The sequence below is a fragment of the Rhodococcus sp. AC861 genome, assembly GCF_979256035.1.
Genome location: NZ_CEEDMW010000001.1, coordinates 626,566 through 684,236 on the forward strand (window position 1 = coordinate 626,566; position 57,671 = coordinate 684,236).

Genomic DNA, 57,671 nt, shown 5'->3' on the forward strand with positions numbered 1-57,671 from the left:
CGCCGCGATGGTGGCCGGCGGTGCCTTCGTTCCGCTCGACCCCGAGTGGCCGCAGGATCGCCGCGACCGTGTGCAGCGCGATTCCCGCACCGCGATCGTGCTCGGTGGATCCGACGAGTGGACGGTCGATCTGGACGACTGGCGATTCGACGAGTTCTCGACACACGCTCCCGCCCTGCGTATCGACGGGTCGCGATTGGCGTACGTCATCTTCACCTCCGGCAGTACCGGAACGCCGAAGGGCGCGATGATCCGCCACGAGGCCATCTGTGCGCGGATGACCTGGCAGCGCGATCGCGTGTTGGGCTTCGGGCCCGGTGACGCGTCGCTGTTCAAAGCTCCGCTGTCGTTCGACATCTCGGTGAACGAGATCCTGCTGCCGCTGCTGTCCGGCGGCACGCTCGTCGTCGCCGAGCCCGGCGGTGAACGCGACGGCCTCTACCTCCTCGACATCATCGCGCGGCGCCACGTCACGTTCGTCTACCTGGTGTCGTCGATGCTCGACGCGCTGCTCGCGCTGGACACCGACGGGTCGCTGTCGGGACTGCGGCACGTGTGGTGCGGCGGTGAGGTGTTGACACCGGAACTGTTCTCGCGCTTCCGATCCCAGCTGACGACGACGCTGTACCACGGGTACGGACCGGCCGAGGCGACCATCGGTGTGTCGCACGTGATCTACACCGGCGATGCGCCGCGCATCGCGACGTCCATCGGCAGACCCAACCCGAATACCCGGCTGTACGTGTTGGACTCGGCTCTGCGGCCGGTGCCCGTCGGAGTGGGCGGCGAGCTGTACGCCGGGGGATTCCTCCTCGGTCGCGGGTACGTCGGAGCGCCCGAGATGACCGCGTCGAAGTTCGTGGCGGACCCGTTCTCGGACGACGGCGCGCGCCTCTACCGCACCGGTGACCGCGCTCGCTGGACCGAGGACGGCACGCTGGACTTCCTCGGACGCGTCGACAATCAGGTGAAGATCCGCGGCATGCGCCTCGAACTCGAAGAGGTGGAGGCCGCGGTGGCGTCGTGCGCCGGTGTCCGCCGCGCCGTGGTCGATGTCCGTCGGACCGGAAGCGGCGCAGCATTTCTCGCCGGATACGTCATCGCTCCGGGCGTCGGCGTGGATGCTCTCCGTGCGCACTGTGCGCGGTTGCTCCCCGAATACATGGTGCCGTCCGCCTTCGTCGTCCTGGACGCGTTCCCCACCACGGCCAACGGCAAGGTGGATCGCCGAGCGCTCCCCGATCCGGAACAGGCCAGGGGAGAAGCAGTCGCGCCGCGCACCGAGCGTGAGCGGGTGCTGTGCGAGGCCATGGCTTCGGCGCTGGGCGTGGACAGCGTCGGCGTGACCGACGACTTCTTCGCCCTCGGCGGCGACAGCATCGTCGCCCTCACCGTCGTCGCGCAGGCGCGTGCACGGGGTCTGGCGATCGGCCCGCGTGAGGTGTTCACGCTCCGTACCGCCGAGGCCATCGCCGCCGCTGCCCCTGCCGACCTCGTCGTGGTGGACGACGATCCCACGGGCATCGTGGCGACGACTCCCATCGTCGCTCGTGTCCTCGACCAGGACGATCGCCTCGGCCGTTTCCATCAGACCGCTCGTATCCCCGTGCCGGCGCACATCGACGGCGATGTCGTCCGGGCGGCGGTGCGCCATGTCGTCGCGCACCACCCGGCGCTGCGGGCAGTGTGGCGCGACGGCGCCCTCACCGTCCCGGACACACACGAACCGGTGGAGATCTCGAACGACACGTCGACCGACGAGACCGTGGCTCGCCTGGCGCACGAGCGTCCCGGCGGCATGGTGGCGGCGTCGCTCGGCGACGACGTGCTCGTCCTGGCCGTGCATCATCTGGTCGTCGACGGTGTCTCGTGGCGCATCCTGCTCGGCGATCTGCTGGCGACGATGTCCGCGATGGTGGAGGGGCGCGAGGCGGCATTGCCTCCGGTGACGACGTCCGTCCGACGATGGGCCGACGTGCTCGAGAGTGCCGCTCGCGCGGGCCACTGGAATCACGAACTGCCCTGGTGGCGTGACGTTCTCGGAACCGTGAGCGGCACCGTCGGCACGCGGGAACTCGATCCTGCCGTCGACACCGACGGCACGATGGTGACCCATGTGGTCACGGCGTCCGAGGCCGACAGCAGTGCACTGCTGGGCGACGTCGCGGCGGCGTATCGCACCGGTCCGACCGAGGTGCTGCTCGCGGCACTGGGCGTCGCCCTCGCATCCTGGGACGGGTATTCGGCTCCGTCGATCGTGGTCGAGGTGGAAGGCCACGGCCGCGACGTCGACGCTCTCGGTGACCCGTCGCTCGACCTGTCCCGCACCGTCGGGTGGTTCACCACCGTGCGGCCCGTCGTGGTTCCGACCGGGGACCTGTCCGATGCCGATGTGCTGCTGCAGGTCCGGGACCATCTGCGCGCCGGCCCGGACTCGGGACTCGGCTACGGTGCGCTCCGCTACCTCACGCAAGACCTGGCGGCCGCGAATCCCCCACGGGTGCTGATCAACTACCTCGGCCGCGGCGGCGACAGCGGGGTGACGTTCACCGGTGGAGCGGACCCGGAGCGGCCCGCGTCGCACGCCCTGACGCTCGACGTGCTGGAGTCGAACGGCCGGGTGACGACGACAGTACGACGCGTTCCCGGCGTGGTCGACGAGTCGTTCGTCGACGCATGGTCGGCCGCCCTGTCTCGTCTCGCGGCGGCTGCCCCGTCGGCACGGCGCACAGCGAGCGATTTTCCTCTTGCAGCGCTGACGGACGACGACCTGTCGTCGCTCCCGAGCGACGTCGAGGACGTGCTGCCGCTGACACCCGTGCAGGAAGGCATCTACTTCCACAGCACGTTCGACGACACCGATCCCTATGTGGTGCAGCAAGTCCTGACCCTCAGCGGACCACTCGAGCCGGAACTGCTGCGGACCGCCCTGGAACGTGTCGTCGCACGCCACGCGTCCCTGCGCACCAGCTTCTGCCCGCTGCAGGACGGCCGTGTGGTGCAGGTGGTGCACTCCCGGGTGGACGTGCCGTTAAACGTCGAGACGGGCAGCGTCGACGACGTCCTCGCCGATCAGCGTCGCGCCGGACTTCCACTGACGTCCGCGCCGCTGGTGCGGTACGCGGTGGTGCGCCACGACGACACGTCGTGGTCGCTGGTGCAGTCGATCCACCACATCGTCGCGGACGGCTGGTCCATCCCGATCATGGTGCGCGAGATGCTCGCGTCGTACACGACAGGACCGCTGTCCGGCCTGCCCGTCACCCAGCCCGCCGCCTGGGTCCGCCACCTGGTCGGCCGCGACACGGAGGCGTCGACGCGAGTATGGCGCGAGGCGCTGGAGGGAGTGCAGGAGTCGGTTCCCGTGCCTGCTTTCGGCGCGTCCGGGACAGGAACCCGCACCGTCCGTGTGGAGCTGTCACAGGACGTCACCCGCACCATCGGAGACAGAACCCGCGACGCCGCAGTGACTCTGGGGTCGATGCTGCACTGCGCGTGGGGGCTGTCGCTCGCCCGCGTGACCGGGCGCCGCGATGTCGTCTTCGGATCGACAGTGTCGGGACGCTCGGCGCCGGTGCCCGGTATCGAGGGCATGGTGGGGTTGTTCATCGACACCATTCCGGCGCGCCTGCGTCTCCGGCCGGAGGACACCGTCGCGACCGCTGTGCAGCGGTGGCAGCAGGAGCAGGCCGACCTTCTCGATCACCATCACCTCGGGGTGCCGGCACTGCGCCGCGTCACGGGTGTCGATTCCCTGTTCGACTCGCTCGTGGTCGTCGAGAACTACCCTCTGGGCACCACCGCCGTCACCGACCCGACCGGGCAGATAGCGCTGACCGGCGTCCGTGTCGACGAGAACTCGCCGTACCCGCTGACCCTCATGGTGATTCCCGGTGATCGACTGACGCTGGAACTGAAGTACGACGCCGCCCTCGTCGCCGACTCGATGGCGACGTCGCTCGTCGACAGCATCGTCGCTGTGGCCACCGCCCCGGGCGACACGCGTCTCGCCGAGATCCGGAGTGCGCCCGAACCGACCGAACACGAAGGGCCGCAGCCGGTCCCGAGTCGAACGCTGGTCGACCTGCTGAACGATCAGCTCGTCGCGACACCGGACGCGGTCGCCCTTGTCCACGGTGACCACTCCTTCACGTACACGGAGCTGCACGCGCGGGTCGATCGCGTCGCCGCAGCCCTGGTCGAGCGCGGTGCGCGCCCGGGCGCCGTCGTCGCCGTGTCGCTCCCACGGTCCGTCGACCTGGTGGTCGCGCTGCTGGCCGTCGTGAAGACCGGCGCCGCGTACCTGCCGCTCGATCCGGGATACCCCGCCGACCGCCTGGCGTTCATGGTCGAGGACGCACGCCCGGTACTCGTTCTCGACGGTGACCTCGCGGAACTGCCTGCCGCCCTGCTCGCGTCGCCCGCCCCGGCGGACGCCGCGTACGTCATCTACACCTCGGGGTCGACCGGTCGACCCAAGGGAGTGGTGGTGCCGCACAGCGCCATCGTGCCCCGCCTCGAGTGGATGCGGCAGACCACTCCGCTGGCTGTCGGCGACCGCGTGCTGCAGAAGACTCCGTCCAGTTTCGACGTGTCGGTCAGTGAGTTCTTCGGGCCGCTGGTCTCGGGGGCGACCCTGGTCCTCGCCGACCCCGACGCGCACCGTGACACGGCACGCCTGGTCGACGTGATTCGTGCACAGTCGATCTCGTGGATCCACTCCGTCCCGTCCATGCTCGACGCGTTCCTCACCGATCCGGACGTGTCCTCCTGCACGTCGCTACGTGTCATCGTCTGCAGTGGCGAAGCGTTGTCCGCAGAGTCCGCACGTCGGGTCGCCCAGCTGCTCCCGAACGTCCGGCTCGACAACCTGTACGGACCCACCGAGGCGGCCGTCGACGTGACGGCAGCCCTCGGCGTCCAGAGCATCGACGGCGATGTCGTTCCCATCGGCACTCCTCTGCCCGCCGTCGGGTACCGGGTGCTGGACGGGTGGCTCGGAGCCGTCCCGGCCGGGACGACAGGTGAGCTCTATCTGTCCGGTCCGCAACTGGCCCGCGGATACCTCGAGCGTTCGGCTCTGACGGCGACCAGATTCGTCGCCGGATCCGGGGGCGAACGGCTCTATCGCACAGGCGATGTGGTGCGCCGCACCGCGGACACACTCGAGTACCTCGGACGCGCGGACTCACAGGTGAAGGTCCGAGGATTCCGTATCGAACTCGGCGAGATCGACGCCGCGCTCCGGTCCCATCCCGACGTCGAGCGCGCGGCCACGGTGGTGCGGACCGACCGCGGAACGGCGCAGCTCGCGTCCTTCGTCGTCGCCTCCGCTCCCGAGACCGAGATCCGTGCCCACGTGGCCGCGATGCTGCCCGAGCACATGGTGCCCACCACTCTCGCTGTCGTCACCGACCTGCCGACGGGTCCGAGCGGAAAGCTCGACCGCGCTGCACTTCTCGCGTCACTGGCCACCCCCGCAGCCCCGAACGAGGACACCGTGTCGAGCGGGCCCGTCGCCGTACTGTGCGGACACTTCTCCACCGTTCTCGGTGGCGCACCCGTGTCCGCGGACGACGACTTCTTCGCCCGCGGCGGCGACAGCATCCTCGCCATCCGCCTGGTCAACCTCGCACGCGGGAGTGGTCTCGAGATCACGGCCCGCAACGTCTTCGAGCAGCGCACGCCTCGGGCGCTCGCGGGTGTCGCCGAGGTACACGCGCCGGAACCCGCCGCGGCGGCGGTCGAGTCGGGCATCGGCGAGCTCCGCGCACTGCCGGTGGTCCACCGACTCTCCGAATGGTCCGGCAGCACCGACAGGTTCAACCAGGCATCGCTGATCGTGGTCCCCGCACCCGCACTGCCGACGACGCCCCAGCGCGCCGTGGACGCGGTGGTTGCGCATCACGACAGCCTGCGCACCGTCCTCACGCGGCATGCGCCCGGTGTGTGGACCACCGCCGTGCGTGCCGACGCCCCCACCACGGTTCTGCGAGTCGACTCCACGGTGCTGAGCGACGACGAGTTCGCCGAGCTGGTCGCCGAACAGTCCGATGCTGCGGCCGATCGACTCGCCCCGGCGGACGGACACGTGATCGGCGTCGTGTGGTTCGACCGCGGTGCCGATTCCGGGCGCCTGTTGCTGGTTGCGCACCACCTGGTCGTCGACGGAGTGTCCTGGTCGATTCTGCTGGAGGACCTGGCGCTGGCCTGGATCGCGCACGACAGCGGGCAGGACCCGGCGCCGGCCCGCGTGCGGACCTCGCTGCGCTCCTACGGGCGCCTTCTCGACGAGAGTGCCCACAGCGCGGAGCGTCTCGCCGAGTTGCCGTACTGGTCCGCGGTCACCGCACCCGGTGCCTCGCTGGGCCCGGACGACGGGGATGCCGTGGTCGGACAGGGCGATGTCGTCCGTGTCGACCTCACTCCCGATGTCACGTCCGCGGTGCTCGGAGCTGTCCCCGCGTTCGTCGGGGCGGACGTCACCGACGTGATCGCCGCGGCGCTCCGGGTTGCTCTGACGCGATGGTCGCTGGACCACGATGTGCTCGTCGATCTCGAGCGTCATGGCCGGACCGATCAGGGCGGGGCCGACCTGACCCGTACGACGGGCTGGTTCACCTCCATCGCGCCGGTGCGACTGCGTGCCGGCACCGATCCGACGGCTGTTCTGCTCGAGACCAAGGAGGCATTGCGGGAAGCACCCGACGCCGGTCTGGGGTACGGCCTCCTGCGGTACGGGAATGCCCGCACCGCAGCGGTTCTCGCTCGCGGAGAGCGCTCGCAGATCCTCCTCAACTACCTGGGCCGCGTGCCCGCTGCGGGCACCGCGCCGTTCGATCGCGCACCGGAACCGTTGCGGACGGATCCCGATCCCGACATGGGTGGTCCGTACCGCCTCGTGATCAACGTGGTGTGCGAGGGCGACGTGCTGTCGGCAGCGTTCGCGTGGTCGTCGATGCATCTGCAGCACAGTGACATCGACACCATCACCACGGAATGGTCCCGCGCCCTCGACGAGCTCGTGGACGCCGCGGCGACACACACCGGTCCACCCCGTCTGACACCCTCGGATGTGCCCCTCGCGCAGGTCACGCAAGACGACCTGACGGCGCTCGGCGACTCGGTCGAGACGGTCTGGCCGCTGACCCCGCTGCAGGAGGGTCTGGTCTTCGAGAGTCTCACGGCCGGTGAGCGCGACATCTACACCGCGCAGTTCGCCCTCGACTTCGGACGCCGCCTCGACCTGCCACGTCTGCAGGCGGCCGCGACAGCAGTGGCGCGGCGCCACCCCCAGTTGCGTACCGGGTTCACGCAGACAGCGGCCGGCGTACCGGTGCAGGTGGTGTCGGCACGCTACGACGTCCCGGTCCGGGACGTGTCCGTCGAGAGCGAGTCCGAGGCCGAGCAGATCATGCAGACCGACCGGGACACCCCGTTCGATCTCGCGTCGCCGCCACTGTGGCGAGTGCTGCTGCTCCGCCTGCCGGACGGGCGCGACCGGGTGGTGATCAACCGACAGTTCCTCGTGTGGGACGGCTGGTCCAACGGGTTGGTCGTCGGCGAACTGCTGGCGCGCTACGAGAACCCCGACCTGTCGAGCACGCCCGACACCACCTTCGCGCGCTACCTGACGTGGCTCGCCTCGCGTGATCGCGACGCGGCGCGGCGTGCATGGGCGACCTCACTGGGCGGTCTCGAGGATCCGACGCTGCTGGCGCACCGCCTCGCGCCACCTGTCGGAATCCCGTTGCGCCGCAGAGCAGAGCTCGACGAGGACACCTCGTCGTCCCTCGTCGGTGCGGCACGCGAGCGCGGCGTCACCCTCAATGCCGTCGTCACCGCCGCACTCGCGCTGGCGATCTCGTCGGCCACCGGTCGGACCGACGTCGTCTTCGGTATCACCGTGGCAGGACGCCCGCCCGAGGTGGACGGTCTGGACAGCGCGCCGGGCATGTTCCTGTCGACGGTCCCGGTGCGCGCGGTGCTGGATCCTCGGGAGAGCATCGACGCGCTGGTGCGCCGCATGCAGAACGAGCGTGTCGAGGCGATGGAGCACGACTACCTCGGCCTCGCCGAGATCATCGAGGTGTCCCCGCACCGCACCCTGTTCGACACCCTCTGCGTGGTGCAGAACTTCGTGAACCAGGACTCGGCGTCGGCGTTGAACGCCGCGCACGGAGTCGAGGGCAGCGACAGCATCGACCACACGAACTACCCGCTCACGGTCGTGGTGACGCCGGGGGACCGGCTGGCCGTGACTGTCGAGTACCGGCCGGAGGCCATCGACGTCGAGCGCGTCGACCTGGTGACCGACGAGTTCGTCGACCTGCTGTCGACCTACGCCGACCGTGGCGCCGACTCCGTCGTCACGCCGGTGGTCAGGGACTCCGCGGACCTCGAGAGTGTTCCCGACGTGACGGTCACCGAGATGCTGCTCCGGACGGCGGAGGCCTCACCGGACGCGGTGGCGCTCGTCGCCGGATCGGACTCGCTCACCTACGCCGAGTTGGCCTCTCGCATCGACGGTGTCGCGCGCATGCTTCTCGGGCGCGGCGCCGGACCCGAGACCGTCGTGGCACTGGCGATTCCGCGCAGCCTCGACATGGTGGTCGCACTGTTCGCCGTGTTGCGCACGGGCGCGGCGTATCTGCCCATCGAACTGGACCATCCTGACGCGAGGGTGCACGCACTCCTCGACGATGCTCGACCACTCTGCATTCTCACCACGTCGGCGGTGGCCGCCAGATTGTCGGGTCGGCCCGGCGTCGTGGTGCTCGGAGAACAGCTCGACGACACACCGCTGACGCCAGCCGAACTGGGCCGCTTCGTTCCCGGTTCGCCGGGACGTCTCGATCACCCGGCCTACGTCATCTACACCTCCGGATCGACGGGCACGCCCAAGGGCGTCGTCACGCCGTATCGGGGTCTGACCAACATGCAGCTCAACCACCAGCGCGAGATCTTCGATCCCGTCGTAGCTGCCGCGGCGGGCCGAACTCTGCGTATCGCGCATACCGTGTCGTTCGCCTTCGACATGTCGTGGGAGGAACTGCTGTGGCTGGTCGAAGGCCATGAGGTGCACGTCGCCGACGAGGTGCTCAGACGCGACGCCGAGGCACTCGTGGCGTACGGGAACGCCCACCGCATCGACGTCGTGAACGTGACTCCCACCTACGCGGCCCTGCTTCTCGACACCGGTCTTCTCGACGGGTACCGACCGGCGCTGGTGCTGCTCGGCGGCGAAGCCGTGGGCGACGACGTCTGGACCACGCTGCGCAACACCGACGGCGTGCTGGGCTACAACCTGTACGGACCCACCGAGTACACGATCAACACCCTCGGTGCCGGAACCGACGACAGTGCCACGCCCACCGTAGGAACTGCCATCCGGTCGACCCGCGCGCACATCCTGGACAGCTGGCTCAGGCCCGTCCCGGACGGTGTGGCGGGGGAGTTGTACATCGCGGGAGCAGGATTGGCCCGCGGATACGCCGACCGGTTCGGACTGACCGCTGATCGCTTCGTCGCCGACCCCTCGGGTGACGGCTCCCGGATGTATCGCACGGGCGACCTGGTGCGCCGCACGCAGACCGGGCTCATCGACTACCTCGGACGCACCGACGACCAGGTCAAGATCCGCGGGCACCGCGTCGAACCGGGCGAGGTCGCCTCGGTCGTGACGGCACTCGACGGAGTGCGCCGCGCTGCCGTCGTCGTCTCCACCGGGCCGGGCGGACTCGCGCGCCTGGTGGCGTACGTGGACGCGGACGATGCCGACTCAGTCCGCACATCCTGTGCCGCGGTACTTCCCGACTACATGGTCCCCGCCGTGGTCCTGGTGTCCGAATTCCCGATGACGGTGAACGGCAAGCTCGACGTCGCGGCGCTGCCGGCGCCGGACGAGGTCGACACCGCTGCCACGCCGCCGCGCACCGAGACCGAGCGCACGCTGTGCGGAGTGTTCGACGACGTGTTGGGCCGCGTCGGCACCGGCATCCACGACGACTTCTTCGATCTCGGCGGCCACTCCTTGCTGGCCACTCGCGTCATCGGTCGCGCGCGGACCGCTCTGGGCTGTGAGCTGGCCGTTCGTGACCTGTTCGATGCACCGACCGTCGCGGCTCTCGCTGTCGTCGTCGACGGTCGACGTCGCGACGACCGGCCCGTCCTCCGGCCCGTCGAGCGGCCGGCGGTCGTCCCGATGTCCGCTGCGCAGCAACGGTTGTGGCTGCTGCATCAACTCGATCCGGCCTCGGCTGCGTACAACTTCCCCATTGTCGTTCCGCTCCCGGAGCGGGTCGACCCGTCGGCTTTCGCTGCTGCGCTGGGCGATGTGGTCGACCGTCACGAAAGTCTGCGAACAGTGTTCGACGACGCCGACGGCGTTCTCGCACAGCGTGTTCTGACCGACGTGACGCCGTCCGTGGTGTTCCACGACGGTGATCCCGCGCCGGTCGTCGCGGAGATGGTGCAGCGACCGTTCGACCTGCGCCGCGACATCCCGATCCGCGCGGCGGTGGTGACGGTCGAGCAGGGATGCGTCGTCGTCCTGGTGCTGCACCACATCACGACCGACGAGTGGTCGGACCGGCCGTTGCTGGCGGACCTCATGGCGGCCTACGCGGCGCGCCTGGCCGGCACCGTGGACACCCGTCCGCCACTGCCCGTCCAGTACGCCGACTATTCGCTGTGGCAGTCGGAGCTCCTCGGTGAACCGTCCGATCCGCTGTCCCTGGCCGGACGCCAACTCGCCTACTGGGAGAACGCTCTGGCCGGTGCGCCCGACGAGATCGAGCTCGCGACCGACCGCCCGCGACCACCGCGCCCGAGTCACCGCGGGTCGGTGATCCGGCGAGAGATCGACCCGGACGTCGTCCGCCGGCTACGAGCGTTGGGTCGTCGCACGGATGCCAGCGTCTTCATGACTGTCCATGCCGCCGCGTCGGTGCTGCTGCACCGCATGACAGGGTCCGACGACATCGTGCTCGGCGCACCCGTCGCCGGCCGCGGGGAGGAGGGCCTGGATCAACTGGTCGGGTTCTTCGTCAACACGCTGGTGCTGCGGTCCGATGTGTCCGGTGATCGCACGCTGGAGGAGAGCGTCCTCGATGCCCGGGCTGTCGACCTTGCTGCCTTCTCCCATGCCGACGTGCCGTTCGACGCGGTCGTCGCACGCGTGGCGCCGGAGCGGAGCATGTCGCGTAACCCGTTGTTCCAGGTCATGATCAGTCACCACACCGGCCCGATGGCCGACGGTGATGCGACGCCGATGACGCCGGCGAAGTTCGATCTGGTGTTCAACTACACCGAGGACCTGACGTCCGACCGCCTCGTGCTGGAACTCGAGTACGCGGAGGACCTGTTCGACGAGGGCACCGCCGAGACGATCACCGAGCGCCAGATAGCGGTGCTCACCGCGATGGCCGACGATGCCACCGTCCGCGTCGACGACGTCGACATCTTCCTGCCGGGCGAGCGGGACCGCGTCGTCACGCAGTTCAACGACACGGTCCGCGTCGTTCCGGAGGAGTCGCTGTTCGACTCCTATCTCCGGTGGGTGCACGCCACTCCGGACGCCGTGGCGGTGGTCGACGAGCGCACCACCTGGACCTACCGTCAGCTGCACGCCCGCGTCCGAGACATCGCTGCAGCCCTGCAGGACAGAGGTATCGGCGCGGAGTTCATCGTGGGCGTGGCTGTTCCGCGGTCGGTCGACACGATCGCCGCGACGATGGCCGTGCTCGCCGTGGGTGCCGCCTATCTGCCACTCGATCTGAAGCACCCGTCCGATCGGCTCGACTACATGGTTTCCGACGCCGGCGCGCAGGCGATCCTCACCACGGCCGCAGTGTCCGATCAGGTGCCGTCGGGCGTCGATCATGTTCTGCTGGAATCGGTGTCGGCAACGGATCGGGAACTTCCGCCTCGTTCGGCATCCCTCGAGTCCGCCGCGTACGTCATCTACACGTCCGGATCGACGGGTCGGCCCAAGGGCGTCCTCGTGCCGCACGAGGGCATCTCGTCCCTCGTGGCGACGGCCGAGGACCGCATGGCGTTGGCGCAGGGGTCGGTCGTCCTGCAGTTCGCATCCGTCGGCTTCGACGTCGCCGTGTTCGAACTCGCGATGGCACTGTGCACCGGATCGCGCCTCGTGATCGTTCCGGACGACTCACGCGTGGCCGGTCCGGAGCTCACCGACTTCTGTGCCGAGCACGGTGTCACGCACGCGATCATCCCGCCATCGTTGATGGCGGCGCTTCCGCCCGGGTGTGCGCTGCCCGAGGGCTGCACCGTGCTGGTGGGAACCGAAACCGTTCCGCCCGCGGTCATCTCGGCGTGGTCGGAGCATCTGAACCTCCTCGCCGCCTACGGCCTGACCGAGGCCACGGTCAACAACACGTTGTGGCAGGCGCAGCCCGGCTGGACGTCGTCGGTGCCCATCGGCGTGCCCGACCCCAACGAGCGCGCCTACGTCCTGGACGACCGGCTGCGGCCCGTTCCCGTCGGTGTCTCCGGAGAGCTCTACATCGCCGGGCGCGGTCTGGCCCGCGGTTACCTGGGGCAACCCGGGCTGAGCGCCCACCGATTCGTCGCCGACGTCGTCGGGGGCGGCCGGATGTACCGCACGGGTGACCGAGCGCGGTGGCGTGCCGACGGCAACCTCGACTTCCTCGGCCGCGCCGACGACCAGATCAAGGTGCGCGGCTTCCGCATCGAGCCGGGCGAGATCATGGCTGCCCTGGCGTCGTTCGAGGGTGTCGATCAGACCGCTGTCGTCGTGCACGAGTCGTCGGGCGTCAGCCGTCTGGTCGGATACGTCACCGGGCAGGGGCACCTGGACGGGGACGACGTGCGCGCTCACGCCGCGACGCGTCTTCCCGACTACATGGTGCCCACCCTCGTCGTCGTGGTCGACGGGACGCTGCCCCTGACGCCCAACGGCAAGCTCGATCGGGCAGCGCTCCCGCAGCCCGAGTGGTCGGCCGTCGTCGGCGGACGGGCACCCGAGAACGATGTCGAGAGGGCGCTGGTCTCGTCGGCTGCGTCGATCCTGGGTCTCGAGTCCCTCGGGACGGAGGACGACTTCTTCGCTCTCGGTGGCCATTCCATGGCGGCCATGCAGTGGGTATCGGCCATCCGATCGAGTCTCGACGTGGACATCACGGTGCGCGACGTGTTCGAAGCCCCGACGGTGCGCGCACTGGCCGACAGGTTCTCGGGTCGTACGCAGGGAGGCGGGCCACGCCTGACGGCACGGACAGAGCGGCCGGCTGTCGTCCCTCTGTCGCCGATGCAGGAGAGTGTCCTGCTCGGCGATGAGACACGAGTTCTCGCCGATCATGCGCTGGTGATCGAGGTGCCCGACGTGGACGAGTCGATCCTGGCTGCCGCGGTGGACGCCGTGGCGGCTCGACACGAGCCGTTGCACTCGGTGCTGGTCCCTGGTCAGGGATCGGCCCTCGGGAATCCGCTGCGGCTCGAGACTGTCGCCGTCGCGCAGGACGACATCCGACGTCGGGCGTTCGAGATCGCGCAGGAGCCTCTCGACCTCGAGCAGCGACCGGGCGTGCGAATGGTGTTGCTGCGCAATGCGTCAGGGGAACGTCTGCTGCTCGTGGTCATGCATTACTGGGCCGTCGACGAGTGGTCCGTGGTGCCGTTGCTGACAGATCTGATGAGTGCTGTCGCGGGCGGCGACCAGGCGGACCCGCTCCCGCTCCGCTACAGCGATGTGGCGGTGTGGGCGAACGAGCGCCGAGAGGCGTCGCCGGGCACCGTCGATGCGTGGTCCGAAGCCTTGGCGTCCGCGCCAGGACGCGTCGAGTTGCCGTTCACGGTGGGGGAGTCGGGATCCGACGCCATGGCCGTGGAGATCGACGCATCCCTGCGGGCGGAGTTGGCCGGTGTGCCGGGAGTGAGTCTCGTGTCCGTGCTCCACGCGGCGTTCGCCCTGGCGCTCGCCGACGTCGGGGCGGGGGACGAGATCGTCGTCGCGACTCTCGTCGCCGGCCGGGACCACGAGGACACGCACGCCATGGTCGGGGCGTTCAGCGATCTGATCCCTGTGTGCACGTCGACGAATGGCGATCTGGCCACCGTCGCGGCGCGCGTGCAGGCCGAGACCGTCGCCGGGCTCGACCGCTCGGGGCCTTCGTACGTCGAGATCGTCGACGCGGCGGGACTGTCGAACCTGCGTCGTCCGCAGTTCCTGATGGTCCACCACCACGTCGCCGACCTCGGGGATGCGGGCGCCGCGCTGCTGCCGGTTCCCGTGGGTCGGCCTCGGGCGGACCTGACGTTCAGCGTCCACGAGCCGGCGGGGGAGGGTGCGCTGTTCGCGCAGGTGCAGTTCCCGGCCGGGAGTGATCGCGGGGCGATCGGTCGGTTCGTGCAACGCCTCACTCTGCACCTGAACTCCGCGAGTAAGCTCTAGTGAGTGAGCACAGCCTAAGCTAAGCTCGCGGACATGAGCGCACCAGAGATGATGGACGTTGTCGGCGTCGGCTTCGGTCCCGCCAACCTCGCGCTGGCCATCGCCATCGAGGAACACAACGCCGTCTGTGCCGAGAGTGAGCGTGTCCGCGCCCTGTTCGTCGAACGACAGGACAGCTTCGGGTGGCATCCCGGCATGCTTCTCGACGGCGCGACGATGCAGATCGCGTTCCCGAAGGACCTGGTGACGTTCCGCAACCCGCGCAGCGGCTTCACGTTCTTCAACTACCTGTTCGAGCGGGGGCGCCTGGTCGACTTCGTCAACCACCAGACGTTCTTCCCGACGCGTCACGAGTTCCACGACTACCTCAGCTGGGCGGCCGACAGGGTTGACGCCGACGTGCGTTTCGGCACCTCCGTCACCGACATCGCCGCAGAGGGCGACGTCCTCACCGTGCGATGCGACGACGGCACCGTGGTGCAGACGCGCAACGTCGCGGTCGGGGCCGGCCTGACCCAGCGCGTTCCCGAGTGGGCGCAGATGTCCGCTCGCTGCTTCCACAACCACGACTTCCTGCCCCGGATGGCCGAGCTGCCCCAGCCCACCCACGGCCGCTTCGCCGTTCTCGGTGCGGGCCAGTCCGCCGCCGAGGTCGTCCAGTACCTCCACGCGCACTACCCGCACGCCGAGGTACACAGCGTCTTCTCCCGGTACGGCTACAGCCCCGCCGACGACAGCCCCTACGCCAACCGCATCTTCGATCCCTCCGCGGTGGACGAGCTGCACCGGGCGCCCGCGCACGAGCGTGAGCGGCTCATCGCGCTGCACCGCAGCACCAACTACTCCGTCGTCGACCTCGAGCTGATCGAGGAGCTCTACCGCACCGAGTACGCCGAGCGCGTCAGCGGCCACCGTCGTCTGTTCATGCGCCGCGCCTCGACCATCGAGGCGGTAGCCGAGTCGGCCGACGGTATCGAGGTGACGGTGCGCGACGCCATCGACGGCATCGCCGACACGCTCGTGTGCGACGCCTTGGTCCTCGCGACCGGCTTCCGGCCTGCCCCGCTGCGGTCGCTGCTCGGCGACCTCGCCCCGGCGGACGACGCTCCTCGCGTCGTCACGCGGGATTACCGGCTGCTGTCCGGGGAAGACACATCGGACGGACCTGCCGTCTACCTGCAGGGAGGAACCGAGACGACACACGGAATCACGTCGTCACTGCTCTCGAATGTGGCCGTCAGGTCAGGAGAAATTCTCGACTCGATCGTTGCGAGGCGTGCCGGAGCCGCGGTCCTTGCTAGGGTCGACAGCGGTTCGACGGACGACGCGGCGAGCCGCGCCGAGACGGACAATGCCCGCCGGGATCGCCCGGCACCGACTTTTGCAGTGAGCGAGGCAAGATGAGCACCAACCCGTTCGACGATGAAGACGGACGCTTCTACGTGTTGGTCAACGACGAGGATCAGCACTCGTTGTGGCCCACATTCGCCGAGGTGCCCCAGGGTTGGCGCGTCGTGTTCGGCGAGGAGAGCCGCGCAGCGTGCCTGGAGTACGTCGAGAAGAACTGGACCGACATGCGTCCCCGCAGCCTCCGCGAGGCCATGGAAGAGGACGCGGCGGGTCGCCACCGCGTCGAAAATCCCTCCTGATCCCTACTTCCACTCCCGTTCGGTTCGCCGACGGTTCTTGATCGGAAGCTTCGACCGCACCGAGTCCGCGCGGCCCATTCTCATGATGGGTCGACGCAGGGACTCGGTGCGTTCGACTATCCGGGGCCGGCGCAGTGTCCGTGCGCCCCATTCGCCCAGCGTGACGCCTCCTGCGAGCGCACCACCGGTACCGACGGCGGCCAGCAGAGCACTCAGTCCCAGCAATGTCTGGTCGTTGAGCAGCGCGAACAGTCCTCGATAGACCGACAGGCCGGGAAGCAGCGGCGTGATGCCGGCGACGGCGACGATCAGCGGCGGAATCAACGCCCGGCGTGCCATCAGACCACCCGCGAACCCGACCACCGTCGCGGCGACCGCGGACGAGAGCACCGGCCCGAAGCCCACCTGCTGCGCGACGAGGAACACCAGGGCTCCGGCGAATCCGCCGATGAACGCTGCCGTGAGGCCCCTGCGTTCCGCGTAGCAGGCCAGGGCGTAAAACAGTGCGGCGAACGCGCCGGCGAGCACCTTCGTCGGCACCTGCGCGATATCGGGAAGCGCGACGTTGCTCAGGATGGGCAGTTCGGCGCCCAGCATCGCGGCCAGTCGCAACGTCGTCGCGACGCCCGCGATGATGCCGCCCGTCATCATCAACAACTCGAAGAATCGGGCGGCGGCGGTGATGGGTGCACCTGTGATGGCGTCCTGCACCGAGCCCACCAGCGACAACCCCGACAGCAGCACCGTCACGCCGGCCGCGATGATCTGCGACGGCGAGATCGAGATGCCCAGTTGATCCTGGAAGCTGTACAGCGTGATCGCCGGCGCCGAGGCGATGAACCCACCCACCACCTGCTGGAAGAAGAACGGCAGACCGGCACGGTTCAGCACGCGCCCGACACGGTCGATCACCATCGTCGTCAAGAAACTCACCGCCGCGACGAGCACACCCCCGCCGAGGAGCACCGAGATCGCGGCAGCCATTCCCGACCATGCCAGCGTGGCGATCCACCGGTTGTACGGGTGCGGCGCGGTGATGACCTCCTTGAGCTCGGCCAGAGCGGCGGCCGGCGTCGGCACCTCCATGCGGATCTTGCGGGCCAGGGCGTCGACGTCGGCAAGGCGGGTGAAGTCCATCGAGCGGTAGTGGACGATGCGCATCGTGCTGGCCGGCGGCAGCGTCGGCCCCCGGTAGGCGCTGATGACGATCGAGTTGTACGTGACGTCCACGTCGCAGCGCGACAGGCCGTACGTCGAGGCGATGAACTGCACCTGGGCCGCAGTGTCGATAGCACCCGTACCGGCCGCCAGCGTCACCTCACCGACGCGAACTGCGAGGTCGAGCACCTCGGCGACACTGGCGTCGTCCATGAGGTCGATGGGCTGGAGCGGACTGGGTGCGCCCGCCGGGGTGTCGACGATGGCGCGTCGTTCACCCGTCATGCGTCGTAACGTCGATGTGAAGCCCTGCAGGAAGCTCATACCTCTCTCGGTCCGCTGTCGTGTCCGGTGGTTCGAGGACGAAGGTACCGGGTGACCCCGGGTGTTCCCTGCACGAGGTGGCATCTGCGGAAACAGTCGTGAAGACCGTGGAAACCACAGTTTATGGGCCATTATCCGGCATTGATGATGTCGACCGGGCATTGCGTGCATACCATTCGAGGCGACGGAGTGGGGACCTCTGTCGCTGATGTCCGTCACGATGCGAGGCTGGTTCGAGTGCGTGTTCTCCGCGAGTGGTGGTCGTCCGAGATCGACTACGCGTGGGTCGCCAATTATCACCGGACCCACGCCTACCTGCGGACGGCGCCCTACCTCATTGCCGCGGCGTGCTTTCTCGTCGCGGGGAAGACCACTGCGGACCTGGTGACCTCGCTGTCCTCCGGCGAAGCGGACGGACCGCGGTGGGTGTTCATCGTCGGCACGATCGTGTCGGTGGTGCTCGGCGTGGCGTGGGCACGCGGCCACTTCTTCACAGAAGAGTGGTCGCTGCGCTTCGTCGTCATCGCCGATCTCAGCATCGCCTCTGTGCTTCTCGCGCTCTCGCCCTCGCAGATCGTCGTGATGTCGGCCGCCCTGCTGGTCACCGTCGGCAACTACGCCAACGCCTTCCACGGCGTACGAGTGTTCCTGGCTCACGAGCTGCTGGCTCTCGGTGTCGCGCTGTGCCTGTTCACCCGCCTGGTGGTCGACACCACCGTGACGCTGTCCGCCGCGGTGTCCACGCTCATCACCGTCCTCGTGATCCTGTTCGCGGCGTCCTCCCTCAACCACTTCTTCTTCACGGCACTGCGTGACGACGCGGCCCGTGCCTTCTACGACCAGTTGACCGGCCTGCGAAACCGCCGGGGGATGCTCGTGGACGTCGAATCCATGGTCCGGACCGCGCGGCTCATCCCGGCCGACGACGTGACCGTCGTGTCCGCGATCTGCCTCGACCTCGATGCGTTCAAGTCGGTCAACGACCGCTTCGGCCACACCATCGGAGACGACGTTCTCCGCCGCGCGGCCGCACGCATCGGGCGGGTGTCGTTCGACGCCGTGTCCGCCCGCATCGGCGGCGAGGAATTCCTGGTGGTCGTCGTCGGCGACGAATCGAGGGGGCCGGCGGTCGCCCATGCCCTCCTGCACGCCATTCATCGAGACGACGACGCGACCCCCATCTCGGCTTCGATCGGGGTGGCATCCATACCGTTGTCGACGGCGCGCGGCGACACCGCCGTGATGCTCAACAGCCTGCTCGACCGCGCCGACACCGCCATGTACGAGGCCAAGCGGCAAGGCGGGAACAGGGTCAGCGTCGCCGGCTCCGGAACCGACGGGGTGGGCGGGCGTCGGCAGGAAGGCCTCTCGTTATGATGGTGGCGCCCGGTACGCCGGGCATGCCTCCTTAGCTCAGTGGTAGAGCACTCGCCTTGTAAGCGAAAGGTCGTCAGTTCAATCCTGACAGGAGGCTCCAGCTACAGGTACCTTGACCTGCGGTTAAGTGGCTTCGCCCGCTTCGCGGGAATGGGTCGCACGGCCCCGATGTCACGAGTTGTCACAAGTCACTCGGAACTGCTCCGCAAAGGGTCAAAAGCGGGCCTGCGGACGTCGTCAGTTCCCGTGGAGGTCTGACATCGTTTGGAGGCTCTGCGCTGCGATCTTGAGTGCGTCGTTCGGGGCATGAGCGTACGTGCGCATCGTGAAGGCGGAATCCGCGTGGCCCAGCCATGCCGAGATGACGGCTATGGGAACGTTCTGCAGGTGCATCAACGTCGCGCAGGTGTGGCGCGCGTCGTGCAGCCTGATCTGCGGCACCCCGGCGCGCTTACACGCCGTCTGCCAGAAGTTGGACAACGTGTCGGGGTGGTAGGCGTGGCCGAGTACGTCGCACACGATATGGGTGCCCGGTCCATAGTTCGCACCGGCAGCGGCGCTCTCGAGGTCCTGACGCTCACGGGCGGCAATCAGAGCGGCGGTCAGCACCGGGGTCAGGGGAAGATCGCGGTTCGACCGTTCCGTCTTGGTCAGTCCGTCCACGGCCTGACCGGCGACAGACACTCGGTTGTTGCGGATCGACATGACGCCGGCGTCCAGGTCGACGTCGGACCACCGAAGACCGCAGATCTCACCGCGGCGCAGGCCGGACAAGGCCAGGTTCCACGCGTGTCCCACTCGATCGGTCTGCGCGAAAGCCAACATTTGGCGCATCTCCTCGACAGAGAACGTTCGCATCTGCGGCTGGGTGCGCGGCAGTCGATCCACCAACAAAGCGACGTTCCGCACCAGCAGTCCCTGTTTGACGAGGTCGGTCAGCACCGCCGAGATGATGTTGAGCATGGGATTGATGGATTGCGGGCTCCACGGTCGACGCACCGACTGGGGTGTCATCGGTGTTCCGCCGGCGGCGAGTGCGGTCACAAGCGAGTCGAGGTGGCCTTTGGTCAACCTCTGTACCGGCAGTGCTCCGTGGAACTGTCTCAGCGGCTCCAGCGCGTGGCGATACGCGTTCTTCGTCGTGGGTCTCACTCGCCGGCCCGCGAGCCATGCCTCGCAGACCTCGTCGACGGACAGCGTGCTACCCGAGACGTGAACACCACGGTTGACCTCGTCGGTCACGCGGGCCAAGTAAGCGCGAGCCTCCTTCTCGGTATCGAATCGCCGCCGGGACTGAGATCGCGTCGTGTGCAAGTACGTGGATCCGTCAGGTCGCAGGCGCGGTACTTCTCGCGTCCCCGCATCGACAGTGACCTGGTAGCGAACAACTTCTTTCGCCGTACGGCGATCGGTCACCGAGATCTTGCGGATCTGCGGGGGTAGTTGGTTTCTAGCCATCGACCGACTGAGCCGGACTGGCAGCGATGTTTCTCAGTGCTCCCGAAGGGATCCGCGTCGATCGCGTACTTGATGAGCGATCAGCCACGGGGGAGTCCATCTCCGACGGTCATGCCGAGCGCGGCCATGGTGTCCCGATGCGCTGCCGTCTGCTTGAGCGCGTTCTCGTAGATGATCTCCAGGGCTTGGATCTGGTCGGGCGATTCGTTGTTCTCGAGTGCCCTCTGCAGCTGCTTTCGTGCGCTACGCATCGCGGTGATCGAGCGGTGCCATTCGTGAGTCAGCGTCGTACGGTCTCTGCGGGCGTCGAACTGGCGGCGCACGAACACCGGAACCGGCTGCCCGGTTGCTTCGTCGGACCATCCCGAATCCTCGAGCATCAACAGGCCGCTTTCCCCTCCTACCCACCTGACGGCGTCGTGGGATTCCTGGGAAACCCCGGGGAGCACGTCCACAGTTCCGCGGGGAAGATCAGGGAACAGCAGCTGGGCCGGCGCCACGTCGAGCGCTGCGGCCAGTGTGAGGAGATCAGCGACGTCGAGCCCCCTCCGCCGCCCTGTCTCCAGGTCGGAGATCACCGCCCTCGATATGTGGTGGCCGAGCTCGGCAGTGCGGTCGGAGAGTGCCTGCCCGGACATCGGCGGGGTCGCCGACGTCCGGAGTCGGCGGACCTCGGCCCCCGTTCGATCCACGATCGCTTGGGCCCAGCTTTGCGTCATGAACACGCACTCTACCGTCTTCTTCTGGTTCTCTTGCGGTGATTACACGCGTCAGCTAGTTTGTGGTGGAACCACGTGGACGCGTCGCATTCAGCGGAACGGATGTGGTGAATTAACGCAGCGGAGGGTGTCATGACGAGACAGCTGTTCAGCGTGCAAGAGGGTATGGACCGCACCGGCTTAGGCCGGTCCAACTTCTTCAACAAGCTCGCATCCGGTGAGATCAAAAGCATCAAGGTAGGCAAGCGCCGCCTCATACCGGATACCGCGATCGACGAGTACATCGAACGTCTCGAGGCGCAGGCATCTTTGTCGACGGATGTCGCGTGAGCTGAAGTACTGCCCGAACAAAACGACGCCCCCGGCGCATCTCGGTGTTACCAGCACCGAGGCCGAGGGCGTCCAAACCGCCTCACATCAGATCGGAGGTTCTTGCATTCGACCTTAGGTCATTCCTGCTCATCCTTCAATGATGTTTATTGACGGGATGAGCCGCACATCAGCTATTCGGCTGATGGTGCTGAACGCTGGGCGCCTTTTATGCCCGCGACCGTCGTTTTCTGGCAGAGCCCGACGATAACCAGCCTGCCGCCGTTGACTGTGCACCCTGTAGCGATCCCCGGAGACCGGCCCCGGGCACCATGCTGTCGACTGATCATTGATGACGTGGCGATACCGAAAGCCACGCGCCCATCCGGGTGCGGGGCCAGAGGGCGTGGAGCGGACAACGTGGGTGCGGACATTGGGGGTCACCCCTGGGGGGTCCGGGTGTAGCAGCACGTAGTCCGATGCAGTAGACGGGACCACCCTTCATGTCAACAGTTTTCGGGTTCAGTGCTCGGAGACCGCGTCGGTGTATCCGGCCAACGGTCGACTCCGGTGCTGGTCCGTTGATAACAGTGAAAGTTACCAGTGATTGCAGTGTCGGCGGTGTTGTCACCATCGGCCGCTACCCCAGTGATGGTGGCATTGCTGGTATTGCGTCCCGTGCGGGTGTCACGTCCCAGTTGGTCATTACAGGTATCGGACTCTTCACCGGGGCGGCATGTATGGAGGTACATGCCGCCACTCGTCCCACACAGCCATCACTTACTTTTCTTCCTTCACCCGTATTGCAGGTATTGCGGGTATGGGAAGTCTCTTTCTTCGAACTTCCGACATATGAGAGGACACACATGTCACACAACGTGATCGCCTTCTGCAATCAAAAGGGTGGCGTAGGTAAGACGACGACCACCTTTCACATCGTTGATGCCGCCCGTCGCGCCGGCCACCGAGTACTGGCACTCGATATGGACCCACAGGGCAACCTGAGCACCGTGCTTAATGCCGGTGAGCCGGCACCTGGCGACGCAGGGATTGCGGACGCGTTGTCGGACCGGTCGGCCGCCACCCTCGCCGACGTCGTGGCGCCGTCCATCTGGGACGGTGTGGACCTGGTCGCCACCGACCCGAACTCGGAATCCCTCGCCTTCGTGCGGGATGAGCTGATTCTCGGCGGCGCAGGACGCGAGCGGCGACTCCGCGATGCGCTGGAGCCACTCGCTCCGAAGTATGGACTGGTGGTGATCGACTGCCCGCCGAGTCTGGACCTGTTGACGATCAATGCTCTGGTGGCAGCCCGGCGAGCACTCGTGGTCAGTCAGTCCGCGCTCTTCTCCGCGAACGGTCTGGCACGGCTGCGACGCACCATCGACGTGGTGCGCCGCAGCTACAACCCGACGCTGGAGCTGGTGGGCGCGATCATCAACCTTCACGAACGCAACACCATCGCTGGTCGTGAGCAGCTGGCGGAGATCGCGGACTGCATCGCGATCGTCGGCGACCCAGTACCGAAACGGGTTGTGTTGAAAGATTCTTCCGAGGCGCAGACCAGTCTGCTCGACTGGGGGACGACGGACGCCCGCAATCTGGCGAGCATCTACCGCCGCACGTCGGAGTTGCTCATGGAAGGTGTCGGCCATGGCGCGTCCTGAGCGTCTGAAGAGCAGCTTGGGCAACTCGAGCCCGCTAGACCCGGTGTCCGAAGTGGTGCCAGGTACGGCCACCGCTGCTCCAGCGCCCCCGGCGGGGGACAAGCCCGCCAAGACCAAGCGGACGTTCTACTTCTACGTCGAGACCAGCGAGCGACTCCTGAATGCGGCCGAGGCCCTGATGGCTACACCGGGAGCGCCACGCGGCCCGTCCGACCTCGCTGCAGAGGCGGTGGAACGGTACGTCGATTATCTGGAGGTCACCCACAACGAAGGCCGGCCGTTCGCACAGCGAAGTGGGCCGCTTCAGCGGGGGCCGCGCGTTCGGTAGCTCGCGATGGCAACGCTGGTTGTTGGGCTCGTTAATTTCACTTAACGCACTGTCTGCGCTGAATCGCCTGTTCAGCACAATTTTGGTCCACAGATTCGTCGGACCGGGGGTCTAGGCTGCGGATATGAAGTCCAGACCTGGAGCCACGGCCCCCGTAAGCCCTCTGACGGCCGTCTCAGGTCCCTCGGAGGACACTGCAGCGCCGGCGATCCCCGCGGCGGTGGCCGCACGCATCGCCGGGGTGGTGGAGTCGTCCCGGTCGGCCGGAACCCGTCGCGCCTACGCTGCCGGATGGCGACGGTTCACCGACTGGTGCACCCGCAACGGCCACGTCGCACTGCCGGCCCACCCCGTCACCGTCGCCGCGTACATCGTCGATGCTGCCGACACCGTCACCGCGGTGGGGGAGAAGGCCTACGCAGCCAGCACCTTGTCAGCCTGGGTGGCAGCCATCAACCATTACCACCGCACCGCCGGGTACCCGCAGCCGTCGGCGCACGAGCTCGTCGCCGCCACCCTCGCCGGCATCCGCCGCGACTACGCCAGCGCCGGCGATCGCCCACGCACGCAACGTGCGCCACTGCTCGTCACAGACATCCGTCACCTCGTCGAGACCGCCCGCGCCCAGTGCGACGGGTGGGCCGCCGAAATCCTCGAACGCCGCGACACCGCTCTGCTACTTCTCGGCTTTGCGGGTGCGTTCCGGCGTTCCGAGCTCGCCGACCTCGAATGCCGCGACGTCAGCTTGCATCGCGAGGACGGCTTGCACATTCGACTGCGCAAGACCAAGACCGACCAGGAAGGTCGCGGCGTCGTCCGAGCACTCCCGACCACCGAATCGCACCTCACTTGCCCGCCGTGCGCTTACGTGCGGTGGGTCCAGGTTGTGTCAGCGTTCGATGCCGGCGGCCGCCCCTCTGTCATACGACTGCTCCGCGGTCGTGACCCTTTCGACGAACATGTGTGCCGCGGGGGAGTGCCTCGCACCGCCGCACGGGCACCGCTGTTCCGAGCCATCGCCAAGAACGGCAACCTCGGCACCGCACCCTTGTCCGGCGCCGCGATCCACAAAACAATCCGACGCCGCGGCGAACGCGCCGGATACGACGCCGCACTCGTCAGCCAGTTGGGCGGCCACTCACTCCGCTCAGGGTTCGTCACCCAGGCCTTCCGCAACGGCGCAGACGCACACGCCATCATGCGCCAGACCGGCCACACCACACCCGCCGTGCTTGAGCGCTACGCCCGCGAGAATGCCCCCCTGGTTGGAAATGCTGTAATCAAAATTGGCCTTTGACGGGCCTATTCTTCACCAGAGGGTGCGCAGTCACATATCGCACTCGCGAACTTAGGGGTGACGAACTCACCTAAGCGCTTCCAACCGCTTCTCAAGCGAACTAAAAAGACTGACAAACCTCTTCAATGATTCCTCCTCAACGGTGACGACCTTCTTAGCTGCCAGAAGCTCCAAGACCGAGTTGAACTTGGTTTTTTTAGTGATCTTGGATGACGTGGAAGCGCCGGTCGCCTCACGCATTGCTTCCACGTCTGTCGTTGTGACTAGGTCTTCAATCTCTTTTACAGATTGATCCCCACAGACATCGGCGAGTTGCACACACCGATCTGAGACGAAGTGTCCGAATAGTTCGACATACCTGCGCCGTTGCTTGTCGCCTTCGTCATCTCCGTCCAGCAATATCACGAACGGTTTACCCCAGCCTATGTACAAGCGGATCACAGGTTCGAGAGAACCCGCGCCTCCCCCAGGTACGAATTTCAGATCAGTCGGCGCTCCGAGGACATCCGCAAAATACCGCAAGTAGTAGAAGTCTGACTTGCCCTCGACGAGTACGACTTCGGCAACTGGCTCAAGGATGGACGGTTGATAGTCCAACATATCAAGCACGGGCTGGAAATATGAAATCTGGTCGGGATAGTCATTGACAAACTGCCGGTAGGGAACAGTGGCAATATTTGTATTCTTGCCCACATTGGCATGCATATAATCGTCGCTGGTAGGAGTTCCTATTGCGTCGTTCTTCACAATCTTGGCGCTGTCAAGCCACTTTATGTTGATCAGATGATGACTGTGTGTGGTGTAGATCAGATGGCATCTGTCGCTCAGGCGCTCAAAACTCTGTAGGAGTTCGGACTGTGCCTTAGCGTGCAAGTTGGACGCTGGTTCATCGAGGAGGAAGACCTTCCGACTCGGACTCGAAGCATCATCGCGAAAATTTGTCATTAAGAGAAACATAAAAAACCATCTAAAACCGAGACTCCGCTCCGCCAATTCGAAGTACCCGTCTGGTCCTTTGATTCGCATGTCGAGATAGCAATTGCCGTTGGCGTCGGTGAGTGCCCTGATATCCACCTCTCCCAGAGGTGTGGAACGCCCTAGAATCCGATCCCAGTTTCCGAAGACAGATTCGCCGATGTATCTGCTCATCTGCAGCATGAGGGCGTCTAAATTCCGGCGCTCCACCAATTCGTCAGATTGCAGGCGTTCTACAATATGTTTTTCGAGTGTTGCGCCGGGGCTGACTTCATTCAAAATGTACTGGAAGGTGGACTTGTAAAATGCGTTTCTATCGGACAACTCCGATGTGTTCTCGTTGGATGCACTCGTGAGTTCGAAGCGTTCTGGTAGTTCGAACAGGAAATTCGGAAAATACCAGATGGTGGGAAGTCGCTTTGAGAGAAAAGCCACCGCGCTATGCCACTCTTTAGTGGTCGCACCGTAGCGACGGACGGTTCGTTCCTGGCCTTTCAGACCGCTGAGAATCAAACCCCATGTGTTAGTCTTACCCGTATAACGGGACGTTTCAAACTCGTAGTTCTCGGTGATTGCCACTGTTTCGTTGAAATGGACTTTCTTGAAGCCAAACTCGGCTCTAAGGTGTTCAATCAGCGCTTGTTTGTCGCCAAGTTCGAGGGTTACGTTGGCTGCTATCGAGGTTCTCCCGTTGAAGTTCGCTCGTTGAGAGATGGGCACCCACTGAGCCGGGTTCCGCAAGGATCCGAGTTCGGGGTGGATGCTGTCGATCTCTGCATCTCCATACTTGAAGCAGCACATTGCTTCGAGAAAGGTTGTTTTTCCGCTCTCGTTCAAGCCAATAAGTGTGGTGACATGCCCATCAAGCTTTATTTCTGCGGACTGGATGCCCTTGAAATTCTTGAACTTAAAGGCCACGTACCTCATTCGCCGCTCCCAGGCTCGTCGTTCTGGCAAACCTACAGGTTCAATCGCGTCTGCGGAGTCCGTTGGGTAGTGGACAACCGTCGCCACCGCCTAGCTCGTCCGTCTCCCAGCGCTTGCCGGACGATGGCTTGTCGATCGAGGTGAGGGTACAACCTCGAAGTCCTGGTGATGTCGGCATTGTTCGGCGCTAGTCTGTGCGCAACGGGGCCGACTGCTTCGCTGGCAGCAGTTCCGCACCGGTGCGTGCGTGCTCGTCATCCGTGCCGATGTCCTCCGTGCTCGTTTCCTGGATGGTCTCATATCGTGCATCGATTACGCCTATGACTCCGTGGGTGGTGGCGCGCTCGAACGACCGGGCTTAACGCGAGCGAGGCTCCGCAATGCGTACCAACGATCCGTCAATAAGAGCGTGGAAGCGCTGCTAGTTCCCGGAATCGATTTATTGCGGTCCAGAGTACATCCTTAACAATGCGAGTACTTTCCATCAACCTATCTAAGTCAAAGGTCAAAGTCGTTGCAGCGAAGCCATTCTCGTCGGCGTCGCCTTGGATCGTGTTCGGGGTAGTTCCCCAGCGCAGTCCGTGTGCGTAGGAACTCAGCATGCGCCACTGAGACGGGACCTCAACCCTAGGTGACCATTTGTCGCCCCACATCGACGAAGGCATCATGGCTGATGCGGCGACTGTCATGTCGAACTCAGCGGTCAGTTTCCACTTACCGGAAAGATTCCTACCAAGCGAGAGTGCCGTGGCCGCGAAATGGTCCCGTCGATGTTCGATCAGGCTGACGTGTCGTTGTAGGTCAGAATCATCAGCGGATGGTCGCGATCGGAGCCATACAAGATAATTGGCGTGGTCGTGGAAATTGAGCATTGCTGCCCGCAGTTCTCGCTCCTCCTGCGCTGCCGGCATTAGCCAGAGAGCACACGAGGCTGCGCTGAGCGCCGTCCGCAGCGAGGTTGCATGCGCGAATGGGAGTGCGCCCCGTAGCCCAAGAACAGATTCCGTCACCAACCTCATGTGATCGAGGGAGCTGAGGATGGGGATCGAGGCGGTTTCGCGGTAGCTTCTGTACTTCGATCGTTGGTCGAGCCTATCTATAGGCGACCCCGGCATGACCGTTACCTGCGGGAAGTCCTTTATGTGTTCGGCGATCTCATCTCTCGTGAGAGCGCAGTACTGCATGGCGGTTTGAGGTGGGGTAGTCGAATCGGTCACGAGTCTAGTTTGACAGCTGTCAGGCGGATGCCGATCGCGGCTAGTCTTGTAACGCGTCGGTATTGTTTCGCTGAAGGTGCCCTACAATCCTGAACTAGAAGGCAGTCGAGCGGTTCAGTGAGCGTTGGCCACTGCATGTTGCTGCGCAGGCTATCTCGGACCAGCGCCGCTAGTCCATCGTGTTGCCCACCACGACGGTATTGGACTCTCGCCATTTTTTGGTACTAGAAGGGGCCTGACAATTGCAGCCCAGGTACGTGGTAGTCGGCAGTGTGACGAGCACGGTGGGTTAACAGCGCATCGTGTGCTCAGACCATCGAGAGTGTCGTGACGTCGCTGATCGAGGCGAGCTCGTGAACGGGCGTCCCGTCCGGGCTCTGGACCAGGGCGATCAACGCGGCGGGCGTCTCGGCTGTGAAGCCGATGTCCTCGCCCGCGTCGTAGGTGGCGAACTGACTCATCCGGCCGTGCCGGTCGACGTCCATGCACACACTTCGGCGCCCGCGCCCGAAGGTGGCAACACGGACGAAGTCCGACGCTCCCCGCCGCATCACAGGCGGCCCGAGGTTCTCGCAGACCCATCCGAGGTCGACCAGAACCGCGAACGGGTGGTGAGTGAGAAATTTCTGGCTCATCAGCATGGTGTCGAGTGTGCCGGTGGGCACCGACACGTCCGGCGCACTGTCGCCCGCTCCGGCGCCACCGGTCGCCTGCACCGTGAACGCCGCGGCCCGCCTGCGCGGATACGCCTACGCGCAGTCGAAGCCCGTCACCGCTGTCGCCCGCACTGTGGTGCGCCGCACCCTGGACCCGCGCACATTCGACGCCTGACAGCACGGACCGCGCTGTGGCCAGTGTCGTCCCCAACCCTGTCCGCCGCCGGGTTCCGCTGGCACACCGTGGGCTGACGGCTGCGGTGGGGAAGAATGAGGGGTGTGACGGATCTGGACGCGATGCCCGACGACTATGTCCTCTTCGTCGCTCATCTCAAGACGCAGGTCCGCACTGCCCGTATTCGCGCGACACGGGTGGTCAACACCGAACTGTTGGTGTTGTACTGGGATATCGGCCACGCCGTCTTGGAACGTCAACGCGCCGAAGGCTGGGGGAGCGCGGTTATCGACAGGCTCGCCGCCGATCTGCGAGCGGAGTTTCCTTCGATGCGCGGCTTCTCCCGCAGCAATATGCACTACATGCGACGTATCGCCGCATCGTGGCCGCGTAGCGCATTCGTCCAACAAGCTGTTGGACAACTTCCCTGGGGGCATGTCACCGTCCTGGTCGACAAGCTCGACGACCAGCCGACCCGTGACTGGTACGCCACCGAAGCTGTTCGGCTCGGGTGGTCCCGCGCGGTACTGACCCATCAGATCCGCAACCGACTCGCCGCCCGCAGCGGCGCAGCACCGTCGAATTTCACCGCCCAGCTCCCCGGCGGGGAGTCCGACCTCGCGCAGCAACTGGTCCGCGACCCGTACGTCTTCGATTTCCTCGACCTCGGTGATCGGGTCGCCGAACGCGAGCTCGAAGCAGCGCTCATGGGCCGGCTGGAACGGTTCCTGCTGGAACTGGGGCACGGCTTCGCGTTCGTCGGGCGCCAGTTCCATTTCGCCGTGGGAGGTGACGACTTCTACATCGATTTGCTGTTCTTCAACTGGGTGCAGTCCCGGTTCGTGGTCGTCGAACTGAAGGTGGGGCGTTTCGAACCCGAATATGTCGGCAAGCTCGGCTTCTACGTCTCGTGGATCGATGAGAACCTGCGCAACCACGACACGCACGCCCCCACCATCGGGATCCTGTTGTGCGCCGGGCGCAACGACAGCGTCGTCCGGTACTCCCTCGCCGGCACCACAGCACCCCTGGCGGTCGCCGACTACACCTACGACACGCTGCCGGCGCCGGTCCGCGACCTCGTCCCCACGGACGACGAACTGACCTCGGCCATCGGGGACACGATGGACGGTGCGGACTGATCCCCGACCCGTGGTTCGTGCCCGTCCGGGTGGGCACCGTGTCGTGCTCGCCGTGAATCTTCGCTACGGTGCGACTTCGCGTCCGGCGGTGCGGTACACGGAAACGGTGTCGGAGGTCGAGTACATGATGTCGACCATGCGCATCCGCACCCTCGCCGGCCCGCCGCTGCAGCAGGAACTACTCCACGACACTGTGCGAGTAATCCTGTTGTCGCACAACACTCGCCCCGATATAACAGCGCCTGCAGATCGGAGAGGTCCAGCGTCGACCGTGTTGCACCGCCCCGCGGCCCCGGTCACCGACCACCCTCGACGCTGACACGACGGCACACGCAGTGTCGCATCGATCCCGCTTGACCGGCGTACTGTGACCGATATGGCGGCACCCGTTGACCCGCAGCACATGTCGGTCGATGTGGCCGGTGCTGCTCTGGACGACGCGGTGCGGGTCCTCCATGATCGACTCGACGTGCTCCTCGACCGGCTCACCGACTCCGTCCTTGGCGCACCGCCACCGGGTTCCGTACAGTGGCGCAACCAGTTCGGAACCCCCGGCGCCCTCGGTCGCGCGGTCCGGTCCGATCACCGCAGTATCGTGCGCGCGGCGATCGCAGCGCGCGCCGGGGTCATCGACCCCGCTGCGCCGCAGACACCGCCACATCGGACTGCGGCCGTCGCGTCCGGGTCACTGCGCCGCGGGCGTTCGCGAGTCGATCCCGCCCAATTATCCATGTTCTGAGCATGTTCGGCGGCCGCCACCCTCCGCTGGCGGTCGATGGTCGGTGGCTACCGGATCGAGAGGATGACCGTTGTGCCCATGATCGACCGTCCGACGCTCCCGCACGGATACCACTACGAGTGGTCCCTGTTCGCGGACTGGTGCGCGGCCGTCGACATGCTCGCACTACCCGCATCACCGGTGACGCTGGCACTGTTCCTGGACGAGAACCCCGCCGGCACCGATGCACTGCGTCGGCGAGTGGCGGTGATCAACCGAGCCCACCGCGATGCGGGACAACCCGCGCCGGGCACGGTGACAGCGATCCGCCTCCAACTCGAACAGTCTCGCACCCATCGCACCGCGCTGTTCCGACGCCGCGCAGCACCCATCATCGCCACCCTCCCCACGACGGGGATGGCCGACCGGAATGTTCGGGCGCCGCGACGCGGTGATCCTCGCGCTACGCGCCGCCGGTCTGCGGCCCGCCGACATCGCCACCCTCGACCGGTGCCACGTCGACGTGCAGCGCAGCGCCCTGCACGTCGGTGGGCGACACCAGCTGCACCTGCCGAACACCGACACCGATACCTGCGCACCGGACATCGACTACGTGTCGGTGTGGCGGAACTGGGAGCAGGTACTGCAGGTGATCGAACGGCACCCGTCGACGCGGATGCTCGAGCAGTGCTTACGGACGGACGTGTTTCCGGTCGGCGCCGGGGCTGCGGTCCGTGGTGACGGTCCGGTGGTGGTGCCCATCGACCGGTGGGGCGCGGTGCCCCTACCCTTGACGGCGATGACACCGGCGTCGGTGTCATCCGTCCTGACCGCACACCTGACCGGCACTGCCCCGGCGCACCGGGGCACTCCCGAACGCAGCGGTCACCAGCGTCCGACCGCAGTCGGTGAGTCGACCATCGTGCCGCACGCCTCCGCCGCCACGTCATCGGGCCGTTCGCTCGACGACACGTATGCGGCCGGAGTTGCAGCCCGCCTGGCCGCGCACACCGCACTCGCGGACATCTCGGAGGTGTTCGACGACGTCGAGGCCCGAGCGGACGAACTTCTCCGCCGCACCCTGGCGCTCCTCGACGGCATGTAACACCGGGTACGTGGTACACGACCGTCCCCGCGATGCGCGGCTCCGGTCGCGGAGTTCTTCACCCCCGAGCGGATGCGCCTTGAGAACGAGCATCACCACCTCGACGGTCACCGCCGGATCGTCGACGACGCCCGCCTCGTACCCGCGGAGGCCGCGATGACGGTGATTCGCAGAGCCGCCCGCGCCGTCGCATACGTCGGCCACCATTCCGAAGTACATCAGCTCCGAGTACATCAGCGAACTGCACAGATTGTGTGAAAACCCCTGATGACACCTCAGGACGCTACCGCGGCCCGCGGGACGTGATCGGTATCCGTCGCTCCCGCACAGCCGGTCACCGGCGTGTCCGGGTGGGAGGTGGCAGCGCGGGGAAGCGGTCGGCGGTTCCGGGCCGCGGGCCGGCCGTTGCCGGCCGGGCGTGGGCCACCCTGCGGGCGTCCACCTGGTGGAGCTCCGCTGCGCTCCGCGCCGCGAAAGAGCATTCGTTCTTTCGATACATCTGGCTACTCCGATGCTGCGTCACCCGGGCCCGTTTTACCCACACCCGACCTCCGCTGCGCTCCGGCCCCTGCGGGGTTCGAAAACTTCTCACAGCGCCTCCGGCTGAGAACTTTTCGTCTCGGGTGCAGGACGCCGTTCCCGTGCGCCGCCTCCTCTGCGCCACGCCAGATGACGGCGAAAGAACGCGGGGAGGGCCAGCCAGGTCCGAGCCGCCCGACACGCGAGGGGCCACCCACCATGAGCAGCACCGACACGTACTGGACCACCTACGACAACGCACTCGACGCCGCCGCCGGAGCGACCGCCACCGACGAACTCATCGCGGCACTCAACCGGCACTTCGCCCCGTCCTCCGGGGCGGCGTTCTTCCCCAACGGGGCCGACCGCGACCTCCTCGGAACGCTCACCGACGCCGGATATTTCACGCTCGTCTGGTCGCGCGCCGACTACTGGTTCGCCATGCGTGACAGCGCAGGCGACGGATTCACCTTCATCGAAGGCGACCTCGTCCTCGGCGTCGAACGCCCACTCTGACCACCCCACACCCACCGAGGAGCACCGAGCCATGACCACAACCACCGACTTTCGGACCGCGACCCGCGCCGCAGTAGGGGCGGCGGTGCTGACCATCCGCACCCGTGCGCTCACCCAGATCACCGCCTACACCGCCAGGGCGCAGAAGGGAGCGGTCGACCCCGAAGCATCCACCGAGGCCGCGCACCGCGAACGCGCCGCCTACTGGACGTGCACCGCACGCGAAGCCGGAGCCACCGAGCAGGACATCACCGACGCCGAGAACGCCGCACCCCGAGTGAACCGATGACCGCCGCCGCGAGGAACCGGGGACCACCGAGACGGGGACCGCACACCCGAACAGCACCACCAGACAGAAAAACACCGGACAGTCTCTAGCTGCCCGGTGTCTCACCGAAAACCATATCAGGGAGAGACACCATCATGACCGCAACCATCGACAACCCCACCGCACCCTCGCCGCGATCGACGCCGAAGCCGACACCGTCCCGGTGATGATCACCACCACCGCCGACGGGGTCACGGCGAAGCAGGCCGAGATCGCCCGCCTGTCGCGGCAGGTCGTCGCCAACGACCGCCGTATCGGACTGACGGTGTCCCAGCGGGTGAAGGCCGTCGCGGACATGCTCGACCTGGGAGTGTCCGCGACGAAGGTCGGCAAGGCCGTGCAGATGCCCCGCGAGCAGGTCAAGACCGCCGCCGCCGCCGGGCGGTCGGACACCGCACGCGCCGCCGTCGAGGCCGGACAGCTCACCCTCGAGCAGGCCGCGATCCTCGCGGAGTTCGACGCGGACGGCGACACCGACGCCGTCGAGGAACTGCTCGAGCGTGGCCGCTACGGGTTCTCCTACACCGCCGCCCGGCTGACACGGGAGAAGGCCGAGCGCATCGCCCGCGCCGAGGCCGGTGCCCCCTACGCTGCACGCGGGTTCACCGTCCTGGCCGCCGAGCCGTTGTTCGGCAGCGACCTGATCCGCGCCGAGGATCTGGTGACCGTCGACGGCGGCGAGGAGGTCACCGCCGAGCACATCGACACCTCGCCGCAGCACTGGTCGGTGTGGCTGACCGCCGCCGAGCAGTTCACTATCGCCGAGACCGGTGAGGTGATCGACGCGGAGCGGATCGACTGGGCCACCGAGGGCGACCCCGACTCCGTCCCCGCCGACGGGTTCGTGCACCACGGAACGCTCACCGAAGGCACGGTGTGGGTGCCGGAGTACTTCACCGCCGACCCCGCCGCCGCAGGGGTACAGCCCCACGCGGTGCTCGCCGCTGCGCTGTCCGCTCCCGCCGAGGCCGGTGACCCCGATGCGCAGGCACAGGCCAGGGCTCAGGCGGCAGCGACGGCTGAACTCGCCGTGAAGGAGCAGGCGCGGGCAGAGCGTCGGCGGACCATCGACCTGAACAAGGCGTCCGCGGCCGCCACGACCGCCCGGGTGGAGTGGCTGGTCAAGTTCCTCGCACGCAAGACCCTGCCGAAGGGCGCCGGGAAGTGGATCGCCGAGACGCTGGTCGGCGAGCCGACACTGTTGACGGAGAACAAGGCCCCGCAGTACCTCGCGCAGGTGCTCGGCATCGCCGTGCCGAAGGCGACCGGCCCCGGGGCCGGATACCCCGGCTCGGACGACGCGGCAGCACGGGCCGCGATCGCCCCGGTGGTCGACAAGGCCGGTGACGCCCGCGCCCAGGTGCTCACCCTGGCGCAGGTGCTCGCCGCCTACGAGGCCCGGATGAGCGGCAAGGGACACGACTCCTGGCGACGCACCCACTACGGGAACCTCGACAACTACATCGGATTCCTGAGCGCCCACGGTCACGACCTGACCCCCGTCGAGCAGGCCGCAGCCGCGACCATCACCGCCGAACAGGCCCACCAGGCGCTCGCCGACGACACCGCAGACGCCGCCGAGTGACGAGACGGTGCGGGTGCCCCCCCACAACTAGGGGCACCCGCACCGCCCACGGCACGGGCCGTTCCTGCGGACGCTGACGCGGCAGCCCCACCAGGTCCGCGAAACCCACGCGGACCTCGAGGTCCAGCTCGTGACCGAACTGGACCGCCCCCCCCCCGGGTACGCCCGGGCGTGCGGAGTTACCTCGACCAGACCATCAGGCGACCGGACGACCAGACGACCAGACGACCAGACAGTCATGATCGCGAAAGGCGTTGCGGGGCATACAGTGCGCTGCACACGAACGCGGGAGCGCCGGTGAACGCCACCGTTAGATACAGCTCGCGCCCGAACAGCCCGGGCGGAACGAACAGCGCACAGGGAACGACCACCAGCCACACACCGATCGTGGTGGACACAGCGAACAGCACGCGATCCCGCAGCCCGGCGGCGCCGCCGCCGAGACTCGCCAACGCCCACCGTCCACCCAAGTACGCCCCGACACCCACGAACAGCGACAACAGGACACCGATGGCAGCCCCGTACCCTGCACCGATCAGGCCTCCGGATCGACCCCCGATGTACGCACCTGTGGCCACGCCCACGGCGGCGGGGATGCCGTAGGCGAGCTGCTCCCAGCGTTCCCACGTCGATGCCATCAGCTCACGCTAGAGGCAATTGTGGGGCGGTCGCCGGCGGTGCCATTGCCAGGCCCGGCTTTCGTCATTCCGGACGGTCGACGAGGTGCACGGCGTCGGCGAGACCGAGACCCGGGTGCAGCTCACGCAGCTTCTTCACCGCGGCCACCCTCGTTGCGGTCGAGGTGACCGCATCGGCGACATCGGACGCCGGGACAGTGTCCGGTGCCACTCGCGGTGGTGTCGGGGCGTGCGGACCGAAGAACCTCTCCCGGACGGCGAAGTACGCAAGGACAGCCACGGCGACCACCCAGATGACCACCAGCGTCACGTGCCACGCTGTCGGCTCCTCGATCATGTCGCCGATCAACGACGGGCCGACGAAAACGGCGGTCCAGACCAGCAGAACTATTCGGGCACACTTCTCGATCGCGTCGTTCTCGTACCACTTCCGAGCGCTCATGGTCGCAGTCTCCTCTGCTGGCGGTCGATGACGCGGGCGCACGGGCAGCCCGCCGAGTCGGCGCTGCGACAGTGGGGGCGGACCGGTCAGTGAGCGGCGTCGAACGCCTCGACGGCCGCAGCGGGAATCCGGCCGCGGGCACTGACCTGGTACCCGTTGCTGTTGGCCCACTCCCGAATTGCCCGCGTTTGCTCCGGATCACGCTTCGAGGACTTCGTGGTGGCGGCCTCGGCGGCGGCGCGGACAGCGGAGGTGTGCCCACCGCGCTTACGGCCGCCGACTTTCGCCGCGTGCTCGATGTAGTAGCCGAGCGTCTTCCGGAACTCTTTCGCGTTCTTGTCTTTCAGGTCGATCGCGTAGTCGACGCCGTCGACGGAGAACTCGATCGACTCCCCGGTGCCGTCGGCGATGACGCTCCCGTCGATGTCATCGGTCAGTTCGACGATCATATTCTTGGCCACGGTGCGGTGTACCCGTCTTTCTCGGTGAAATGGTCGGCAAATGCCTGCTCACCGTTCCACAACCACATACACCTGTCCCGCGACCGGGCCGGTGTGTCGGCGCGTCGTGTGACCGCGGGAACCATCGAACGACCGGCTGCGTCCAACCCTTCGTGGACCACGACGAACGCGCCGCCCTCATCCTCGACGGACACGACCCCGACGACCCTGAACTTCTGGCTGCGCACGATCACGTCACCGACGTCCTACGGGCGTACCGGCACCTCACCACCGACCCCGGGCGGCTCCGCGACTGGTACCGCACCACCGCCCTGACCAGGCTCCCCGAAGCGGCCAACCCGGATTAGAACACATGTTCGAGTTTTGGTAACCTGACGAAGCGGGGCCGAGTGGCGGTCGAACCGAACGCTCGACCCGGGAAGCACTCGGCCCCGCATCACCACCACAGCACAATTGCGGGGGAGCGCCATGACTCGCATCGACTGGGCAAAGAACGCCCGCTCCCTGCGTGAACACGCCGCCGCAGATGCCGAACGCCGAACCGCAGACACCGGCGAACCGCACAAGCCCGACCCCGCCGTCATGCGCATCGCCAGCTCCTGCGACGCCGCCACCTATTGCCCCGACCGGCCCAACCCCCGCCTCGAGAAACAGGTCGCGGCCGCGCTCGGCGCACGGCCGTCGGCCAGTCCTCACACTGGGAATTTCGACCTCAGCAGCAGCTCCGGCCCCCGACCGAACAGACCCCAATCGTGACCTGGCGAGGTCAGTCGGCGAGTGCCGCGACCACGTACGACAACGAGGCCCGCGCACATGTCAGATGGGCGATCGTCGCCGCATCCGGCCCCACCTCCCACGGCACCGGCACACCGGACCGGGTGTCAACGAACTCCGCCAACGCCTCCGCCGCGTCCGACACCGCAGCCCGCAACACCCGGCGATCAAGGTCGGTGCTGCCCCCGCAGGTGCAGCCGGCCAGGCTCAGCACGTCCCGCACGTCGTCGAGTGCGCCCTGTGCCTCCATCGCCGCCGCGTCCGGATGCCGGTCCAGGTGGCTGTACCAACAGCCGGCGGCCCGCTCGAGGAAATCCTCCGCCGCGTCCAGTGCATCGGTCAGCGGCGAGACGGCAATCATGGTGCTGCGCACCAGGCGCAGTGCGAACGCGAACGCGTGCAGATCTACAGGCATCAGATTCGACCACGGCAGCGCCAACATCGACGCCGTCGCAGCCGACACCGGAGCAGTGGTGCAGTCGTCATCAGTGACATGCCCGGGTCGGTGGCCGGCCATCGTGAACACTCCTCTACCTGGTCGGTTGGAACAAAGAGGTTGGTCACAGGCTACCGCCGTGGACGCGTCACGGGCATTCCCAAGCGCGTGGAATGACACCGGTGGCGCACACTCACTCTCCCCAAACCCGCGGCCGCACTCATGGACTGCGACTTATCGGTGCCCGGCGATACGATGACCGGCTGTGCAAACGGGCGACCGCGTCAAACTCCACGCCCACGGCGTCACCACCTTCGAGATCACCGAGCTCGACGACACCCACGCCACCATCACTCCCAGCGAAACCCACGCAGACGCACCCGGCGCCTACTCCTTCCGCATCCTCCGCGCCGGCCTCGTCCCCGCGAACACCCAAGGGCATTGAGCTCGCTTCGCTCGCGCGGCTTCTAGTACGGGGCCGCTCCGCGGCCTTGACTGCCAGCCGGGGGAAGCTCTAGGCGATACTGTTACTCCATGCGGAACACCGACGCGATCAACATCATCGAATCGGTGCTTCGCGATCTCATCCGTGAAGTAATCGGCGACGGTTGGAAGACGCACCCGAAAATTGATTTAGCTGACCTAGAACAAAAGCGCACTGACGACCAGCAGAAACGACCCGGATTGCTCGGAACCCCTCCTCTTATCAACTATCTGGAGTTCTGGCATCTATCCGCCATAATTAATCGTAATTGGGCGAAGTTTGAACCCATACTTGAGCATAAACGGCGATTTTCGTTGGACATGGATCGTCTCGCCAATTTTCGAAACCCCACAATGCATAGCCGTGACCTCCTCGAATACGAGGAGCATCTTGTTCTCGGTCTTACCGAAATGCTTCGCGTTCAGATTACCAAGTATCGCAGCGAGAAGGGGCCGGACGAGATGTATTACCCCAACATTATTGGCATAAAAGACGCCACCCAGGGCGAAGCGCTCGTGGACGGACACCGATCCGAAGCCGTCTTGACGCTAGGGGACAGGCTCTCGTATCGCTGCTCAGCGACCGATCCGCAGGGTCGCCCTCTGCATTGGGCACTTCGAGTGGAGAATTCCAACCATTCACTCCCGATCGTTCACGAAGCTGATGGGAACGACGTCCTCCTTTCCTGGACGGTCGACCACAAAAACGTCATGGATACCGTCACAACGCGAATCGAGGTGGCGAGTGACGGTCGATACCACCGCCGCGGCGAATACGATGACAGCTGGCATTTTTATTACACCGTTCTCCCGCCGCGCATCTAAGCATCAGCGCTACCGCGACTCGCGGGACGTGGCCCAGCATCGTCGCTCCCGCACAATCACCACCCAGCCGAACAGGTGGAAGGCGGCAGCCGCGGGGGAGTGGTCGGCGGAACCTGATCGCAGGCCGGCCGTGACCGTCCGGGCGTAGGCCACCCTGCGGGCGTCCACTGGTCGGAACTCCGCTGCGCTCCGTTCTGTCGAAAGCGTTGTTCTTTCGACCATCTGGCTTCTCCGATCGTGCGTCACCCGTGCCCGTCTTACCAACACCCGACCTCCGCTGCGCTCCGGCCCCTGCGGGGTCCGAGAACTTCTCAAAGCGCCTCCGGCTGAGAACTTTTCGTATCTGGTGCAGGACGCCGTTCCCGTGCACCGCCCTTCTCTCCCCACGCCAGATGACGGCGAAAGAACGTGGTGAGGGACAAGGACCGAGCCACACGAGTCCCTGAAGGAAGCACCAGTCATGCGCGCACAGCACCCGTCCACCGCAGACGAGATCGACATCCTCGTCCACAAGCAGGGCGCCCCCAAGATCCGCCGCACCGTCAAACGAGCCAGCGCCCGCTACGACCGCCGTAACGCACGCCGCGCACTCCGATCCTGACCGTCCCCCAGCCGCACCCCCACACCACCCGAGAGGTTCACCTCATGACGCAACCCCGTATCACCCTCACCAGTGCAGCCCAGGTCATCGCCGCAATCCCCGCAGCGCTGCGGCACGTCCCCACCGAGTCCATCGTCGTGCTCGCGTTCACCGGCGAGGTCCTCACCTTCGCCGCCCGGTTCGACCGCGTGGACGTCGTCACCCAGGCGCACAAGATGACCGACGTCCTGCGTCGCCACGGCGTCGAGTCGGTCGTCGTCGTAACCATCGCAGACCGACCCGGCAAGAAAGCGGCCGTCGTCGAGAACCTGGTCATCGCCGGAATCCTCGCCACCGCCGTCGAGGTGATCGGCACCTACTGGGTCCCCACCCTCGCCGAACCGGCCACCGCCCAGGACCTCGACACCCTCGACACGTTCGACGTCGACCCCATCGCGTCCGAACTGGCCGCCAGCACCGTCGAAGCCGGAACGGCCATCGAGGGCAGCCGCACCGCCATCGGGGACCGCTACGCCCACGCCACGGAGGTTCACCCAGCCGAGCACGCCGACGCCGCGACGGTGCTCGAAGACTTGGCCGCAGTCGTCTACGCCGACGAGCTGCCCGACAGTGGCCTCATCGCCCGGACCGCCGCCGTCATCACCGCACTGCCCGTCCGTGACGCGATGTTCCGGCTCCCGCTCTACGGCAGCGCATCCGCGCACACCGTCATGGCCACCATCGCCCGCCGCACCCGAGGAGAGGCCCGCGTCCAGGCCCTCAGCATCGCCGGGTGGCTCTGCCACCGCGCCGGAGACGGAGCAGCCGCGAACATCGCCTACGACGCGGCAGAAGACGAAGCGACCAGCGCAGGCATCGCCACCCCGCAGATGCTCCGCCTACTCCGTCAGGCACTCGACGTCGCCATGAGCCCCGCCGAGATCCGGACCCTCGACGTCGACGCCGAGACGGTCCGCGCCACCACCGGGGCGCACCTGCCCGGGGCACCCGACCGGGAATAGAGCACGGGCCGGGCGGCTCCCGCAGCCAGCGGGGGACGCCCGGCCACCGCCGGGGGGTAGCCGGCGATCGGGCATCGAGCCTCACACCGACCTCGACGCACCCACCACCGAGCAAACTGGTCGCTACCAACCGGGGCCGGCCACCGCGATCACAGGTCGGGCATGTCCTCCGGCACCCACACCACATCCACAGCGCCCGGGGCAGCAGCACGGGGCAGCGTCTCTTCGACCGGTACCCCCGACACCATCGCTTCGACCGCGAGATCCGACGGCACACTCCGATCCAACTGCAGTGCCACCAACGCCGACTCCACACGCGAATACGTCATCCCGCGATCCTAGACTCTCGCCGCGAACAAACCCGCCAATGACGAAAACAGCGCACTACATAAACCCGCCGAAACGGGACCGAGCGGCATTCCCGAACATCGCCATATCGGTTGCAGCGCAACAAAAGAAACCGTTTCAGCGTTACCGAACAAATACATTCCAGCGGTGGAGATAAATCCGTTCGTGAAATAGAATGGAACCACACCACCGAATAGTCGAAAGGCGCGAGCCATGTCCGGAATCACCGTCTACACAAAGCCCAACTGCCAGCAGTGCCGGTCGACGTTCCGGGCGCTCGACAAGGCCGGCCTCGACTACACCGCCGTCGACATCAGCGCCGACACCGAAGCCCGCGACTACGTCCTCGCCCTCGGCTACCTGGCCGCACCCGTCGTCGTCGCCGGCCCCGACACCCACTGGAGCGGATACCGGGACGACCGCCTCGCCGAGCTCGCCGCCGCTTCCGCCGCCTGACTGCACACCGCAACCCACCACCGACCGAAGGAGACCCCACCCATGGCGCACCTCGCGTTCGACTACCAGCCCGACCACGACTTCATCGCCGCCCAGATCGACGCGGACCTCGCCGCCGAAACCACCAGCGCCGTCGTCATCCCCGGCCCCTGGACCACCCACCCGGCCGCCGACTCAACCGACACCCGGTAAGGCCAGGACGTCATGAGCGCATTACGGGCAGTCCCCGAACCCGAGCAGAACCCGAGCGACCCGGTCCTCGACCTCGCACCCGACGTCGCAGATCCCGGCGCCGACACCAGCGCCGGCCTCGACCCGCGGACCGACCCGGAATCGTTGACCCTCTGCGCGCTCATGTGGTCCGTCGACACCGCCGCCGCCGTCCGCGTCACCGACGCCCTGATGCCGGCTGACTTCGCCGAGCCCACCTACGCGGAACTGTTCACCGTCATCGCCGACCTCGTCACCACCGGACAACCCCACGACCCCGCCTCCGTCGCGGCCGTCCTGCACCGGGCCGGGGGAGGGCAGAAGGACGCACCGCTGCGGCGTGCGTTGGCGGACGTCGTCACCGCCGACACCACCGGATCGTCAGCCGCCGTGCACTATGCCGACATCGTGCTGTCCCAGTCCTACCGGCGGTCCTTTCACATCACCGGGCAGCGACTCATGCAGGCCGCTGAGCAGGGTCCAGAGGACGAGCTGTTCGATTACATGGTCGAACTGGGTACCGCCCAGCGGGCGGCGTGGAAGCGGCTAAACACCTTCCGAGCCGGGGGAGCGCACGCATGACCGGCGGCGACACCGCTGACGCTATGGATCCGGACCGGTACCTCACCGCCGACGGGACGCTCACCTCTGACGGTGACGACGTCGGCCGGTGGCTCGACACCGAACACGCACGCGGCACCGACTGGAACACCCTCGCCGACACCCTCGAGGTGCACCCCCGCGTCGCGCGACACCTGCACACCCTCTGGTGCAGCGCCCGCCACCAGGCCGCCGACGCGGCCCAACACGCACTGTTCTGACGACAGGACCCCGAAGCCCTCCGCGATACGTTCGACGCATGGCCGGCCGATTCCACAACCTCGACCAGCGGACCCGATCAGCTCTCGGTGGTCCCGGTCTCGCGGTCTGCGCGGTGGCCGTCGTTGCCGTCCTCATCGCCACCCTCATCGAGCAGAAGTTGGAACCGAGCACCTAAGTCGTCGTCGCGGTTCTGTTCGTGGTCGCGCTGACAATCAATCTCACGGCGCGATCGCGCCGATCGCGGAAGGCCCGCCTCGGCGATTGACGTCGTAGCACTCGACGTTGCTCAGGGGCAAGTTCGTCGGTGAGAACGGTCGTGATCCCTCATCGCATCGAAGGGGCCGGCGCAGCTGCCCACGTCTTCGACAACTACGCGGAGTTCATCCCCAGCCACGGTGAGTTCATCCGTTACACCGACAAGGCCGTCATGAAGAGGATCATCTGCGTGTTCACGCACAACGTGCACGTTGTGCGCAAGGAAGAGATCACGCCACCATGTGGTGGACGGACCGCCCTACCTCGTCATATGAGGCCACGGCAGAGTGCTAGTGAACGGCGGATGACTCGCTCATGTTCTTGTCGATGTGCATCGTTTTCCGACAAGTCCCTGGACCGGTGCGGCGACCATGGTTCGGGCGGCGGCAAAGTGATCCGTATCTGTCACCGTCTCGCCCTACGCTTGGCCTAGCACCAGGTGAACCCAACCGTCCAAGTTCAGATCACCCGGTGCCGACCACTCGAGTCTCACGAAAGGAGACACATGGCTGAGGGTACCGAGTTGCACCGACGCCCGAGAACTCCCGCCGGCCGGTTGGCGGTAGTTCTGGCGCTGATCGCGGCCGTGACGCTAGCTGTGCAGGTTCCCGGTATGACTACGGCAATCGTGCTGGCAACGCTGGGGTTGGCGGGGGCGGTGATCGCGAGCCGCTGAACCGTCGCATCTCCCAACGCGCGCAAAGTCCGCACTCCAGACGAGGAGTGCGGACTTTGCGCGGCCTGAACCTCACCATCGTCAGCAAGGTGCCGCCGCTTCACGTGAGGCCGATGATCGCCGTCGTGACCAGTAGAGCGGTGGCGGCGACGAGCAGAGCGATCCCGGTGGCGGCGTAGAGCTTGTTGGTCGGCGATGCGGCGACACCGGATGTCCGCGGGGTCACCGCACGCGCTCCCGATGGCGCTGTCCGGGCTGTCGAGCGTGCATGCGTGGTGGACGCGACGATGATCGACGCCACGATGACACCCGCCGATGCGATCGGCGTCAGCCACAATCCCCACCCGACCTCGGCCGTCGACGCCACCACGCCGGATCCCGCTGCAATCCGGCGACTGGTGTCCGTGATGTCCACGACCCCGACGACAGCACCGAGCACTCCACACAACGCGGCAAGAACCATCACCGTGCGAGATGCGAACACCGCGCGCACAAACACCAAGAGCAGCGCCGTCGCACCCAGGCCGAGAACGACTTTCCCATCGGGTGTACTCGTTCCCGCCGCCGACGCCGACGGGAACCTGTTCGTCGCCCACGGACCCAGCGCACTGATGACCAGAGCCAACGACGACAGCGCCGCGAGGACGTAGCCGGGCATGTTCATATTCGACATCGCTGTCGGCGTCGTGGTGCTCATCGTCCGCTGCATCCTTTTCGTCCTGATCGGTCTGGAACGCCATCCAACCCTGTCGACGTCCCGCAGACACAGCGACCCGCACACGAGGCGCTAAGCACAACACGTCGACGCTCATGCACCGCCGCTGCAGGGCGGCCCCCACAGACCGACACCCCCGGCCCGTGCCCGGTCCTCGGCAGCAGCGATGTCCGCAGCAGCGGACGGCGGGTTGCTCCGGTCGTAGACGTAGGCGCGTGCCGCGCCCGCCTCCGCCGCGGCCACGGAGTAGTCCGTCTCCGCGGGACCGATCCGCAGGTAGCGCAACGCCCGCCCGTAGTCGTCGACGTCGTCCTGCCCGCCGTCGGGAACCATCCGGACGCGCTGCCCGTCGAGCATCGCCCGGGCGAAGTCGGTCGCTTCCGGTCCCCAGCACTGCACCGGTGTGGTTGGCCGGTTCGTCTCCGGGGTGTCGATCCCGATGACCCGTACCCGCACCGTGCCCTCGACCGCGGTCTCGACGTCGACGGTGTCACCGTCGACGACGCGGGACACCGTCCCCACCGTGCTCGGCGGACCCGCATCGGCGGTACCGCCGGGCAGACACCCCGCAGTCGCGGCGACCACCACGACCGCGCCGGCCACCACCCCGCCGACAAGGCGGCGGTGTCGGGTCACGACGCCACCCGTTCGCCGTTGCCGCCCTGCCCCCGTGCGCGGTCGCGATAGCCGCGGCGGGCGGCATGCTCGGCGGTGATGAACGCTTCGACGTCGACACTGCCGTCCGGCGACCGGTGCGGGAACGTGTCAGGGACGTACCCGCACCCGGGCAACGGGGCGAGCGCGAACGCGTGCTCATAGATCGGTTCGAGATCCCCGTCGTCGAAGAACTCCGTCTCCTCCGTTAACACCACCACCGGCACAGATTCCGGAAGCCCCAACCGCCGCGCTTTCTCCGTCGCGGCGGCGGTCCACGCGGCGAGGTAGGCGTCGGTATCCGCGGCGTAGAGCCGGTCGACGGCGACCAGTTCCGCGCCGAGCTCGGCCACCGCAGCGGAGGGGAGGTCGGCCGGGCGCATAGCCGCCCGGATGTTCGTCCGGTCCCGGTGCCACAGTTTTTGGATCTCGTAGTCGGAGAGCTGTTGGTCGCGGGTCTCGAGGTAGAGCACCACCGGCGACGTCCGCTTCGCCAACGGCAACTGCGGGTCGGTCCCGGACGCCGCCAGCGCGGCGACGTGCTGCGCCGACTCCGACTGCGGAGACGCAGCCAGCAACGTGTCGGCGCCGCCCACGTTCGCCGTCGCCGACGCGGCGGCGAGCACCAACACTGCTGCGACGTCCACGCTGCGTATCTGCGCGATGTGGGTCAGGACGGAGGAGATCGCGTGCGCAGCCTGGTCGGGATGGTCGAGATCCGGGAGAACCGACTCGGTGGACCCGACGATGTTGCGAGTCCGGCATGCCGGGCCGTCGCCGTCGACGGTCACGAGTTGAATCATCACGTCGTCGACCCCACGGTCGGGGAGCGTTTGCACCTGGTGGCGGACGAACTCGTGCGCGCCGATGTCGTCGACGAACACCCCGTGCGCGAGCGGTGTCCGGCCGGGTTCCCCGGCGGGGGTGCGCCGCCATACCGTCGCCTCGATCGCCGTGGTCATGCGGTCGCCTGCTCGTCGACGGCCGCGCCGTCGCTCGGGGCGGTGTCGACAGGTGCCGACACCGGGACCTTTGGCTTGCTGCGCCGGGGGGTGGTGCGGCGACCGGACCGGCGTGGTGCGGCCGGTGTGGGGAGGCCGGCGGCCTTGAGCTCGGCGGCGGTCCATCCGGCGGCGAGCGCGTCGCGGTACGCCTCCTCGAATGCAGTGTCCGCGCCCGCGGCGGCACCGCGGGCGTCGGCGACCACGGAGTGCGCGGCGGCGGCGTCGGTGGCGGCGTCGAACAGTGTCTCGACGAACCGAGTGCGGGTGTCGATCGCCTCGCGTGCGCGAGCGAGGACAGCGGACTTGTCGAGCGTGGTGATGGCAGACATGAGGGCCTTCCGAGACGGGAGCGTCGACCGGCACAGGCAACCGAATGCACACGACTGGGGGAGCTGCCGTGCAGTGAGGTTGTGCCGGTGGTGATGGACGCTCGACCGTGACCCTCATCGACGGTCGAACATGGACGACTGTAAATCATGGTCCCGACATGTGCACGGTCGCGCCGCGCGCATGTTCGGGGGGTCAGTAGTAGCGGCGCGGGTAGACACCACGGCTGCCGTTGCCGACGGACCCGCCGAGCAATGCCAGCGGGATCATGAACGCGAACACCACAGCGATGAGCGCGAACACCGCGGCGCCCGCGACGAGCGCGGCGATGACGGCACCGACGATGGCGATGGTGCCGAGCCAGATGATCGCGCCGGCGATCCACGCGAGCGGGCCGGTGCGGTGTTCGGCGACGTACTTGATCCCGAGGATGAGCAGTCCGCCGCCGACCAGTGCCAGTGGTGTGAGCATGGTGAGTCCTCCCGGTCGGGAGTGCACCACGAGGAGCGGCGCACATGTCGTAAGCCGCTGTCTACCGCAGCGGTACGACAACGCGCGATTCGACGCTCCGCGAGATCGCCGTCAAGCAGGAAGTCGCCTGTCTAACGCTCGGGTGTTCCGCTGACCATGGTCTGAAATTGCATCTCTCAGCAACGAATGCACATGCAACGGTGCTAGACCGCAGACTCGTATGAGTCGGCACCATCGGCGATGTGCGGGACAGGACTCGTGGTCGACGACCCCGAGGCGACTTCTCTGTGCGCCGGACGAGGCGCGGTGAGCACTGCGAGCAGCGTGCGCGCTTCGGCGAGTGTGAGACCGGCCAGCGCGGCGGCCGCGGTGAGCGTTCCCTCCCGTTTGCGGATTGCGGCGAGGGCGCCGGCCTGGCGGCGGCGGGCAACCTCGACTTCCTCTGCTGCGGTGAGGAACTCGGTGAGCGAGTCCATGTTCGCCCTGTCGCGCTCGGCGCGGGAGGCGAGGACTTTGCGTCTCGCCTCACGTGCGCGAGTGCGCGCCGCGACTCGGGAAGATGTGGACGACATGCCTGCCAACCTAGCTTGTGCGCCCACCGACGCGACCTCACCCGTATAGCGAATTCAATCCGAAATCTGGCGCACTGAATTCGTCCTTCAAGCGCGTCGACAACACAGACGTCCGACATCGCCTAGCCACATCCCCCACACCTTATGCACTATGGCTATGTTCGCTGCTTTCGCTGGTAGGGTTCGCGGCTGTGATGGGTCTACACAAGCTGACCGCCGGGGATGGGTACGAGTACCTGACCCGGCAGGTCGCGGCTGCCGATTCCACCGAACGTGGAGCCACATCGCTGGCCGATTACTACTCCGAGAAGGGCGAGTCACCGGGCCGCTGGACCGGGTCGGGCTTGGCCGAGCTGGGCTCGGTTGCCGAGGGGCAGCAGGTCTCCGAGGCGCAGATGAAGGCACTGTTCGGCGAAGGGCTGCACCCGAACGCCGACGTGATGTTCGAGATCGCCATCGCTCGGGGCGCGTCGCAGGCCGACGCGGCGCGCGCCGCCCGGTTGGGTCGAGCGTTCAAGGTCGACTCCGGTGCCACCGCGTACCGGGTGGCGTGCGCGGAGGCGTTCGTCGAGCACAACCTTGTCCGCGGCGAGAAGTGGAACGCGCCGATCGAGACGGCCGAGCGTGCGCGTCTGCGCACCGACGTCGGCACGAGAATGTTTACCAAGGAGTTCGGGCGGACGCCGGCCGACGAGCGGGAACTGTCGGGGTGGGTTGCGAAGATCGGTCGCCAGAAGACCACCGCCGTCGCCGGCTTCGACCTCACGTTCACGCCGGTGAAGAGTGTGTCCGCGCTGTGGGCAGTCGCACCGCGAGAGGTTTCCCAGCAGATCGAAGTCGCGCACGAGAACGCGATCGCGGCCGCCGTGCAGTACCTGGAGAAGCACGCCTGCTTCACCCGCGTCGGAACCGGGGGAATCGCGCAGGTCGATGGCAACGGTCTGATCGCCGCGCAGTTCACCCACCGCGACTCGCGCGCCGGGGATCCGAACCTGCACACGCACGTCGCGATCAGCAACAAAGTCGCCACCACGTTGCCCGACGGGACGACGAAGTGGTTGGCGCTCGACGGAGCCGCGCTCTACCGCAACAACGTCCCCGCCTCCGAGGTCTACAACACAGTCCTGGAAGCGCAAATGCGCGAGCGCATCGGTGTGGAATTCACTGAGCGCCCGTCGGCGGATCGGTCGAAGCGACCAGTGCGCGAGATCGACGGCATGGACGACCGGCTGGCCGAGCGCTGGTCCTCGCGCAGCGCAGCGATCAAGACGCGCACCGCCGAGCTGGCCTGTACCTTCCAGGCCGATCACGGACGCGAACCGTCCGCCATCGAAGCGATCTCCCTCGCGCAGCAGGCGACGTTGGAGACGCGCGCGGCGAAGCACGAACCGGTCAGTCACGCCGAGCAGCGCGGCGGGTGGCGCGGCGAAGCGGTGGAGACACTCGGCTCGGAGGAGGCGCTGTCCGAGCTGGTCTCCTCCATCACCGGACGCGCCGCGGGCGCACCGTCTAAGAACTTCGATGCGCCGTGGGTCGGCAGTGTCGCCGACGACGTCGTGGCCACGGTCTCGCGTGCCCGTTCACGCTTCCTACGACACAACATCCGCGCCGAAGCGGTGCGGCAGGTGCGCACCTACAACCCGCCGACCGAGCGCATCGACGCACTCGTCGAAGCGATTACGGACGCCGCGTGCGCGGAAGGAACCTCGATCGACCTCTCCGGTGCCGCAGACGTGGATCCGGCGGCCGAGATCGCACCGCAGGCGATGCGACGACGCGACGGATTCGACGTCCACACCCGGCACGAGTCGCAGTTGATGACCACCGCCGCCGTGCTCGACGCCGAAGCGCGCATCGTCGCCTTCGCGCAGCGCAACGACGGTGTCGCCGTGGACGACGAGCACGTGGAGATGGCGTTGCTCGAGTTCACGGCGAACGGCCGCGACCTGAACGCCGGGCAACGCTCACTAGTGCGGGCGATGGCCACCTCGGGTGCGAAGTTGCAGCTCGCGCTCGCTCCCGCCGGCACGGGCAAGACAACTGCGATGAGCGCGCTGACGCGGTCGTGGCAGAACGCCGGTGGCAGTGTCGTCGGATTCGCGCCGACGGCCGCGGCCGCCGCAGTCCTGCGTCAGGACATCTTGACGACGACAGACACGTTGGCGAAGTTCGTCGACATCACACGACGCCTCCGCGACGGCCGACCGGTGACGGTGCCCGCGTGGTACTCCGCGATCGGGGACAACACCTTGGTCATCGTCGACGAGGCCGGCATGACCGGCACCCTCGACCTGGACGAGGCGGTGTCCGCACTCGCCGACCGCGGCGCGACGGTCCGGTTGATCGGCGACGATCAGCAGCTCGCGTCTGTCGCATCCGGGGGTGTGCTGCGTGACATTCACGACCGCGTCGGCGCACTGTCGCTGTCGCAGGTGGTGCGGTTCCGCGACAGCGCCGAAGGTGCCGCTTCCCTCGCGCTGCGCGAGGGCGACGACGCCGCGCTCGGCTTTTACATCGACCACGGCCGCGTCCACGTCGGCTCCATCCGCGCCGCCACCGACGACGCTTACACGGCGTGGACCGCCGACCGCGACGCCGGCAAGGACGCGATCATGCTCGCTCCGACCCGCGAACTCGTCGCCGAGCTGAACACCCGCGCCCGCACGGACCGACTGGACGCATTTGACGCTCCCGTCGGCCTGGAAGCACCCCTCGCCGACGGCCTGTTCGCCAGCATCGGCGACACCGTCCGCACCCGATCCAACGACCGACGCAACCCGCTCTCGCAGACCGACTGGGTCCGCAACGGCGACCGGTGGATCGTCGAGGACGTCACCGTCGACGGTTCACTGCTTGTGCGGCACCTCGAACTCGGTCGCACCGTCACCCTCGACGCCGACTACGTGCAGAGCGCGACCGAACTCGGCTACGCCGGAACGGTGCACTCCGCGCAGGGCTCGACCGCGGATACCTGCCACGTCGTCGCCACCGGAGACGAGACGCGTCAGCTCGCGTACGTCGCGCTCACCCGCGGCCGTCAGGAGAACCACCTGTACCTGGCGACGGCCTCTGAGGGTGATCTGCACACCGCGATGACCGAACGCGGGCTGCTCCCACCGACCGCGGTCGACGACCTCCGCACGATTCTGCGCCGCGATGGTGCGCAGGTGTCGGCGCATTCGACGTTGGCGGGCGCGAACGACCCGCACCTGAACCTCTCACCTGCCGCACTCGCCTACGACCACTCCGTCGCCGCCGGCGCGGAGGCGCACCTCGGCGCCGAGGTGATGGCCGCGATCGACGGTGCCGCCGAGGCGGAAGTGACCGGTCTGACCGACGAGGCCGCATGGCCGACGTTGCGCGGGCACCTGGCCGTCATCGGGGCGAGCGGCCGCGACCCGGTGCAGGCGCTGCGCACCGCAGTGCGGTCCAAGGAACTGGGGTCGGCACTCGACAAGGCTGCTGTCCTCGACTTCCGACTCGACCCCAAGGGGCAGCACGCCGCCGGCGTCGGTCCGTTGCCGTGGCTGCCGTCTGTGCCGAAGGTGCTCCGGGACAAGCCCGAGTGGGGTGCGTACCTCGACGCCCGCGAGAAGTCGGTCACCGCACACCGCGACGCCCTCGCCGCCGACGTCCGCACGTGGACACCGACGACCGCCCCGTTGTGGGCGCGCGCGTTCCTCGGCGCCGAGACCGACACTGCGCTGTTGACCGACCTCGCGGTGTTCCGCGCCGCCCACGACGTCGACCCCGCGGACCGCCGACCCACCGGACCCGAGCAGTACGCCGCCGCGTCCCTCGAGGCCCAGCGCACGCTCGATCGACGAGCCACGAATGTCATCGGGTCCAGCAACGACGCCGTCGGTCGGTGGCGACCGTTCGTCGACGAGCTCGACCATCACATCGCCCGCGACCCGTACTTCCCGGTCCTCGCCGACCGCCTGTCCGCTGCTGCCCGTGCGGGTATCGACGTGCACGCCCTGGTGCGGTCGTCGCTCGCGCAAGCACCGCTGCCGGACGAGTTGCCCGCCGCCGCCCTCTGGTGGCGGCTGTCCGGTGAGCTGTCGGTGGCGGCATTCGAGGCGGACGGCACCGGCTCCGACCTCGACCCGTCGTGGGCGCCGGTGCTGGCCGAACTGGTCGGCATGAATGCCGCGGTGCGCGTCATGTCCGACCCGTCCTGGCCGGCGTTGGTGGCGACCGTCGACGCCGCCGACCCGAGCATGTGGACGCTCGGCCAACTGCTCGGCACCGCCTACGAGTTCCTGCACGGCGGCATCGACCCGGTCGATCACGGACTGACCATCCCCGCGCACGAGCTGGCCCAGGCGCTCACCTGGCGCGCGGAGATGCTGGTGCGCGAGAACCACCTCGCCCGCATCTACATCGGCCCCGATGTCGAACCGCTGTCCGCCGAGGGCGAGGAAGCCCTCGCCCCCGTCGACGAGGCGATCGGCGACACCGCGAGCGACGTCCTGCCGGCGGAGTTCGCCGACCCCGGCACGCTCCTCGCACCCGTCAACGCCGCAGGGCCGGTCGACGACGCGTCCCCGTCGATCCCTGTCGAGTCGGACGCCGACTACCTCGCGTCCCTCGACGCCCTGGACGCACCGAGCGAGTACGACGACGCACCGCCGCCGGAGATTGGGTACGACGACGAACCCGGCGACGAACCCGTCGACGAGCCGAACCCCGCCCCGCACGACGTCGACGTCGAGCAAGAGCCCTCCGTAGTGGATCCATTCGACGCCATGCTCGACGACGCCAGGGTCGCCCTGCCGTATCCGACGGTCACCCGCGACGAACGGATCCGGCTCCTGCGAGCTGACCTCGACGAGGCCACCGCCCAGCACCGGGTGCTGCGTGCGGCGATCGCCCACGGAACCAGCCCCGCGATGGCGCACAGCGCACCGCTGGTGATCGACACACAGGAACGGGCCGACCGGCAGAAGCCGGCGCGGGTGGCGATGCTCGAGGCCCGCAAGGACTGGACGGACGCGGCGTTCGAGGCCGAAGCGCTCTGGCACCACATCGACGCCGTCGTCCGCGGCGACGTGGCCGCCGCCTTCGCGGCCGCCGGCGACGACGAGGACGCCCGACTGCTCGCCCAACGCACCCTGGACCGGGAGATCTGGCGCGCCGGACACGCCGACGACGCCGCAGCCACCGCACGGGCCCGCGCCGAGGTCGCCGCCGCCGAGTACGAGCGCATCACCGCTGCTGACGGGGGAGCGGTGACCAACATCGACGTCATCGCCGCCCGCGGCGCCGCGGAGGACATCGACCTCGGCGTGCTGGCCGACCTCGAGGCCGAGACCGGCCGCATCGAGTCGGCGCTGTGGCGCGCCGAGGCCGCCGCCCGGCGTGACGCGATGGAGGCACCCACTCAGGTGCCCGTTGTGGACGCTGAGCCATCACCGGACCTGGCAGGAGAGGACGTCACGGTCCCCGAGACCGTGCAGTCGACAACGCCCGCAGCCGGGAAAACGGCACAGGCCGAACCCGAGGCTGCGATGTCAGCGGCCGACGCCGAGCTGCTCGCGCGGATGCAGCAGGACCCGATTCGCCTCGTGCCGGACGCCGACCTCGCTGCGTTCGTCGACCGCGTCGGCCGCGGATGCACCGAGCCCACCGTCGTCGCCGGCACCGAGAAGCTTCACGCACACCTCGCCGAGCAGGCCGCGGCCATCACCGCCGCCCGCGAACTCGACGCCGAGCTGCGCCGCATCACCGCAGACCACGATGCAGCGCGCACCGAACACGCCACGCTGTCCAAGCGGTTGGCCGGGGCCAAGCGACGCGACCGCAAGACACTCGAACCCGCCGTCGAAGACGCACGGACACGCGTCGACCGACTTGGCCGCCAGGTCCGCGACACGAAGCGTGCAGCCGCCGACGCGGCCGGTCGGGTGGGGGCCGAGACGAACGAGTGGTCGGCGATCACCGCCCGCGCCACCGATCCGCAGCGCCGCGCCGCGGATCTCGCGGCCGCCGCGGTCTTCGACAGGGCAATCACCGAGCAGCGCCGCCGACTGCGTGCCGTGACGCTCGCGACGGAGCGTCACGACGCCGAGCAGCGCCTCCGTGCCGTCAACGCCACCACTCGCGGAGCGGAAGCGTCAACGATCGAAGGCGTCACCGACACCGAGAACCACACCCTCACCGTCGAGGCGGCTCGACAGGGCGCGGAGCGTGCCGTCGGACGTCGTCTCGCAGACGCACCCACCGTCAGCCGCAGGCACGGTCCCACGCAAGTCGGCCGTGGGCGTCCGGGGATCGACGCCGAGCCTCACGAACGTCGATACGACAACGGGCCTGGATTGTGACGGTCTAGAAGTCGGACGTGTGACCTCAGCCAGTCAGGCCGGATGAAGTCATTTGGTCATGTGCGAGCGACCGGCCACCTAGAGGAACCCGTGAGAGCAACTCTATTTCTGTCTGAGCCCGGTAGCCGGCTTGTGTCCTCGCATGTGTGCTTTCACGTGTGCTCGCACCTGGACTCGCACGGTGCTTGTCATTGCACCCGCTGACACGGCATTTGATTCGTGGCGCTCGTGGTGGACAGCGCAGCTGTGTCGGCTCAGTATTTGAGGCATGAGCAGCACCGGAACCAAGCCACCACCGCCAACTGACGCCGAGACCCGCGAGTACTACCTGACACGGAGCAGGCGCGCCTTCACTCCTATTCGCAAGACTTTCGTACAGGCGCCGAGCGGTGCTGCGTCGCGTTATGGACCGCTCTCAGTGTTCGTCAACAACGGCGACCATCGTGCCTTGCTCGCCTACCTCTTCATCCTCGGTGTGACTTCGAGCGGAGACAGTGATGACGGTTGGAGCACACGGCTACCGGTCGGGTCGTGGGTGCGATGCTTCGGCACCTCTCGGAACGCAGAACCGGCTTCGGCGCGAACTGCGGTCTCCAAGACTCTCACCAGGCTCGCGGACAGACACCTGATCGAGCGAGAGCGGGTAGGCAAGGACCGAGAAGTCCGAGTGAGGTTGCTCCGTGAAAACGGGAGCGGCAAGCCGTACGAGCGCCCGACCGGACGCTCCGTCAAAACACGCTTTCTCAAGCTGCGTCATGAGTTCTGGACCGAGGGCTGGAACGAGACCTTGTCGCTCTCGGAGTTGGCGATGTTGCTTGTGGCCCTCCACGAGAAGGATGGCTTCACTCTCCCGTCGGAGCGCTCGCCGGAGTGGTACGGGTGGTCCGCAGATACGACCGAGCGTGGCTTTCATGGCCTGGAGGAGCACGGACTACTCGATATCGACCCAACCTACGACGTGACCCCGTACACGGACAGTGGAGTCACCCAGGTCAATCGGTACACGCTCACCGACAAGCTGAAACCCCTCCCCGTCACGAAGAATTGACTCTCTTCCTCGAGTGATGCACGAGCTCGGCACCACTCGAGGAAGGAGGAACGGATAATGATCGGTAAGCAGCCGTCACACCGCGAGCGACTGCGGCTCCTGGTCGCCTGTGTCGCGGCACTCGCGGCGGCCAGCAGCGCAGTCGTCGATCTCATCCAATTGGTGCAGGGCTGAGCCCTGGCGGTCTCACGCGGGAGGGTGTCCGGGTGCATCCGGGCACTCTCCTCATCAGCCTAAACAATCTGCTCCGCCCGGGAATGGTGCCTCACTCACAGCGTTCTACCAAGTACATCACGCGCGCGATGTTTGCGTCAGAACTCACCACCGCGTCCTCGTTGTGCGCGATCGAGGAAAGATCACCCAGCAGGTCGTACCCGTACGAACGGGTGCTGCACCACGCGAGGCACGTTTCGGGGAGCGCCTGCGTCGTCGTCATGTCGGCGATGGTGGCAGGTCCCACCGACAGCCTCGGTCGGGTTTGCAAAGTGTCTGTAAAGACTGCCCGCAGCCGTGCCTCGTATGGCGCCGGTCACACCTAGTGTTCGTTCGGTGCATCCCCTGCACCGGACCGAAAGGTGACCATCCATGGCCACGACAGCCATCCCCGCGGGGCCTCCCTCGACGAAGCGGGCGGTGTTCAACACCATTCGCGGATCACTCGGCAACCTCGTCGAGTGGTACGACGTGTACGTCTACACGGTCTTCGCGTCGTACCTGCAGTCGAGCTTCTTTGCCGACGGTGAGCCCAACGCGGGCATCTACACGATGGGCATCTTCGCGATCACCTTCGTGATGCGCCCGATCGGGTCGTGGTTCTTCGGTCGGTACGCGGACCGGCACGGGCGTCGTCCCGCGCTGGTGTTCAGCATCTCGCTCATGGCGGGCTCGTCCCTGCTCATCGCGCTGACCCCGACGGCCGCGTCCATCGGGTCGGCCGCCGTGGTCATGCTCGTCCTATGCCGTCTGCTGCAGGGCTTCGCGACGGGCGGTGAGTACGGCACGTCGGCGACGTACATGTCCGAGGCGGCCACGCCGGGGCTGCGCGGATTCTTCTCCTCGTTCCAGTACGTCACCCTGGTGGGCGGTCACGTCCTCGCCCAGGTCACGCTGCTGATCCAGCAGAGTGTCCTGACCGACGAGCAGATCGCCTCCTTCGGTTGGCGCATCGCGTTCGGTATCGGCGCCCTCGGCGCCGTGGTCGTGCTGTTCCTGCGTCGGAGCATGGACGAATCCCTGCAGACCGAGGTCGACGGCAAGCGCAGCGGCTCGATGACCGAGCTGTTCACCGCGTACCCGAAGCAGCTGCTCATCTGCTTCCTCGTGACCCTCGGCGGGACCGTCGCGTTCTACACCTACAGCGTCAACGGGCCGCTCATCGTCAAGAGCACCTACGCCGATCAGGGCATGACGGCGACGTGGATCAACCTCGCGGCGCTGGTGCTGCTCATGGTGATCCAGCCACTCGGCGGACTGCTGAGCGACAAGATCGGGCGCAAGCCGCTGCTCGTCGGGTTCGGCATCGCGGGTGTGCTGTGGTCGTGGACCTTCCTGAACCTGCTGCCGCGCGTCGAGACGCCGATGGTGTCGTTCCTGCTGCTCGCCGGCACCTACGTCATCCTCACCGGCTACACCTCGATCAATGCGATCGTGAAGGCGGAACTGTTCCCGGCGCACGTGCGCGCTCTGGGACTGGGACTCGGCTACGCACTGGCCAATTCGATGTTCGGTGGCACGGCTCCGGTGATCTACGAGGCCGCCAAGGAGAACGATGCGCTCGACGCCTTCGGCATCTACGTCACCATCGCCATCGGTGTCTCGCTCGTCGTGTACGTCTTCGTCCTGAAGAACCGCGCACCGACCTTCCTGGACGCCGAGCAGGCACGCCGAGCGGACAGGAACGAGGCGGCCGTGTCCTGAGGTCCGTGCGATAGGCTTTCCGCGCCGGACGGGAGGGCCTGACGATGCAGATTCTCGTCGTCGAGGACGACCTCGGAGTCGCCGACGCACTCACACAGTCGCTGCGTCGGCAGGGCTGGGCGGTGCGGCACGCCGCGACCGGGACCGCGGCGCTCGACATGTTGGACGACGCCGATCTAGTCCTGCTCGACATGGGGCTCCCGGATCACGACGGACTGTGGGTCTGCCGCCGGATCCGGGAGCACTCGCCCGTTCCCATCGTGGCGCTCACGGCGCGGCGCACCGAGGATTCCGTGATCGGCGCTCTGCGTGCGGGTGTCGACGACTACGTCACCAAGCCGTACAGCTTCGCGGTGCTGCTCGCACGGCTGGACGCGGTCGTGCGGCGCAGTGTCGGACGCGTCGCCACCGAGCCGGCCGTCGATCTCGGCTTCGACCTCGCTCGGGACACCCGCGAGGTCACCGCACCCGACGGCTCCGTGCGCACGCTCACCGCGAAGGAATGCGAACTGCTCGTGGCACTCTCCCGCACACCGGACCGCCCCGTGAGCCGCCCCGCGCTCATGGAGGAGGTGTGGGACACGACGTGGGTGGGTGCCTCGCGCACGCTCGACGTCCACGTCGCGTCACTGCGGAACAAGCTGAAGGACGTCGCCCGGATCGAGTCGGTGCGCGGTGTCGGCTATCGACTGGTCGCTCCGGCCGAGCCCGACGCGTGAGGAGACGGCTGCTCGCACTGGCGATCACGTTGACGGCCGCCGTGCTGGCGGCTCTCGTCGCGCCGCTCGTGGCCGCCCACGCGGAGGAACGGGCGGTCACCATCCACGAACGGCGTCTGGCCGCTGCGACTCGGTTCGCCACCCTGGCCGACAGTGTCGGTGACGCGAGCTCACTGGGACCCGATCTGATGCGGTACGGCGAGGTCACGGAGAGCACCCGCACGTGGATCGTCGACATCGACGGATCGGTGCTCGCACCGGCAAGCTCGGATCTGCCGGCCGACGTGCCGGGTCTGGCGGGCGCGGTACGCGACGCGCTCGCGGGAACACCGACCTCCGCTCCGACTGCGCTGTGGCCGTGGCAGACCGAGCCGTTGATCGTCGCGACGCCCATCGGCCGGGACGCGCAGATCCTCGGTGCCGTCGTCATGCTGGAGGACACGTCGGCCGCGCGGGACAACGTGCAGCGAGCGATGGTGCTCGCCGCGGCGGGCGGCGCCGTCGTCCTCGCGCTCGTCGCCTGGCTCGTGGGAGTGCCACTCGTCGGCTGGGTGGTGCGGCCGGTCGACGATCTGACCACCCGCGTCGAGCAGCTGTCCCGCGGCCGCACTCCGACCGAGGGACGCCACGTCGGGCCTCCCGAACTCCGGCGGCTCGCGGAATCGTTCGACGACATGGCGGCGAACGTGGAGCACTCCCGGCGGCAGCAGCGCGAACTGGTCGCGGACGTGTCGCACCAGTTGGCCAATCCGCTGACGGCACTGCGGCTCCGGCTCGAGAACCTGGCCGTGGACGATCCGGCCGTCGAACCGGTGCTCGCCGAGACCGAACGCATGGCGCGCTCACTCGACGCGGTGATCGAGATCAGCCGCGCGGGAGGCTTCGACCGGCACTCCTCCGAGGT

Annotated in this window: 50 protein-coding genes and 1 tRNA gene (2 of these 51 only partly in view); 33 read left to right on the plus strand and 18 right to left on the minus strand. The window is 67.2% G+C overall.

Translation table 11 applies throughout. The features are described 5' to 3' along the window. The 3 genes in view from AC0IX4_RS02985 to AC0IX4_RS02995 are tightly spaced (at most 33 nt apart) and all read left to right on the plus strand, a layout consistent with a single transcriptional unit that may run on beyond the window. Positions 1–14,437, plus strand: partial view of an amino acid adenylation domain-containing protein gene (locus AC0IX4_RS02985; protein WP_471827970.1) — the 3' portion only. It extends 1,580 nt beyond the left edge of the window; only the last 14,437 of its 16,017 coding nucleotides appear in the window; the start codon falls outside the window, past its left edge; the stop codon is at positions 14,435–14,437. A 33-nt stretch (positions 14,438–14,470) separates the two neighbouring features. Then, positions 14,471–15,841, plus strand: coding sequence for a lysine N(6)-hydroxylase/L-ornithine N(5)-oxygenase family protein (locus AC0IX4_RS02990; protein WP_471827971.1), 1,371 nt, complete (start codon positions 14,471–14,473; stop codon positions 15,839–15,841). Beyond that, complete coding sequence (locus AC0IX4_RS02995) at positions 15,838–16,086, plus strand: MbtH family protein (RefSeq protein ID WP_027506921.1); 249 nt, start codon at positions 15,838–15,840, stop codon at positions 16,084–16,086. The genes AC0IX4_RS02990 and AC0IX4_RS02995 overlap by 4 nt, the downstream gene beginning before the upstream one ends. 3 nt (positions 16,087–16,089) lie before the next feature. Here AC0IX4_RS02995 and AC0IX4_RS03000 read toward each other — a convergent pair whose 3' ends face one another. Further along, the gene (locus AC0IX4_RS03000; RefSeq protein ID WP_042574312.1) at positions 16,090–17,568 is read right to left on the minus strand and encodes a threonine/serine exporter family protein; all 1,479 of its coding nucleotides are present in this window, start codon (positions 17,566–17,568) and stop codon (positions 16,090–16,092) included. Positions 17,569–17,805: 237 nt separating this feature from the next. Between AC0IX4_RS03000 and AC0IX4_RS03005 the strand changes: the two genes are divergently transcribed. Both AC0IX4_RS03005 and AC0IX4_RS03010 read left to right on the plus strand, forming a co-directional pair. Then, a complete protein-coding gene (locus tag AC0IX4_RS03005) occupies positions 17,806–18,945 on the plus strand; it encodes a GGDEF domain-containing protein (protein ID WP_056071289.1) in 1,140 nt (379 codons plus the stop codon). A 25-nt stretch (positions 18,946–18,970) separates the two neighbouring features. Further along, positions 18,971–19,045, plus strand: a tRNA-Thr gene (locus tag AC0IX4_RS03010). A gap of 137 nt (positions 19,046–19,182) precedes the next feature. Here the strand turns inward: AC0IX4_RS03010 and AC0IX4_RS03015 are convergent. Together AC0IX4_RS03015 and AC0IX4_RS03020 are read right to left on the minus strand one after the other, a co-directional pair. Continuing rightward, positions 19,183–20,187: a tyrosine-type recombinase/integrase gene (locus AC0IX4_RS03015; protein WP_471828331.1), complete on the minus strand. Its 1,005-nt coding sequence runs from the start codon at positions 20,185–20,187 to the stop codon at positions 19,183–19,185. A gap of 296 nt (positions 20,188–20,483) precedes the next feature. Further along, a complete protein-coding gene (locus AC0IX4_RS03020) occupies positions 20,484–21,122 on the minus strand; it encodes a helix-turn-helix domain-containing protein (protein WP_471827972.1) in 639 nt (212 codons plus the stop codon). Between the two features lie 132 nt (positions 21,123–21,254). Here AC0IX4_RS03020 and AC0IX4_RS03025 point away from each other — a divergent pair, with 132 nt between their 5' ends. The 4 genes from AC0IX4_RS03025 (at position 21,255) to AC0IX4_RS03040 (ending at position 24,723) form a co-directional block, all read left to right on the plus strand. Further along, positions 21,255–21,452, plus strand: a complete 198-nt coding sequence (locus AC0IX4_RS03025) for an excisionase family DNA-binding protein (RefSeq protein WP_027506918.1) — start codon at positions 21,255–21,257, stop codon at positions 21,450–21,452. A 569-nt stretch (positions 21,453–22,021) separates the two neighbouring features. Next, complete coding sequence (locus AC0IX4_RS03030) at positions 22,022–23,098, plus strand: ParA family protein (RefSeq protein WP_471827973.1); 1,077 nt, start codon at positions 22,022–22,024, stop codon at positions 23,096–23,098. A gap of 52 nt (positions 23,099–23,150) precedes the next feature. Next, complete coding sequence (locus tag AC0IX4_RS03035) at positions 23,151–23,426, plus strand: hypothetical protein (RefSeq protein ID WP_471827974.1); 276 nt, start codon at positions 23,151–23,153, stop codon at positions 23,424–23,426. Positions 23,427–23,550: 124 nt separating this feature from the next. Then, entirely contained in the window at positions 23,551–24,723 is a 1,173-nt protein-coding gene (locus tag AC0IX4_RS03040; RefSeq protein WP_471827975.1) for a site-specific integrase, read from the plus strand. A gap of 66 nt (positions 24,724–24,789) precedes the next feature. Here AC0IX4_RS03040 and AC0IX4_RS03045 read toward each other — a convergent pair whose 3' ends face one another. The 3 genes from AC0IX4_RS03045 to AC0IX4_RS03055 all read right to left on the minus strand — a co-directional run bounded on the left by AC0IX4_RS03045 (position 24,790) and on the right by AC0IX4_RS03055 (position 28,507). Continuing rightward, complete coding sequence (locus AC0IX4_RS03045; RefSeq protein WP_471827976.1) at positions 24,790–26,616, minus strand: ATP-dependent nuclease; 1,827 nt, start codon at positions 26,614–26,616, stop codon at positions 24,790–24,792. Between the two features lie 407 nt (positions 26,617–27,023). Beyond that, positions 27,024–27,842, minus strand: a complete 819-nt coding sequence (locus AC0IX4_RS03050) for a hypothetical protein (protein WP_471827977.1) — start codon at positions 27,840–27,842, stop codon at positions 27,024–27,026. Positions 27,843–28,150: 308 nt separating this feature from the next. After that, complete coding sequence (locus AC0IX4_RS03055; protein WP_471827978.1) at positions 28,151–28,507, minus strand: hypothetical protein; 357 nt, start codon at positions 28,505–28,507, stop codon at positions 28,151–28,153. Here AC0IX4_RS03055 and AC0IX4_RS03060 point away from each other — a divergent pair. The 7 genes from AC0IX4_RS03060 (at position 28,500) to AC0IX4_RS03090 (ending at position 34,586) form a co-directional block, all read left to right on the plus strand. Further along, a complete protein-coding gene (locus tag AC0IX4_RS03060; protein ID WP_471827979.1) occupies positions 28,500–28,673 on the plus strand; it encodes a hypothetical protein in 174 nt (57 codons plus the stop codon). The two genes, AC0IX4_RS03055 and AC0IX4_RS03060, sit on opposite strands and share 8 nt — an antisense overlap. A gap of 122 nt (positions 28,674–28,795) precedes the next feature. Then, complete coding sequence (locus AC0IX4_RS03065) at positions 28,796–29,815, plus strand: PDDEXK nuclease domain-containing protein (RefSeq protein ID WP_471828332.1); 1,020 nt, start codon at positions 28,796–28,798, stop codon at positions 29,813–29,815. A gap of 376 nt (positions 29,816–30,191) precedes the next feature. Further along, a complete protein-coding gene (locus AC0IX4_RS03070) occupies positions 30,192–30,554 on the plus strand; it encodes a hypothetical protein (RefSeq protein WP_471827980.1) in 363 nt (120 codons plus the stop codon). A 409-nt stretch (positions 30,555–30,963) separates the two neighbouring features. Next, positions 30,964–31,638 (plus strand): hypothetical protein, encoded by a 675-nt coding sequence (locus AC0IX4_RS03075; RefSeq protein WP_471827981.1) that lies wholly within the window; start codon positions 30,964–30,966, stop codon positions 31,636–31,638. 738 nt (positions 31,639–32,376) lie between these two features. Next, positions 32,377–32,673, plus strand: coding sequence for a hypothetical protein (locus tag AC0IX4_RS03080; RefSeq protein ID WP_471827982.1), 297 nt, complete (start codon positions 32,377–32,379; stop codon positions 32,671–32,673). 31 nt (positions 32,674–32,704) lie between these two features. After that, positions 32,705–32,962, plus strand: a complete 258-nt coding sequence (locus tag AC0IX4_RS03085) for a hypothetical protein (protein WP_471827983.1) — start codon at positions 32,705–32,707, stop codon at positions 32,960–32,962. A gap of 205 nt (positions 32,963–33,167) precedes the next feature. Beyond that, on the plus strand, positions 33,168–34,586 hold the full coding sequence (locus AC0IX4_RS03090) for a ParB/RepB/Spo0J family partition protein (protein ID WP_471827984.1): 1,419 nt from the start codon (positions 33,168–33,170) through the stop codon (positions 34,584–34,586). Between the two features lie 236 nt (positions 34,587–34,822). Here the strand turns inward: AC0IX4_RS03090 and AC0IX4_RS03095 are convergent, their stop codons facing one another. From AC0IX4_RS03095 to AC0IX4_RS03105, 3 genes are all read right to left on the minus strand, one after another. Continuing rightward, positions 34,823–35,224, minus strand: a complete 402-nt coding sequence (locus AC0IX4_RS03095) for a hypothetical protein (RefSeq protein ID WP_471827985.1) — start codon at positions 35,222–35,224, stop codon at positions 34,823–34,825. A gap of 64 nt (positions 35,225–35,288) precedes the next feature. Then, positions 35,289–35,666 (minus strand): hypothetical protein, encoded by a 378-nt coding sequence (locus tag AC0IX4_RS03100; RefSeq protein WP_471827986.1) that lies wholly within the window; start codon positions 35,664–35,666, stop codon positions 35,289–35,291. 86 nt (positions 35,667–35,752) lie between these two features. Next, on the minus strand, positions 35,753–36,127 hold the full coding sequence (locus tag AC0IX4_RS03105) for a histone-like nucleoid-structuring protein Lsr2 (RefSeq protein ID WP_471827987.1): 375 nt from the start codon (positions 36,125–36,127) through the stop codon (positions 35,753–35,755). 152 nt (positions 36,128–36,279) lie between these two features. Here AC0IX4_RS03105 and AC0IX4_RS03110 point away from each other — a divergent pair, with 152 nt between their 5' ends. After that, positions 36,280–36,474: a hypothetical protein gene (locus tag AC0IX4_RS03110; RefSeq protein ID WP_471827988.1), complete on the plus strand. Its 195-nt coding sequence runs from the start codon at positions 36,280–36,282 to the stop codon at positions 36,472–36,474. Positions 36,475–36,595: 121 nt separating this feature from the next. Further along, a complete protein-coding gene (locus AC0IX4_RS03115; protein ID WP_471827989.1) occupies positions 36,596–36,883 on the plus strand; it encodes a hypothetical protein in 288 nt (95 codons plus the stop codon). 10 nt (positions 36,884–36,893) lie between these two features. On the opposite strand, the gene AC0IX4_RS03120 is transcribed toward AC0IX4_RS03115, so the two are convergent. After that, a complete protein-coding gene (locus tag AC0IX4_RS03120) occupies positions 36,894–37,418 on the minus strand; it encodes a hypothetical protein (protein ID WP_471827990.1) in 525 nt (174 codons plus the stop codon). A gap of 184 nt (positions 37,419–37,602) precedes the next feature. Between AC0IX4_RS03120 and AC0IX4_RS03125 the strand changes: the two genes are divergently transcribed. The 4 genes from AC0IX4_RS03125 (at position 37,603) to AC0IX4_RS03140 (ending at position 40,247) form a co-directional block, all read left to right on the plus strand. Continuing rightward, a complete protein-coding gene (locus AC0IX4_RS03125) occupies positions 37,603–37,782 on the plus strand; it encodes a hypothetical protein (protein WP_471827991.1) in 180 nt (59 codons plus the stop codon). An 89-nt stretch (positions 37,783–37,871) separates the two neighbouring features. Then, on the plus strand, positions 37,872–38,645 hold the full coding sequence (locus AC0IX4_RS03130; RefSeq protein ID WP_471827992.1) for a hypothetical protein: 774 nt from the start codon (positions 37,872–37,874) through the stop codon (positions 38,643–38,645). 460 nt (positions 38,646–39,105) lie between these two features. Continuing rightward, a complete protein-coding gene (locus AC0IX4_RS03135) occupies positions 39,106–39,246 on the plus strand; it encodes a hypothetical protein (RefSeq protein ID WP_222626631.1) in 141 nt (46 codons plus the stop codon). A 44-nt stretch (positions 39,247–39,290) separates the two neighbouring features. After that, a complete protein-coding gene (locus AC0IX4_RS03140; protein ID WP_471827993.1) occupies positions 39,291–40,247 on the plus strand; it encodes a DUF4192 family protein in 957 nt (318 codons plus the stop codon). A 149-nt stretch (positions 40,248–40,396) separates the two neighbouring features. Here AC0IX4_RS03140 and AC0IX4_RS03145 read toward each other — a convergent pair whose 3' ends face one another. Further along, positions 40,397–40,576: a hypothetical protein gene (locus AC0IX4_RS03145; RefSeq protein WP_471827994.1), complete on the minus strand. Its 180-nt coding sequence runs from the start codon at positions 40,574–40,576 to the stop codon at positions 40,397–40,399. A gap of 232 nt (positions 40,577–40,808) precedes the next feature. Between AC0IX4_RS03145 and nrdH the strand changes: the two genes are divergently transcribed. The 6 genes from nrdH (at position 40,809) to AC0IX4_RS03175 (ending at position 43,014) form a co-directional block, all read left to right on the plus strand. Next, complete coding sequence (gene nrdH / locus AC0IX4_RS03150) at positions 40,809–41,051, plus strand: glutaredoxin-like protein NrdH (protein ID WP_471827995.1); 243 nt, start codon at positions 40,809–40,811, stop codon at positions 41,049–41,051. A gap of 42 nt (positions 41,052–41,093) precedes the next feature. Beyond that, positions 41,094–41,243 carry a hypothetical protein gene (locus tag AC0IX4_RS03155; RefSeq protein WP_471827996.1) on the plus strand — a complete coding sequence of 50 codons (150 nt, stop codon included), beginning with the start codon at positions 41,094–41,096 and terminating at the stop codon, positions 41,241–41,243. A 12-nt stretch (positions 41,244–41,255) separates the two neighbouring features. Next, positions 41,256–41,843 (plus strand): DnaB-like helicase N-terminal domain-containing protein, encoded by a 588-nt coding sequence (locus AC0IX4_RS03160; RefSeq protein WP_471827997.1) that lies wholly within the window; start codon positions 41,256–41,258, stop codon positions 41,841–41,843. Continuing rightward, on the plus strand, positions 41,840–42,082 hold the full coding sequence (locus AC0IX4_RS03165) for a hypothetical protein (RefSeq protein WP_471827998.1): 243 nt from the start codon (positions 41,840–41,842) through the stop codon (positions 42,080–42,082). The genes AC0IX4_RS03160 and AC0IX4_RS03165 overlap by 4 nt, the downstream gene beginning before the upstream one ends. A 38-nt stretch (positions 42,083–42,120) precedes the next feature. After that, positions 42,121–42,258, plus strand: coding sequence for a hypothetical protein (locus AC0IX4_RS03170; RefSeq protein ID WP_471827999.1), 138 nt, complete (start codon positions 42,121–42,123; stop codon positions 42,256–42,258). A gap of 585 nt (positions 42,259–42,843) precedes the next feature. Next, a complete protein-coding gene (locus AC0IX4_RS03175) occupies positions 42,844–43,014 on the plus strand; it encodes a hypothetical protein (protein ID WP_471828000.1) in 171 nt (56 codons plus the stop codon). Positions 43,015–43,114: 100 nt separating this feature from the next. On the opposite strand, the gene AC0IX4_RS03180 is transcribed toward AC0IX4_RS03175, so the two are convergent. From AC0IX4_RS03180 to AC0IX4_RS03205, 6 genes are all read right to left on the minus strand, one after another. Then, positions 43,115–43,711, minus strand: a complete 597-nt coding sequence (locus tag AC0IX4_RS03180; RefSeq protein ID WP_471828001.1) for a hypothetical protein — start codon at positions 43,709–43,711, stop codon at positions 43,115–43,117. 111 nt (positions 43,712–43,822) lie between these two features. Then, positions 43,823–44,365, minus strand: coding sequence for a thermonuclease family protein (locus AC0IX4_RS03185; protein ID WP_471828002.1), 543 nt, complete (start codon positions 44,363–44,365; stop codon positions 43,823–43,825). After that, positions 44,362–45,345 (minus strand): hypothetical protein, encoded by a 984-nt coding sequence (locus tag AC0IX4_RS03190; protein WP_471828003.1) that lies wholly within the window; start codon positions 45,343–45,345, stop codon positions 44,362–44,364. The genes AC0IX4_RS03185 and AC0IX4_RS03190 overlap by 4 nt, the downstream gene beginning before the upstream one ends. Continuing rightward, complete coding sequence (locus AC0IX4_RS03195; protein WP_471828004.1) at positions 45,342–45,716, minus strand: hypothetical protein; 375 nt, start codon at positions 45,714–45,716, stop codon at positions 45,342–45,344. Before AC0IX4_RS03195 ends, AC0IX4_RS03190 begins: the two co-directional genes overlap by 4 nt. Before the next feature lie 193 nt (positions 45,717–45,909). Next, positions 45,910–46,185, minus strand: coding sequence for a hypothetical protein (locus tag AC0IX4_RS03200; RefSeq protein ID WP_471828005.1), 276 nt, complete (start codon positions 46,183–46,185; stop codon positions 45,910–45,912). Between the two features lie 203 nt (positions 46,186–46,388). Beyond that, entirely contained in the window at positions 46,389–46,757 is a 369-nt protein-coding gene (locus AC0IX4_RS03205) for a hypothetical protein (RefSeq protein WP_471828006.1), read from the minus strand. 194 nt (positions 46,758–46,951) lie between these two features. Here AC0IX4_RS03205 and mobF point away from each other — a divergent pair, with 194 nt between their 5' ends. Together mobF and AC0IX4_RS03215 are read left to right on the plus strand one after the other, a co-directional pair. Beyond that, positions 46,952–53,083, plus strand: coding sequence for a MobF family relaxase (gene mobF, locus AC0IX4_RS03210; protein ID WP_471828333.1), 6,132 nt, complete (start codon positions 46,952–46,954; stop codon positions 53,081–53,083). 268 nt (positions 53,084–53,351) lie between these two features. Then, positions 53,352–54,131 carry a hypothetical protein gene (locus tag AC0IX4_RS03215; RefSeq protein ID WP_471828007.1) on the plus strand — a complete coding sequence of 260 codons (780 nt, stop codon included), beginning with the start codon at positions 53,352–53,354 and terminating at the stop codon, positions 54,129–54,131. A 265-nt stretch (positions 54,132–54,396) separates the two neighbouring features. On the opposite strand, the gene AC0IX4_RS03220 is transcribed toward AC0IX4_RS03215, so the two are convergent. After that, positions 54,397–54,567 (minus strand): hypothetical protein, encoded by a 171-nt coding sequence (locus AC0IX4_RS03220; protein WP_471828008.1) that lies wholly within the window; start codon positions 54,565–54,567, stop codon positions 54,397–54,399. A gap of 149 nt (positions 54,568–54,716) precedes the next feature. Here AC0IX4_RS03220 and AC0IX4_RS03225 point away from each other — a divergent pair, with 149 nt between their 5' ends. The 3 genes in view from AC0IX4_RS03225 to AC0IX4_RS03235 are tightly spaced (at most 44 nt apart) and all read left to right on the plus strand, a layout consistent with a single transcriptional unit that may run on beyond the window. Further along, positions 54,717–56,048: an MFS transporter gene (locus AC0IX4_RS03225; RefSeq protein WP_222627659.1), complete on the plus strand. Its 1,332-nt coding sequence runs from the start codon at positions 54,717–54,719 to the stop codon at positions 56,046–56,048. 44 nt (positions 56,049–56,092) lie between these two features. Further along, entirely contained in the window at positions 56,093–56,767 is a 675-nt protein-coding gene (locus AC0IX4_RS03230; RefSeq protein ID WP_471828009.1) for a response regulator transcription factor, read from the plus strand. Continuing rightward, on the plus strand, positions 56,764–57,671 hold the 5' portion of the coding sequence (locus AC0IX4_RS03235) for a sensor histidine kinase (protein ID WP_471828010.1). It continues 478 nt past the right edge of the window; 908 of the gene's 1,386 nt are visible here — the first part of the coding sequence; the start codon lies at positions 56,764–56,766; its stop codon lies off the right edge, out of view. The genes AC0IX4_RS03230 and AC0IX4_RS03235 overlap by 4 nt, the downstream gene beginning before the upstream one ends.

What these genes read in the sequence shown, in the direction of transcription:
- AC0IX4_RS03200 (WP_471828005.1), bottom strand. Translation starts at nt 46,185, where the DNA reads ATGCTCACACCACTGGCACTGGTCGGCGGCGGACTGCTCATCCTCGGG.
- AC0IX4_RS03135 (WP_222626631.1), top strand. Translation starts at nt 39,106, where the DNA reads ATGCGCGCACAGCACCCGTCCACCGCAGACGAGATCGACATCCTCGTC.
- AC0IX4_RS03095 (WP_471827985.1), bottom strand. Translation starts at nt 35,224, where the DNA reads ATGGCATCGACGTGGGAACGCTGGGAGCAGCTCGCCTACGGCATCCCC.
- AC0IX4_RS03070 (WP_471827980.1), top strand. Translation starts at nt 30,192, where the DNA reads ATGGCGGCACCCGTTGACCCGCAGCACATGTCGGTCGATGTGGCCGGT.
- AC0IX4_RS03025 (WP_027506918.1), top strand. Translation starts at nt 21,255, where the DNA reads ATGACGAGACAGCTGTTCAGCGTGCAAGAGGGTATGGACCGCACCGGC.
- AC0IX4_RS03145 (WP_471827994.1), bottom strand. Translation starts at nt 40,576, where the DNA reads ATGACGTATTCGCGTGTGGAGTCGGCGTTGGTGGCACTGCAGTTGGAT.
- AC0IX4_RS03230 (WP_471828009.1), top strand. Translation starts at nt 56,093, where the DNA reads ATGCAGATTCTCGTCGTCGAGGACGACCTCGGAGTCGCCGACGCACTC.
- AC0IX4_RS03080 (WP_471827982.1), top strand. Translation starts at nt 32,377, where the DNA reads ATGAGCAGCACCGACACGTACTGGACCACCTACGACAACGCACTCGAC.
- AC0IX4_RS03040 (WP_471827975.1), top strand. Translation starts at nt 23,551, where the DNA reads ATGAAGTCCAGACCTGGAGCCACGGCCCCCGTAAGCCCTCTGACGGCC.
- AC0IX4_RS03165 (WP_471827998.1), top strand. Translation starts at nt 41,840, where the DNA reads ATGACCGGCGGCGACACCGCTGACGCTATGGATCCGGACCGGTACCTC.
- AC0IX4_RS03215 (WP_471828007.1), top strand. Translation starts at nt 53,352, where the DNA reads ATGAGCAGCACCGGAACCAAGCCACCACCGCCAACTGACGCCGAGACC.
- AC0IX4_RS03100 (WP_471827986.1), bottom strand. Translation starts at nt 35,666, where the DNA reads ATGAGCGCTCGGAAGTGGTACGAGAACGACGCGATCGAGAAGTGTGCC.
- AC0IX4_RS02995 (WP_027506921.1), top strand. Translation starts at nt 15,838, where the DNA reads ATGAGCACCAACCCGTTCGACGATGAAGACGGACGCTTCTACGTGTTG.
- AC0IX4_RS03090 (WP_471827984.1), top strand. Translation starts at nt 33,168, where the DNA reads ATGATCACCACCACCGCCGACGGGGTCACGGCGAAGCAGGCCGAGATC.
- AC0IX4_RS03140 (WP_471827993.1), top strand. Translation starts at nt 39,291, where the DNA reads ATGACGCAACCCCGTATCACCCTCACCAGTGCAGCCCAGGTCATCGCC.
- nrdH (WP_471827995.1), top strand. Translation starts at nt 40,809, where the DNA reads ATGTCCGGAATCACCGTCTACACAAAGCCCAACTGCCAGCAGTGCCGG.
- mobF (WP_471828333.1), top strand. Translation starts at nt 46,952, where the DNA reads ATGGGTCTACACAAGCTGACCGCCGGGGATGGGTACGAGTACCTGACC.
- AC0IX4_RS03130 (WP_471827992.1), top strand. Translation starts at nt 37,872, where the DNA reads ATGCGGAACACCGACGCGATCAACATCATCGAATCGGTGCTTCGCGAT.
- AC0IX4_RS03020 (WP_471827972.1), bottom strand. Translation starts at nt 21,122, where the DNA reads ATGACGCAAAGCTGGGCCCAAGCGATCGTGGATCGAACGGGGGCCGAG.
- AC0IX4_RS03075 (WP_471827981.1), top strand. Translation starts at nt 30,964, where the DNA reads ATGTTCGGGCGCCGCGACGCGGTGATCCTCGCGCTACGCGCCGCCGGT.
- AC0IX4_RS03065 (WP_471828332.1), top strand. Translation starts at nt 28,796, where the DNA reads ATGCCCGACGACTATGTCCTCTTCGTCGCTCATCTCAAGACGCAGGTC.
- AC0IX4_RS03085 (WP_471827983.1), top strand. Translation starts at nt 32,705, where the DNA reads ATGACCACAACCACCGACTTTCGGACCGCGACCCGCGCCGCAGTAGGG.
- AC0IX4_RS03155 (WP_471827996.1), top strand. Translation starts at nt 41,094, where the DNA reads ATGGCGCACCTCGCGTTCGACTACCAGCCCGACCACGACTTCATCGCC.
- AC0IX4_RS03190 (WP_471828003.1), bottom strand. Translation starts at nt 45,345, where the DNA reads ATGACCACGGCGATCGAGGCGACGGTATGGCGGCGCACCCCCGCCGGG.
- AC0IX4_RS03220 (WP_471828008.1), bottom strand. Translation starts at nt 54,567, where the DNA reads ATGACGACGACGCAGGCGCTCCCCGAAACGTGCCTCGCGTGGTGCAGC.
- AC0IX4_RS03170 (WP_471827999.1), top strand. Translation starts at nt 42,121, where the DNA reads ATGGCCGGCCGATTCCACAACCTCGACCAGCGGACCCGATCAGCTCTC.
- AC0IX4_RS03205 (WP_471828006.1), bottom strand. Translation starts at nt 46,757, where the DNA reads ATGTCGTCCACATCTTCCCGAGTCGCGGCGCGCACTCGCGCACGTGAG.
- AC0IX4_RS02990 (WP_471827971.1), top strand. Translation starts at nt 14,471, where the DNA reads ATGAGCGCACCAGAGATGATGGACGTTGTCGGCGTCGGCTTCGGTCCC.
- AC0IX4_RS03160 (WP_471827997.1), top strand. Translation starts at nt 41,256, where the DNA reads ATGAGCGCATTACGGGCAGTCCCCGAACCCGAGCAGAACCCGAGCGAC.
- AC0IX4_RS03000 (WP_042574312.1), bottom strand. Translation starts at nt 17,568, where the DNA reads ATGAGCTTCCTGCAGGGCTTCACATCGACGTTACGACGCATGACGGGT.
- AC0IX4_RS03115 (WP_471827989.1), top strand. Translation starts at nt 36,596, where the DNA reads ATGACTCGCATCGACTGGGCAAAGAACGCCCGCTCCCTGCGTGAACAC.
- AC0IX4_RS03180 (WP_471828001.1), bottom strand. Translation starts at nt 43,711, where the DNA reads ATGAGCACCACGACGCCGACAGCGATGTCGAATATGAACATGCCCGGC.
- AC0IX4_RS03225 (WP_222627659.1), top strand. Translation starts at nt 54,717, where the DNA reads ATGGCCACGACAGCCATCCCCGCGGGGCCTCCCTCGACGAAGCGGGCG.
- AC0IX4_RS03175 (WP_471828000.1), top strand. Translation starts at nt 42,844, where the DNA reads ATGGCTGAGGGTACCGAGTTGCACCGACGCCCGAGAACTCCCGCCGGC.
- AC0IX4_RS03195 (WP_471828004.1), bottom strand. Translation starts at nt 45,716, where the DNA reads ATGTCTGCCATCACCACGCTCGACAAGTCCGCTGTCCTCGCTCGCGCA.
- AC0IX4_RS03120 (WP_471827990.1), bottom strand. Translation starts at nt 37,418, where the DNA reads ATGGCCGGCCACCGACCCGGGCATGTCACTGATGACGACTGCACCACT.